Genomic DNA, 57671 nt, shown 5'->3' on the forward strand with positions numbered 1-57671 from the left:
AATGAGTGCTGTTGGCATGGGGGGCCTGGTAGCTATCCTGGTAATGTGGGGAGTTTTTGCGGCTATTTTCTTTTTGCTGGCCCGTCTGGCTGTGGACAAATCCAATATGCGTACCGAGCTGCGGCATTTGCGCCGGGAGGTTCGAGAGCTGAAATCCTTGGTTCAGAACCAGCAGAACGATTCTATCAACCATGTTGAGAATTTCACCTATAACCATCCCGAAGATGATTAAGTTATTGAAATATTAAAATCTTCCGGGTCACCAAAAATAAAATAGCCTTTAAAAAAGGATGCCAGCTACAACCGGCATCCTTTTTATTTTATTCAAACCAACGTTTCTCCGCTCGGCCTGCCCGCATTCTGCAGCAGCCACTCGTCCATCTGTTCGATATTCATCGGTTTGCCGTAAAAATATCCCTGCATCACGTTGCATCCGGATGCGCGGAGAAAATCGATCTGCTCCCTCGTTTCCACACCCTCAGCCACCAGCTCCAGATGAAGCTTGAGCGCCATATCGATGATGGCGCCCACGATCGCCCGTTTGGAGGGTGAATCACTTTCCCGGACAAACAGCTGATCGATCTTGATCGTGTCGATCGGAATTTGATCCAGGGATCCGAGCGAGGAATACCCCGATCCGAAATCGTCCATCGATATCCGCACCCCGATCTCGCGCAGCTCATTCAGCTGCCGGATCATATCGGGCACATCGTACAGCATCGTCGATTCGGTGATCTCCAGCTCCAGGTACCGGGCCGGAAGACCGGTCGTCCGAAGCGCATGTTCTACCATGTACAGAAGATGCTGGCTTTCAAACAAACGTACAGACACATTGACCGACACGATCATCGAAGGCATGCCCTTGTCGAGCCACACCTTGTTTTGGCGGCAGGCCTCTTCCAGGATCCACCGGGTCATCGGGATGATCAGTCCGGTTTCTTCGGCGATCGGGATGAATTCATCTGGTGAGACGACGCCGAATTTGGGGTGCGGCCAGCGCATCAGCGCCTCGAGTCCGACGGGAGTATCCGTCTGGGCATCCCACTTCGGCTGATACACGACATAGAATTCCCGGCGTTCCGACGCTCCGCGCATATCCTTTTCCAGCTCCAGCCGGCGCAGCAGCCTTTTATCCATGTCGTCATCAAATACGCAGTACCGGTTCTTGCCGGCATTCTTGGCATTGTACATGGCTGTATCTGATGTTTTCAACAGCGACGCCCGGTCCGTTCCATGCTTGGGCGCCAGACTAATGCCAATGCTGGCCGTAATGTACAGCTCATTGCCTTGCAGGACAAACGGTCGGGTGACGACCTCCAAAATGCCGGACGCAAGCTCCTCTGCCAAGGCCTGGCCGCAGTTTTCCGCAACCACGAGAAATTCATCACCGCCTAGGCGAAACACCTTCTGGCCATCCTGCAGATACCCGCTTAGACGTCTTCCCACCTCTTGAACCAGCATGTCGCCGATGTCATGGCCCAGCGTATCGTTGATCGTTTTAAAGCGATCCAGGTCGATAAACAAAACGGCGGTTTCCTTCGAGGTATCAACTCCCTCGCCAAGCAGCCGGTTCAGGTCATGCCGGTTAGGCAGCCCGGTTAACGGGTCGCTGTAGGCCATTTTCTCCAACACGTGACGGTCGAAAAACATCGCTCCCCACGAAACCATCAGGATAAAAAACGTCGTGATCGTCACACCAGCCAGCAGCAAAAGGTTCATTTCCCCGGCATCGGTAGAAACAATCGCATTCGGGTTCCCGCACCAAAAATCGGCCGCCTTCATGCCGGTAAAATGCATGCCGCAAATGGCCAGCCCCATGACCAGAGCCGAAGCCCACTTCCACCAGCTGACCTCGGTATGATCGCGAAAGCGGAGGAACAGCAGCAGCGCAACGTAAGAAGCCGCCAGTGCAATGGCTGCCGAGAGCAGCCAATAAGACCGGTCATAGGTAATCTCGGCCGGAAGACGCATCGCGGCCATCCCGGTGTAGTGCATCGCCACGATACCGCTGCCCATGCAGAACCCGCTCAAGGCAAACTTGCCCCAGTTCACGCCTTTGGACAGCAGCATTTGGAATGCAATAAATGATGCCACAATGCTGCACAGCATCGATAGCAGCGTAATCGGAATATCGTAATTCACAGGCACGTTCAAATGAAAGGCAAGCATGCCGACGAAATGCATGGACCATACCCCGCTGCCCATGACGCAAGAGCCGGCTACCATCCACCATTTCTGCGTCCTGCCTCGCGACCTCGATATTTTGGCCGCTAAGTTGAGAGCCGAATAGGACGCAAATACGGCGATGATGAACGAGAGCATAACGATCCATAAATTATATGATTCATGTAGCAGGACGATGGGGGCTCACTCCTTGTTGTCGGCACAGTAAAGCTCATACAGCAAGTATAAAGGACCGTCCTTCCCAAACGAAAGAAATATTTTAGCAACTTTCGCCAATTTTCATCAGTTTTTGCACGTGTCTACAGCCTATCGACATGTTTCCATGACCACGGCGGCCTGCTGTCACTCCCCAGCCGGATAGGTTTCTTGCAAATGCTTTACCGACTGCCGGATCAGAGCCTTCAGCACGTCTGCATCGATATCCGCAACCTTGTTGATATAGACGCAGCCTTTGCCGGAGGTATGCTTGCCCAAATCCTTCAGGAGAGCTTCGCGCTGTTCTTCACCAGGGGCGAAGTAGAGGCTGATCTTGGCTTTGCGGGGTGAAAAGCCGACGAGCGGCGCATCCCCTTCGTGACCTGACGCATACTTGTAATGGTACGAACCGAAGCCGATGATGCTCGCCCCCCACATTTTCGCAGGATACCCCGTCGTCTCTGTAAAAATGTCCAGCAGCCAATACGCATCCTGCTTCTTGCCGGGATGCTCCACCTGTTCGATGAAGTCGAGCACACTGTCATCGGTTTCTTTCGTTTTCAGCTCATACATGGTCACCGCTCCTTTTTGCAGGAAAATAAAATGGCCTGCCCGTTTACCCGGGCAGACCAACGGAATCGGTTTATTTTACCGAATAAACCCCTTCCTTGTAGGTCAAGGTGTACACCAAACCTTCATCCGTAAGCTTTGCCGTTTGAATCCGGTCGGAGACCAGGCGGGTATTCCCCTTCGCATCAATCTTGTATATACCTGGATCATAGCCATTCGCCAGGTAATAAATGGCGTCTTTTCCGATGTAGTACGAGCTCAACGGCTTGTCGCTGCGCTTGGTTTCCTTGCCGGTCGCAAAGTTATATTGGTACAGCACGCCCGGATCGGAAAAACTGCCTGTCATGTTCGAGGTATAGTACAAACTGCCGTTCAAAAGCTGGGCACTCATGACTTTTCTGGACACCACAGTTTTCGGCTGCGCCCCGTTCACATCGGTCTTGGCCAAGTATCCGGTCGCGCCGTCCACGTAATAAATCTGGTCATCTACCATCCAGAACGGCCCGGCGGCAGAAGTCAGCTTTACCTGGGTCTGGTCTGCCGGATTGATCTTATACACCGATCCCTCGTCCTTCGTATCGCTGTCTTTGTACCCGAGTACGAACAGATTACCGCCCTTGACGTACATGGAGTTATTGACACCAAAGCTGATGCCTCCCTGGGCTTCCTGCTTCCGGGTTATGCCATAGGCAAAATCGGCCTGGCCGATCGCCTTCCGTTCTCCGGTCTTGAGGTTTACCCGGCTCAGATTATTGACCGCGCTGCCCATGACGCTGAAATCGGCATGATACAGGAAGTCGCCCGACTTGACAGGACCGATGATGCTATGGGCATTCGTAACCTTTTTCAGAACGCCCTTATCGACCCGATACAAGGTCTCCGATCCAATCGTGAGATCGCCGCTATGAAGGTTCAAATACAGCTCATTGTCCATCATCGAAATACTCTCAAGCCATCCGTCGGCAGGCTTCCAAGAAGAGAGCGAGCTCACCTTCCGAACTTTATTGTTGGTAAGGTCCAATGCATACAGAACCCCTTGCTTGCTCACCGTCGATACGAAATACAGATCGTGCCCGATGACCTTAGCACTGCCCAACACCGGTTCTCCAGGAATGTCAATGAGGATTTCTTTTTTGCCATCAGTCTTACGGTATAGACGCTCCAATATGCCGCTGCTTTGATAGATCGGTTTCGTGTAGTAGATCGTGTCTCCAAATTTGGTGATCGGCGTCAGCCTTTTCTCGTCCACTACCGGCTTCCGGGTATCCTTCAGCTGGGTCAGGATACGGTTTTTAACAGCCAGCGTTTCGGCACTCTTCTCATCAACGACTTCGTCTCCCATCACGATCAGACCGTCCAGCCACTGGATATTTTTGCCTAGCGCCTCCGCTGCGCTTCTTAGGGGCAGAACGACCCGGCCACCGATTTTCTGCGGAGCCACGTCCATCTTTTTGGACTCGTTATTCACCAGCATCGTCGTGCTGTTCACTTTGAACTTGATCGTTTTCTTCAGCCCATAGTTCACAAAAGTAACGTCATCCGGATTTTTCGCTTCCCAAATCGTTTGCCACTCCCCCTGAGAACGGAACTGCGAAGCCAGCGTTCCCATCAGGCGGATCGGCACCAGGACCCTTCCGCTGCGCTGGACGATGTCATAATCACCGTAAAGGTCGGTCTTCTCCCCGTTAATAAAAGCTTTTCCGTGATAATCATAAGGAATCATGACCATCTGGTCGAAGGTCTGGCTCAAAGGCTTGGGAGCCGCCTTCTCCGCGGCAAAAGCCGGTACCGCCCCGCATACCAAAGCCGCAGACAGCAGCAAACTCGTTAACTTGAATTTTGTCGACATCGAAACTTCTCCTTACCCTCAGAAATTTTATCTCATCTCAGACGAACCTAGCTCAATCGATCTGCCAGGGACCGCCTAGATTATAGACGTCCGGAGAAAGGAATATGTTTCTAGTTCTGTGCTAAACTCCAAAATTATGCGCCTTCGATGACCTGCTTCACCAACCGTTTGGGCGCCGCCAGCAGATACGCCTCCTTGATCAGCACGGCCAGCTCGTCCCAGTTCGGAACGGATGATTTATCCACGGAAACCCAGCCGTGGTGTCCGATATAAGGCGTTTTAACGTAGCCTTCCTGCTGCAGCAGCAGGAACTGCTCTTCCTTGGTCGATTTGAACGAAAGGCTCGGAACGCCCTCGTTCTCCCCCATCATGACAAACGTTTTGCCTCTGACTTTCATGACGTTGTGGCCAAAGCCGTCAACAATCTCCTCCACCTCCGGCAGCGGACGGCAGATGCCCCTCACCCGCTCCAGCATGTCCAAGCCCTGCTTCGACTTCATCCCAAGCCGCCTCCCTATCTTCTCCGATACAAGTCCATCGTTTTATAGCCCGCCGCCAGAGCCGTTTTCATATCCTCGCGCCGCTTCTCCCGGGTCTCCTCTTGTACCGCGCTGTAAATATACCGGGCCCAATCCCGGCGGTATCCCGGTGTGAGGGACTGGTAGAAGGCAAGCACCTCCGGGGCATCCTGCAGATCCTTCTCCACCTCCGGAATCAAGGCTTCATAATCGCCAACGGATTGGCTCGGTTTGGAGGACGGCTGCTTTTTGCTTGGCTTCTCCGCTTTGAGGCCGACGACCGTAAACACGTCGTTCAATCCGACCATACGAGCAAATTTGATGCTGCTTGTCCCAATAAATCCATTCTCATCCGCGCCTAACCCTTCCAGAAGCTCGTCCCTGTGAATATAGGTGGAGTACACCTTGTTTCCCTTTTTCGGATACGCTGCGTACAAATATCCCCCTTCGTTCAGATGATTGCCGTCAATCACCTTCCGCACAAGCCCTTGCAGAGACTCCATATCGAGCACAAAGGCGAAAATCAGATCGTAACCGCCGTCCTTCAACTCGGTATCGTACGACTCCAGACCGGCCAGCAGATCCTCCCCTTCCGGTTGATGCAATACTGCCGTCTTATTATATTTTTGCAGGTTCAACTTCTCCACGATCGTTTTCGCCATTCCCAAGGACCTCCGTAAATCAATCTATTATATATAATATTCTGTACTTTTTTCGTATATAGTAAAGCGAACATTCGGGGAAAAAGCAACCTCCCTTCGGCAACGCCCAGCCACACTACGGCAAAAAGACCCCCATTAAAAATGGGGGCTCTTCGTTACCCGTGCATATCACCGCATATTCTCGTTACTTCGTGCCGGTCATTAGATCGAGGATGTGCCTGTGTCAGCATTATCCGAGCCGCCGGAGCCCGACGTTCCGGACTGTCCGGTACTGCTTGTTCCGCTGCCGGACGTGCTGCCGCTGGAGTTACCGGATGTGCTGCCGCTGGTACCAGAGGCGCCGCTTTGACCGCTCGCGCCCGATCCGCTACCGTCCGCTCCTCCTCTGCCCCCCGGACCCCGGCCTCCGCCGAAGCCGCCGCCAAATCCACCGCCGCCAGTGGTTACGCCGGACTCGTTCACATACGTGACCGTGTCACCGAGCTTGAAGCTGACGACCTTCGTGCCGCCGGTCAGCTTGCCGCCCGTGTACAAGCCGTCCTTCAGCGTGCCTGTCGAGGTGCCGCCCGTGTAGAAGGCGTAGGTCTCTCCGGACTTCAGATCCGGCGTGGAAATGACGATGGTCTGGATGTCTTTAGCCGGAGCGAAGCTCAGGACCGGTGTGCCTGCGCTGTCGGCCAGCGTCACCAGCGTGCCCGCCTTCACCGTGCTCGGAAACGTCATGAGCACCGACTGCTGCGACGACGATTCGGATGGCGCTTGGGCCATGCCGGCGCTGCCCGCGGCAACCAGCAGACCGCCAGACTGCTCGAACGTACCGTCATAGTCAAGGGCGCCGTTGCCGCCAGATGTCGGACCGTTCACGATCGCGGTGCCTCCGGTCATCGTGATGGAGCCGTTGGCATCCAGGCCGTCGCCTTGCGCGTTCACCGTCAGGTAACCGCCGCTGATCGTGAGCTGTGCGGTGCCGGCGCTTCCACCAGGGCCGCCAGGCATCCCTTGGCCATCCGGACGCTGCTGGGCGCCGTTTTGGTCAGCCGATCCGCTTTGCGCCGCCTGGCTGCCCGCATTCGCCTGTGCATCGGACTGCGCCGAGCCCGTACCGGACGACGAGCTGCTGCCCGTTTGCGCAGACGTTCCGGACTGCGCCTGATCGCCCGTCTGTCCTTGGCCATCGGCCGCTTGATCCGGCGCCTGTCCCGGCATGCCTGCCGGCGGTTGTCCGCCGAACATGCCGCCCGGCCCTTCCGAGCTGCCGCTGCCGTCGGAAGCATTCACGCCATCATCGCTCGCGACGACGTTCACTTCGCCGCCGACGATGCTGATATCCGCGGCCTCAATGCCTTCGTAGCTGTTCTTGATGTTCACTTTACCGCCGGAAATGACGATCGATACGTCGCCGTGAATGCCGTCATCGCCGGTCGCGAGATCCAGCTGACCGCCGGAAACGAGGATGCTGCCATTGCTGTGCACCGTATCGTCCGCCGAGTCGATCGTGAACGTGCCGCCCGAAACGGCGATGCCTGCCTCTGCTTTGAGTCCTTTCGAACTCGTGGACTCGTTTTCCTCATCCTCCGTCTGCGCCGCATCCGCGTCTGTTCCACTGCTGCTGTTCGAACTCGCAGTGGTGTCATCTTTCACCTGGGATGCGGAATCCTTAGCCGATCCCGAAGCCGATCCCGAAGCCGATGCCGCGTCGCCGCTGGTCGAATCCGCAGCCGCGCCGCTGTCCGATCCTTGAGCATTCGTCTCGCCTCCCTGTGCGTCTGTTCCCGGCTGTCCACCAAAACCAGGGCGCTGCATCGGCATTTCTTCCTGATGCGGCTCGGCGTTCGCGCTGCCGCCGCCGGTTACCACATCATAAGTACCGCCGGCGATCAGCAGAGAAGCCGCCGCCTGAAAGCCGTCGCTGCCGGATTCAACATGGAACGTGCCGTCCTCGATAAGCAGATACCCTTTATCGGTCTTGTCCCCGTCATAAGTCGTCTTGAAGCCGTCCCCGCCGGCGTTGACGTTGATCGTGCCCGCTTTGACGGCGGCCAGATCGCGGCCGATGATGCCGTCGTCCGCTGCGTTGACGCTCAGCGTACCGCTGACGATTTTCAGATCGTCCTTGCTGGTGATGCCGTCCTTGTAATTCCCCTGCACGGTCAGCTGGCCGGTGCCGTTAATCGTCAGATCGTCCTGGCTGAACAGGGCAGCCGTCGGCGCCTCATCGGACGTATCCGCGTACTTCGTGCCGTCCGACAGTGTGTTCTGCGTCCCTTTCGGCAGTGTCAGCACCGTTTTGCCGGCTTGCTTAACCTGGATCGCCGGGCCGTCCGAGCTCGCGATTTGCGCTCCGTTCAGCACCAAACGCACGATGTCGTCTTTACCAGCATCGACCACAATACTGCCACCTTGCAGCTTGCCGCTGATCACATACGTTCCGGCCGAGGATATTGTTACATTGCCTCCGCTGGACTTTGCGCCTGCGCCCGTCACGGTCGCGTCCGTCCCGTTCAGCTTGATGACCGTGGAGTCGCCGGCTGACCAGTCGACCATGGTATCGTCGGCGTCATACTCCACCAGATCCTTGATTTTCAGGCTGGCCAGCTTCGCGTTCGCTTCGCTCGCATTCACCGCCGTCGTTTCCGTCGCCTCGGTCGCCGTGCCGTCCGCCGCTGTCGTCGTATTGCTCGCTGCATTAGTCGTGCACCCGGAGGCCAGCATGGCCGACAGGATCAGAATCGCGGCAAATTTCGTTCTATAGGAATGTTTCATCGGATCAACCTCTTTTCGTTTAATATTCCTGCACCGCAGGAATCATCGTCAGCGTAATGTCCAGATTGCCGTTGCGGGTCCGGATCGCGTCCAAAAATTCCTTCTGGTTCGTCTGCGGCCCCATTTTCACCGAGTAGACCACCTCATAGAGGCTGCCGAGCTCGGTGGTCTTGACCTTTTTCAGTTCATACTCAACGTTGTGCTTGCGGAAAATCTCCTCAAATGCCTCTTCGTAACCGAGATTTTCCGGGATGGTCACCTTGAGCGTCTTGATCGCGTCTTTGCGGGTGCCGAATTTGATCAGCTTCAATACGTACATCAGCGCGCAGAGGATCACTGTAAACAGCACAGCATACCCAAAGGCGCCAACCCCGGCGGATAACCCTGCCGCCATAGAGAACAGAACATAGGAGATGTCCTTCGAATCTCCCGGCGCACTCCGGAACCGGATGATCGAGAAGGCGCCGGCCAGGCTGAACGCCCGGGCGATGTTGCTGCCGATCAGCATAATAATGATGGCCACGATTGCCGGCAGCACCATCATCGTTAAGGTGAAGCTCGGCGAATAGGCAGGCTGTGTTTTCATGTAAGTGAAGCTGATAATGGCACCCAGTACGATGGCGATGGCCAGCGTCAGAAGCGCATGAGATAACGATAATGCCGTGTCCGCAGCGGACGAATTCAAAATAGAATCGATCATAAAACAATTCTCTCCCTTTCCACAACTGGTGCATTCGCATGGCGTATCGATTTCTTATACTCGTTCCCGTATTTGGAGAAGCTTGTACGGTACATCTGATGCTCGGAGAGCATTTTGGACAGCCAGACCGGAACGGTCTTCTCGGCCTTGACCTCCATCAGCCACTGTCCCCGCTCCATCAGCTGATCCCCGTAATCCCCGGCCTCTAGCGCAAGATCGTACCGCCGCGAGCGGATGTTGGTGTCGAAGGTAATCCGCAGATCCCGGTTCCCCTTGCAGAACAAGGCGATGCGGTCGTATGCCAGATACACCATCGGTTTCAGCTCGTACCGGCTCAGAAAATACTCGATCTCGCTGACCACCTGGCGGTTCATGCCCTTTCGGAACTCCGGCGGCACCCCTGTACGGACGAATTCGTATGCCTCATGAAGCTTGAGCGAGGTTCTTCTTTTGTTCACCAGGCCGAACACCTTCTTCTTCAGCTCCAGATATACCTTGGCATCGCTCTCCGGGACGCCATACGACCGGATCCGCAGCTTTTCCCGGTATTTGGGCTTGGCCAAACTCGTTCGGATGAGCGTATGATGCTCCGTATCGTAGTACAAGTTGCTGATGGTGTAGAACTTGTTGTCCTTGTTGTTTTCATCCGGTTCCATATATGCCATCAGGTCGTTGTAAATGTTGTAAAAAGCCTTGGTGTCCATCAGATACTTGTTCTCATACCGGTTAAACACTTCAATAGCCATCGTCATTTCGCTCCTTTCGTTTATGCAGATTCACCCGGGCTCATCGCCCTTCATGTTTGTAGCTTAATGGCTTAACCTTTAACGAATCTTAAACATTGCGATAACATCCCGTTTACATGCCGATTACAAAACAAGTGCACCATTGTACAATAAGGGACAAGCGAAGGAGCTGAGGTTCAGGTCCGCCCGGCCGCAGCCCGAAAGGCTGCCGTTCAAGGCGTTAAAGGTTGATTAAAGGTTCGCTTCTTATAATTAAGGGACAATAACGCTGCACTAGAGGTATGAAGGAGATTCGATCATGCGGATATTAATTGTGGAAGACGAGGTTAACCTGGCCGAGGCACTGACCCAGATTTTGAAGAAAAACCATTACTCCGTCGATGCCGTCCACGACGGCCAGACGGGACTGGATAACGCCCTCAGCGGGATTTATGATCTGCTGCTGCTCGACATTATGCTGCCGGGGATGGACGGAATTACACTGCTGAAGACGATCCGGGCCGAAGGCATCGCAACACCGGTCATCATGCTCACTGCCAAGGGCGAAATTACGGACACGATTACGGGGCTGGACTGCGGGGCCGACGATTATGTCGCCAAACCGTTCTCGACGGGCGAGCTGCTTGCCCGGATCCGGGCGGCGCTGCGCCGCAAAGGCGAGGTTGTCCCCGAGGACGGCCTGAAATTCGGCGATATCGAGCTGAACACGTCCACGCTCAAGCTGAGCTGCAACGGGAAGGAATTGAAGCTGATTTTGAAAGAGTGCGAGCTGCTCGAACTGCTGATGCTGCGAAAGTCGGCGGTGACGTCCAAGGAGCAGATGATCGAGAAACTGTGGGGTTTTGACTCCGATGCGGAGCACAATAACGTGGAAGTGTATATTTCGTTTCTGCGGAAAAAGCTGGCGTTCCTGAACGCCTCGGTGCGGATCAGTACGATCCGGGGCGTCGGCTATGTATTGGAGGCGACTTCTTAATGTTCAAGAAGCTGCGCAACCGGTTCCTGCTGATGAACATGGTCATCATCACCATCATCATGCTGGTCGCCTTTGCCACGATTTACGTCATTACTTATCAAAACGTGCGCCGCGATATCGGCATGGAACTGGAGCGTGTCTCGGAGTTTTACCACAAGGATGGCGGGCCCGGAAAGCAAAGCCCGGGGAAAGGCTCCGGGCAGGGCGGGGCTTCGCTGGCGCAGACCGGAAGCGGCGGTAAAACGGGCAGCCTGTCCGGCACGGGCGGCAGCGCCCCACAGATCCAGGGTTCCGGAGGCATCAGCGGAGAGCTGCCTGCCACGGGAGATACCGATCTACGCCGCCCCCGGGAAGGGCAGATCCCCCCGCCGGAGCTGTCGGTATCCTTCGAGCTGAAGACCGACCGGGATTGGAATCTCCTGTCCAAGAACACGAGGTTTGATATGGAGGATACGTTCTATGAGACGGCCAAGGAAGAGGCGGCTTCCAAGCCCGTCCGCAACGCCCAGTTTACGCTGGAGGGAACGCGCTGGGCTTACAGCGTGCAGCAGACTCCCAGCGGCTATTCCATCGTATTCCTGGACGTGACGGCACAGCTGAAAATCATCACCAACCTGATCTACACCTTTTCCATCGTGGCGCTGGTCATGCTGGCGGTCATCTATCTGACGAGCCGATATTTCGCCAACCGGTCCATCGAGCCGGTCCGCGAAGCCTTCGACAAGCAGAAGCAGTTTATCGCGGACGCCTCGCATGAGCTGAAGACGCCGCTTGCGGTCATCAACACGAACGCTGATGTGCTGCTGGCCAACAGCGAGGAGACGATTCGGTCGCAGTCGAAATGGCTTCAGCATATTAAATCAGAGACCGAGCGCATGAAGACCCTAACCAACGACCTCCTGTACCTGACGCAGATGGACGATGCGCGGGGCCTTATGATCTTTGTGCCATTTGATCTCAGCGAGGCCGTCGAAAGCGTCATTCTTACGATGGAAGCGTTCATTTTCGAAAAGGAGCTGTCTTTCACTTACGATATCGAGCCGCGTCTGACCTTGACCGGCAGCAGTGAGCAGATCAAGCAGGTCGTCATGATCCTGCTTGACAACGCCGTCAAGTATACCAATCCGCGGGGCTCGATCCATCTGAGCCTGAAGAAGCAGCATAACCATCTGCTGCTGCGGGTAACGAATACGGGCGAGGGCATCGCCCCAGAGCATTTAGACAACATCTTCGACCGGTTCTACCGCGTCGACGCCTCACGCTCCCGCAAGCACGGCGGATATGGCCTTGGCCTGGCGATCGCAAAATCGATCGTCGAGCAACATAAAGGGAAAATGTCCGTGAAGAGCGTGCCGAACGAGAAAACGACGTTTGATGTGCAGCTGGGGTGAGCAGTACAGCCATTGAACAAGGGACCGGTAAGCGACCGACTGTAACGATAGCGAGATAGAATAAATAAAGGCACCCGTTGGGGTGCCTTTTTTACATATAAAAAAGTATAAGCTTCGGAGACTCCAGCGCAATCCTTGCTCTCTAAGAGAAGCCGCCATGTCACAGCCTAATGCCGCTACTTCTGCCCGTCCTTCTCCGCCAGCTGCTGCTGGGCCAGCCGGATCATCTCGCGGACCATCGAGCCGCCGATTTTGCCTCCGACATGGCCGACCGATTCCGTCGTGAGCTCGCCGTTGCCGTCCGGACTGAGCGGCACGCCGAGGTCTTTGGCCACTTCGTACTTTACGTCATCCGGCCGGTTCGGGTCCACGTCATACCCTTCGCGCCGCATGACTTCTGCTTTAAACGTCTGCATGTCCCTGGCAACCCCTGGCACCGCGTATTTTCGGTTTCTTCTGGACATCCTAGCTTCATCTCCCCACTTGTTTTCCCTTAACATGCCCGGAGACAGCCAGGTCCATCCTCCCTAAGCGCTGCCTGTTCCTGCCTTCCTGTATGAAGGCTTTAGTATGGGATCAATCCAGAAGGTATCTTTAACGCTTAAACATTTGCATAGCCTGCCAAGTTAAACCGCTGTCCTGCCCTTTGTACACATGCGGCGAAAGCAAGGAACGCTTGGCTTTGGAACTGCTCCTTCCGGGACACCAATCGCGTGGTCACAAATTGGTATTGTTCGGGAACCGGATACATGCGAACACCATCTTCATCCGCAGTCGCAGTAACCGCCATCCGGGTCAGAAACGCACTGCCGATTCCCGCACGAACGCAATTTAGCATGGTCTCCAAAGTGCTGACCTCGATCATATTCATACATTGTTCCTCTTTGCTATGGAGCCAATCTTCGTTCGCAGCACGCAGTGGGCAGCCCTTCGGAAACACGACCCATGCAGGATTCCCCGTCTTAGCAAATGCTTCTGTTCCTTGACCTGCAGGCGTTAGGAGCACCACTTCTTCCTGTATTTCAAAGGCGATCTGCAGTGAGGACAGTTCAAACTCCCCGGTCAAGAAGGCGCCGTCCAAGCGCCGATCCAGAACTTTCTCGTAATTTTCCTTCGAAGTTGCAGTTACCAAAGACAAGCTCACCTCAGGGTATTGGGTCTGAAATTCGGACAGCGCCTGAATAAATGGGGCCGTTGAAGCTATCGTCTCCACCACGCCGATCGACAGTGGACCGCAAGGATAGTCGGGCTCCTTGACAGCCTTGGCTGCCTCCTCGGCCAGCATGAGAATGTCCGAGGCATATTGATACAAAACAAGTCCTTTCTCGGCGAGGACTACCCCCTTCGGTGTCCTAAGAAACAGCTGCGCCCCCAACTCCGATTCCAGCTTTCGCACCCTTGTAGTGAGGTTGGACTGTACATAGCCCAGCTTCTCAGCTGCGCGGGTAATGCTGCCTTCCTTCACAATAGCCATAAACACTTTCAAGTCGGTTAGCTCCATCTCCCAAAACCTCCGGTTCAATCCCATCAATTTTTTTAATGAGCTCATCTATAGCAATCATTTTACGGTATTGAACAGGCAGGATACAATCATCTCAGGTCAACAACCTGGTGTAAACGAAAGTCCGCTATCAAAAAAATAAAGGGAGGTTTTTAAATATGAAGCAATATCCGAAGCTTTTTAACGGTTATATGCTAGGTACCCTACCGCTTCCGAATCGGGCGGTTCTGGCGCCGATGACACGCACCAGTGCGGAGCCGAACGGAGTGGCTAACGATCGTATGGCACGTTATTATTCCCGTTTTGCAAAAGGGGGATTCGGCTTGATCATCACGGAGGGCTTGTACCCGGATGAGGAATTCAGCCGGAGTTATCATCATCAGCCCGGTATCGCCAGCATAGCACAAGCTGATTCATGGATACCGATCATTGAGGCCGTGCACCGGGAAGGTGGGAAAATCATTGCCCAGTTGATGCATGCAGGCGCGTTAGTCCAGCATCATGCTTTCACTCCGGTCGCACCGTCTGCGGTGCAGCCTGTTGGAACGATGCTGGAGGATCACGGGGGCAGCGGCGAGTTCGCTGTTCCAAAAGCTATGACGCTGGCAGAGATTCGAAGAACGATCGAAGGCTTCAAGCAGGCCGCTCTCCGCGCTAAGTACGCCGGATTTGACGGTGTGGAGATTCATGCCGCCAACGGCTATCTGCTCGATCAGTTTATTACGGATTATACAAACCGGCGCACGGACGATTATGGCGGCGTGACAAGCCGGCGCATCCGCTTCGCAGTAGAAGTCCTTAGAGCCATCCGCTCCGCCGTTGGCCCGGATTATTTGGTCGGCGTTCGCATTTCGCAAGGGAAGGTGAACGATTTTGACCACAAATGGGCTCATGGGGAAGAAGATGCAAAAATCATCTTCGGGGAGTTGGCCGCAGCTTCCGCCAGTTACCTTCATACGACCGAGTATAAGGCATGGATGCCCGCCTTCTCGGATGGGGGGCCGACCCTTGCGGAGCTCGCCAAACGATACAGCGGCCTTCCCGTGATCGCCAATGGAAAATTGGGTGATCCTGAAAGGGCCGAACAAATGCTTATTGCAGGAGCAGCCGATCTGATCGCCGTCGGAACCAGCGCACTGGCCAATCCGGATTGGGTGAACAAGATACGGGAGGGGGGCACGCTGCGAGCTTTTGATCACCGTTTTCTCCAGCCGATGGCCACATTAAAGGAAGAGGAAGTATTAGGCTAAGAAGTGTTCCTACAAAAAAAGGGCCAGCTCCGCTGGTCCTTTCTCATGATCTTGTATCAGGTTCCGCAATAGGTCCGATACCCGTACGTCGTCTCCGGTACGATGGCATACTCGGCCTGTTCCGGCGTATGCGCGTAAGGATCTGCCAGAACCTGCAGCAGCTGGTGCATCACTTCGTAATCGCCGTCCTGCTCCGCCGCCTCCAGCGCTTCCTCCACCCGGTGGTTCCGCGGAATCACCGCCGGATTGCTGTCCCGCATCAATTGATGCGCAGCCTCTTTGGTTTCGGGCTGCCGGTCAAGCCTTGCCTGCCAGCGCGTATGCCAGGCATCGAACTCTTCGATGCCATGCAGCGGAGTTCCCTCAAACCGGTCAAACGTTAAGGCAAGAAACGTATTGGTGTAGTCGGCGCGATGCGTCTTCATGAGCCCCAAGAGTTCTTCGATGAGAGCCTCGTCCTCCGGTTCTTCATGGAAGATCCCAAGCTTCGCCCGCATCCCTGCAAGCCAGTATTCATTAAACAGACCAGCAAAAGTCTCGACCGCATTCTCCGCCAGTTTAACGGCCTGCTCCTCGTCCTCATGCAGCAGCGGCAGCAAGGCTTCCGCCAATCGGGCGAGATTCCAGGAGCCGATGTACGGCTGGTTGCCGTAGGCATACCGGCCTTGTGAGTCGATGGAGCTGAACACGGTGGCCGGATCGTAGGTATCCATAAAGGCGCACGGACCGTAGTCGATCGTTTCCCCGCTGAGGGTCATGTTGTCCGTATTCATGACGCCGTGGATGAATCCGACCAGCTGCCACTTCGCGATCAGAGCGGCCTGGCGCTTGATCACTTCCTGCAGCAATATAAGGTAGCGATTTTCACCGGAGGCAAGGTCTGCATCTGGATAATGCCTCTGAAGGGTGTAATCGGCCAAAGCCCGCAGGTCATCCGTCGTGCCTGCTCCCCGCGCGAACTGAAACGTGCCGACGCGGATATGGCTCGCCGCCACGCGGGTCAAAATCGCGCCCGGCAGCTCTTCCTCGCGGGTAATGGACTGACCTGTGGCCGTCACGGCCAAGCTGCGGGTCGTCGGAATGCCAAGGCCATGCATGGCCTCGCTGATGATGTATTCACGCAGCATCGGCCCCAAGGCCGCTCGTCCGTCGCCACCACGGGAGTATGGCGTTCGGCCCGCTCCTTTGAGCTGAATATCCACTCGCTTGCCCTCCGGCGTGACCTGCTCGCCCAGCAGGACCGCCCGCCCGTCGCCCAGCATCGAAAGATGGCCGAATTGATGCCCTGCGTATGCCTGAGCGAGTGGCTGCGCCCCTTCCGGAATGCGGTTTCCCGCCAGTTCCGCAGCTCCTTCATCGCTCATGAGCGCCTGAGCGTTTAATCCGAGCGACGCCGCCAGCGGCTCATTGAATGCCACGATCCGCGGCGTACGCACCAGCACCGGATCCTGCCGGGTATAAAACAGATCCGGCAGCCCGGCGTAGCTGTTGTCTAAATGCCATCCCGCCTCCAGTTTTCCTTGTGTATCCGTCATAAAGGTCTCCTTTTTCAATCCTAGTCAAATCATTCTTCGCATGATGACAGCCTGATTGTCTTATGGCCAAGGCCGGTTCCACTGCTTCATATCCTGTGCCGTATCAAATTTATTATGCGGCCCAGAACTGCAGCAGCCAAACTATGCCTGGTTCTTCCATTATAAAAGAACACAGCGGTGGAAACCATGATGCGCTTCGGCCGGTTCAACGCAAACAGCCCTGCCATTCGTGTTGAATGACGGGGCTGGCTACACAGGGTGGCCGTTGATCGGCGGATACGTTGGTCCTACCCTTTATCCTTTGATTTTAATGATACCGGACTCTCGCTCACGCTCTTTGTCTTCTTCTTTATCCTCACCGACAAGGTCCCTGGCGGACGACTTGAATTCGGAGAGCGTGCGGCCAACCGCACGGCCCAGCTCCGGCAGCTTGGAGGGCCCGAACAAAATCAGCACGACGACCAGAATCATCATCAACCCGGCAAATCCTACGTTTTGAAACATAGCCAATCAGCTCCTTCTCATTTGTCATGGAGAACATTCCGCCTTAGCGAAATCCGTGCTCCTGCCTCACTTCTTCTTCGAATCCGGCTTCACGGCCACCGCTTCGATCTCGATCAGCCAATCGGAATTCACCAGGCTCGCCACACCTACCGTTGAGCGGGCCGGCTTTACCGGATTGGCTTCAGTATTAAAGAACTGAGCATAGGCATCGAACCAACCCGTATAGTCAAACGTGCCGCCCTTCTGGGCGTCAGGAGCGATGTATACCCGCAGGTAAACGACATCTTTCAGGCCAAGGCCCTGCTCCTTCAGCTGCTTTTCGATTTCCTTCAAAATGCCGATGCCCTGCGTTTTCGTATCCCCGTAGCGTTCATAGACCGTCTTGCCGTCCTTGTTCAGCACCGGCGGGACGGTGCCGCTCGTGAACAAGTATGATGCGCCTTCGGGAACGATCACGCCGCTGGATATGGACGACGACGGGCTTCCGTAAAATGCCGGCGCTGGCGCCGTCTTGATCGGCTTGGCCGGTTTCGCCGGGGTATGGGCGGCGCTGTCGGCATATGCCGTGACGCTGACGGTGCCAAGCAGAACCGTCATCAGCAGCGCCGTTTTCATTTTTTTCATCATAAAAGACCAGCCCCTTCTAGATATGAATCTATGATTTCATGACACGCTGATGGATATCGGTGACCACCTCGCGGGCAGACTCGATCGCTCCGGCCTGCCAAGCGGTAATGTAGCTGATATGCTCACCGGCCAGGTAAATCCGGTTGTCAGGCTTGCACAGTGTCGGATAATACGTTTTGCGGTCGTTTGCTGAGTATGAAACCCAGCCGCCCTCTTGATACTTGATCGTTTTCCAGTTGATCGAATAGGAGGATTCGAACTCTTTTGGATACTGCGGATGGATCTTGGCCCCCTGTGCCAGCGCCAGCTTCTCACGCTCCGCGTACGACATGGCTCCGAGCTTATCGGCAACCCCGCCGTAGGCATAGTAGCCGAGGAGGACTCCCTTTTTCCCGAAATAATCGGTCGGCGGGTAATAAATCTGCGTAATGTCCATATTCGTCAAGCTGCTGCCCCCGTACAGGTGCTCATCCTCTTCCCAGAAGCGCCGCTTGAACTGCAGCCCGATCTTTCCGGCTGAGGCGTAGTTGATGCTCTGAATCGCCTTGGACATTTCGGGGGAAAAATCAGCGGGGATCTTCTTCAGCACGGATAACGGAATGGTGCAGATGCAGTAATCCCCTTTGACCTCCTGCTCCCGGCCGGATGCCATGTCGGTGTACACGATTCTCACGCCCGACGAGGATTGGCGGATCTCCTTGACCTCGGCCCGGAATTTGATCCGATTGCCAACCCGCTTCTCGAACGCCTTCGCAATAGCGTCCATCCCGCCGATCGGGTGGAACATCATCATCTGCTGGTCGTATTCGTACTCATTGCTGAAATACTTGCCGAAGCCGGAGTTGATGATCGACTTTAGATCGAACGGATCGCGGAGAACCCCGGCATCAAGCCGGCTCCCCGGCTCATCCTTGTATCCGCCGCGCTGCGAGCCTTTGTAGAACAAATCGGGGTTCAGGTCCCCCTCCACCTTTAAGTAATCGACGAGCTTCATCTTCTCTTCCGCCGTGAGCGGAAGATCGAGCGCGTTCTGGTCAACCGCCTTGGCGAGCATTTCCGCGACGTAGCCGCGTACGTCCGCTTTGGCAGCCCGTTTCGGCACCTTTTGACCGGATAAAGCGCCGACGTTTTCGTTGTAGTAATAGCCGCTTTCGTTCACGTTGTTGAACGGTTCGATCGCAACGCCGAATTTCCGGCAGTACTCCAGGGTGACATGGAACTGCGGAATGCGCATTGGGCCGGCATTGAAATACAAGCTCTTATCGAAGCGGGACGTTTGGGTACCCGAACCGATTTCTGCCTCTGACGTGCCACCGCGTATGGTCCAGCATCGGCCGCCAGCCCGGCTTTTTGCCTCGAGAATCGTGCAGTCGTACCCGGCCAATCCCAGTTCGTACGCTGCCGTCATGCCGGCGATCCCGGCGCCGAGAATGATGATTTTTTTACCGCCCCGTCCGCTTAAGTGCAGATCATTCGGGCCCGGCGGCTCATATTCGGCGGCCTTCATCGTCTCCGGCGACAGCAGTCCCATCGTTCCCATCAGGCTGAAGACGGCAACGGATCCCCCTACTTTGCCGACGGTCGACAGAAATTGTCTGCGGGTCATCTCTTTCGGTTGCTCCTTGATTGTCACCTCGATCACTCCTTCGCTAGTGGAATGGAACCTCTTGAGGCGATCTTAGCAAAGAAATTTAGTTTTCGGTGAATTTGTGTAAGGATTTCTTACAAGAATTTTTTATTTTTAAAAACCGATTGCATTTTTATTGGGTTTTCCTTAAAATCATGTCATAATTTCTTCCACAAACATCTGTTGGTGTGTCTCTTCTCTTTGTTTTATCTTCTTCTAGGTTTCAATCCTGGCTGTTTCTGCAATGGTCCGGGGTTAACTATACTTGCACAGGAGGTAAAAAGCATGGAGAGCAAGGTGATGAGCATTGGGGTCGTCTGCGAGCTGACCGGCTTGTCGGAACGCCAAATCCGGTATTACGAGGAACGGAAACTGATCTTCCCGGAACGGACGAAAGGAGGTAACCGCCGATATTCTTTTGAAGACGTAAGGGCCATTCAGGACATCTATCAAAAAATGCAGGAGGGATTTAATACGCTGGAGCTGAAGGAAATGAAAAAATCGAAAACGCCGCGCTGCACGCCGGCCTTCCGGTAACGGACATGACTTGGGAGGAGTGATCTTCGCCTATGGTAGCGAAAAATACGATGACCCTGCTTGGGCATATCGCCGAGCTTAGAAAACGGATCCTTTGGATCGCCGCCGTATTCATCGTCAGTATGGCAGCCGGCCTGTTTGCAGCCCCTCATATCCTGACGCTGCTGCGGACGCATTCCCCACTCCACGTCGCATGGAACGTCTTCTCGCCATGGGACGGACTGCGGATTTATATGAGCATTGCCGTGGTACTGTCGCTGCTGCCGACCATACCCTTTGGCATGTACCAGATTTGGCGGTTTGTCAGCCAGGGACTCAAGCCTGGCGAGCAAAAGGCGGCGGTCCGCTACATTCCGTTCTCTGCATCATGCTTTCTGGTGGGCGTGGCCTTTGCGTATTTCGTCGTCTTTCCGATGAGCCTGCGCTTTACAGCCGGCATCAACCGTCAGATCGGCCTTGTGGAGACCTATGGGGTATCCCAGTACTTCGGGTTTATGTTCAATATCATGATCCCGCTCGCCATTGCCTTCGAACTGCCCGTGATCGTTATGTTTCTGGCCCGGATCGGGATCTTAAACCCGTCGATTCTAAAAGGAATGAGGCGTTACGCGTACGTCGTTCTGGTTGCCGTGGCTGCACTCATCTCGCCGCCTGACCTCGTCTCCCATCTCATGGTGGCTGTTCCGCTCATCGCCTTGTACGAAATCAGCGCTTGGCTGACCGGTTGGGTGCATCGCAAGAAGCAACGTGCGAAAGAAGCATTGGAGCATGCCGTCACGGATGGCTCCTATTCGGCAACCTAAAAGTACGGAAATGGGACTGCCCCCTATGACATAAAAAAGGAAGCTGGCTCCCTGCGAGGGAACAGCTTCCTCTTGATTTTTTGGCGCGATATTGCTGGGATTCCATCCCCGCTCACGCGTTCATGGCGAATTTGTTGTCACGGGCCCTAGGCGTTAACTAGTCCGCGGACAAAGGTTTCAAAATCGGGCGCGAGCCGGGTGATCTTACGCCCGTTTGCCTGTTCTACATGCACAACCTCAGGCTCTCCATCGTTGCCGGAGCCGCGGTAATCCAGCATGACCACGCCGGACTCCTGCGGGCAGTCGCAAATGACGACGCCGAACTCCGGATAACCACCGTTCTCGATGATAGACCGGCTGCCGGAGGCCCCGCAGAGCGACTTGGCTTTGTCCCGGCCGATGCCGAACATGCCGTTAATCCGGACCCCGCTTGGCGCCCCATCTGCGGCTTCACCCAGCGGGAAGTACCTGCTGCGGGGAATGCCCCCGTTATGTATTCTCATCATCTGCACATAAAACGCCGGCAGCTTGAACACCAGTTCCTCCTGCACGGAATCGATCAGATCATCCGTCGGCGGAGCCGAAACATACGATTCTGCATCGGGATCAGCGTCGTTCCAGAAGTTGTTGATATCGAAACCCTCATTTGGCGAGCCATACTGCACATCTAAATTGGCTTCGTCCGATGGGATGGCATTCACCGAAGCCACGGCCGCCACGGCACCGTCCGTTTCATCGGTTTCCCCGGCTTCATCCGAGCCGCTGTTGTCTTCCGCCGAATCGTCTGAATCCAAATGATCATCCGTCTCTTCCTCGAATTCCCCGGCCTTCTTGGCACGGATCCATTCCAGAAACTCCAGGGTATCCTCATCCCCCGGCTCCAGCTCATCGGCACGGGTAAACTCCCGCTCGGCGTCATCGTACTGCTCCAGGTAATAATAGGCCAGTCCAATCCGGTAATGCCAGAGCGGATCTTCCGCCCCTTCCTCGGCAACAGTCAAAAACTGCTGCACCGCCTCCTCGTAGCGCTCCAGATTGTTCAGTGCCCGGCCTAAATGGCCGACCAGCTCATAATTCCGCTCCTCCGCAGGAATTTCCGTTACGGCCTCTACGATGCGTTCGTATTCATCCTCTTCATGCCATGTCTCCAGCTGTTCCAACAGATCCTCGCTCATCCTCATTCCCCCTGCGATATACTCTTGCTGTGATTATAGCATTTTCCGAAGGCGGTTCTCCAGGCCGCGGCAGCATCAAGGAGTTGCATAGCATTTATGAAAAAAGCGTCTATGATGTTAGACGCTCGTTTCGGCCAGGTTTTGCTGCTAAGGACTCTCATCCCATACAAAAAACCTACCGAAGATATGTTGGATTTCACTCTACATACCTACCGTAGGTCCGTCAATACAATTTAATCATTCATAAGGGTAAAATGGCGCCCAATGATTTTACAGCGGCGGCTGCTGTACCCCCAGCTTCACCCATCCTTCCTTCGATGGCCCGTAGACGGCCGGTATGCCCAGTCCCGCTTGACGCATAAGAACCGTCGCTTGACCCCGATGATGCGCAATATGCTTGATCAGCCCCATCAGGATGGAGGCATTGGATTCCATTCGCCCAAAAGCATTCTGTTCCTTGCTAAGAGATTCATCGGTCCACTGCTCTTCCAGTGCCTTGGCGGCTGCCGAGCTGACCGTGCGGAAGGTATCCGCAATCTCTTTAGCGGAAGGGACTTCATCCGGATTTGCGACCTTATCCATCTTGATGCCGAATTCATTCAAATAGTCAGGGATATTCGAGACAAAATGCCAGGCGATCCTGCCCAAAGTCCGTCCTTCCGGATAGACCTGCTGCCCCAGCGATTCATCCGTCAGCGCATCCAGAACCCCCTGCGTCAATTCGGCTTCCTTGTTCCATTCCTTAATAAAATCCTGTACCGTCACATACATCACATCTTCCTCCTTTTGATGGTTAAAGTTTCTTACGACCAGCCTCTGCTTCCTTTCGGCCTTTCATACGTCCATCTTAGCCCATATTGGTGACAGGGTTTGTCATAGTTGCGAATTTTATTAAAAAAATCAGGAACGCAAAGAACCGACGCATGATCGCCATGAGTCGGTTATCGGTTAATCTCTTTACGTTTTTCGGTATATCCGAATCTACAACATATATTCCGCCATAATTTCCTCGATATCATAAGGAGTTACCCCTTGCTCCACTGAGAACACCGCATCGGCCTCCCCCGGAGTTTCGGTCAGCTCCCCGCGGGCCTTGGCATGGAGCGTGAACAGATCATATAGGTCCGGTTTCCGCAAAGTCGTCATCGCTTTGCCCATCAGGACCATCCCTTTTTGGTTCCCCTCGACGTTGTTGTAGTAGTACGGATGCCGGGTCAAAGACAGGTCCGTCCAGATCACCGTGCGTTCCACCAGATCCAAGATTACGGGGATAGCAATCTGCGTATCGGCGGTGACATCGATTTTGTTCGCAACCGTACCAGGCTCAAAAATTTCGCCGGACCCGGGCTTCTTCCGCATCATCCAGCCCGTAAAGCACTCCGGCAAATCGCAATACGGCTGGCTTGTGAACGAATGCAGCGTCGCCACAATATACCGTCCGCCATAATCGACAATGGAAGGAATGTGCAGATCGATAAACTCGCACGCGCCTTGAGGGGCCGTAACGATATCTCCGCTGTGCACAGCCCGGTACTTGGATGACCGCAAATTCGTATACGAAATATGCTCCACATACTGCCAGTCGCGGTCGTACATTACGGCGGACAGGTCGATGTCCACGCGCCCCGTCGGCTTGCCATCCACCAGGCCCTCTTTCCACCAGCTGAAGAACCGGATCGTATCTCCTTCCGCCATCGGCACCCGGCTGCCGCGCACGATCGTATGCAGCGCTTTGCTGGCAGAGCGCCCGGAGAACGGCACGAGGTAGCTTTGGAGCCGCTTGTCGACATACACCTTCCCGAGCGGCGGCAGGGCAGAGAAGCGCCCGATTAGCGCCTGCTCGCATAGTTGCACGATGTCCCGGCATGCCTCCTCGTCAATCTCGGAAAGGTTGTTCCGAAGGGCAAACGCTTTGGCAACATTCCCTTTTGGAAAAAAGACGCGCAATTGCTGCCGTTCACGGCGGCGGGCAAAATGGTTCTTCACCTGCAGCAGCACCGGCGTCGATACTTCCTTAACCACCTCGCCAAAAGCCAGCACGACATACTCCGTATGCTCGGTGGACCGGAGCAGATGATCGAGCCTTCTCGCCATTTCGCCCGGACGCTGCATTAAGAGATCGATCAGCGTCCAGACGTTCCGGAACTGGAAGGCCAGCTCCACGCTTCCGTTAAAGGACGTGAACGGCTTGTCGTTGCGCACGACGTCAAAGGCTTCCTCGCACCGCCGAAAGCGATGCTTATATTCGGAAGGATGCAGAATTTCGCCCAGCCGAACCCAGCGCTCCTTGTACCGCAGCATATCTTCCGTGATGGATTGGCACTTCTCGAGCAGTCCCAGCAGCAGCCGTCGCTCGCGCCGTTTGAATTTGCGGAAGCGCGTCGCCTCGGCCAGACTGACGTCGCCGTCCGACCATGCGGCTGCCAGCCGAAGGACATCGGTCGCTGTCCGAAAGTACCGTCCGATCTGCTCCAGATTGGCTTTGTCATGCTTCATTAAGGACGCAGCAATGAATGCCGCATTTTCCTTGAACGGGATGTCGTCCGGAAGAAGCACTTCCAAATCATCCGCGCCGGCAAACGCAATGACCTCATCAATATCCTGCTTGTCACTATCGGAGATGGAGCCTTTGGCTTGAATCAACCGGGAGATCAGGCTCATGAATTCCGCACGGCTCCCCAAACCAATCACTTTCAGGTTACCTTCATCCTCCAAGGGCAGCCGGTCCGCATGCCCATACGCCGGTACATTCAACGTCAGGTAATGATAAATCGCATTCAGATACAGCTCGGCATCGCTATGCTCCATGACCTGCATCGGAAAATCCGGGTACATCGGTTTAAACTTCACATGAGCCCCGACCATAACCTGTAAATCCGCAACCAGTTGTTGGTATAATGCTTCAAACTGCACTTTAGATAAGTCCTTTACCGCGTGCAGCAGCGCATGCGAAAACGTATATCCCAGCGCTTCGATATTTTTCAGGGCGGATGCCAAATAGGCCTTCGGGAGCGGCTCGCCCCCCTGCCCTTGTTCCACGATCAGATGATTGGCTCTTCGTAAGTAGATGGTATTGATATTCATATTAAAGAGTCCAGGAAACCCATGCCCCTAATTTTTAATAAGGGTTATAGAAGGAAGGAGCATGATAGCCTGGACGCCTCCTCTCTGAATCAAAATCCTTCAGGGAAGCGGCGGCCCTATGTTCGCCAAATGAAGTTAGAAGGAAGGACCGCCATAGCCTGAAGGTCAAGGGCTTCGGGTTTTGCTGAACCCGAGCCTTTGATGTCCCCATCTTCCCATACTCCGCAGCGCGCCAACAGGGCGAAAGTATTACGATGTATGAAAAATCATCCAGATTCGTCCGGATCATCCTCAGGCACCATTCCGGTTTCTACAGCTCTCCCTCCAGAAAACGAACCAGATACGTACCAGGCTGCTCGAGGAACTCTCCCAAACGGCACAGGTCCGAATAGTTGTCATGCTCGACGTCATAGCAGCCGATCCATCCTTTTTTCTTCGGATTCCACATGAGCTGAAGATCCGAGTAGTTGTCTATGTCTGCCGATAGGCGCAGCAGCTTCTGCCGCCCGATCTTGATCGGGATCGTGTCGGTCAAGGTGAAGAAATCGATATGCCGGATATCGTACTCATTGGGGGCTAACTCAAGGCGCAGACGGTCACCGGTTAACAGATCGACCAGCTCCTCCGGTAATTTATACGCTCTCAGCTCATGCTTCTTATTCGCCACGTCATGAAATTCCGGCGGTTCCAGCGATTTCAGGTAATCCGCCAGGACTGCGTTCTTTTGGCTGACCGCGATCGTATACGGCCGTTCGCCGTCCTTTTCCGCTAAGGTCACATCGGCACCCCGCTCGACCAAATACTTGACCATATCTAAATTTCCCATGCGCGCGGCCACAGTTAACGGCGTTGCTTCGTAAGGATAGACTTGATCCGGCTGGTTGTAGTTAATGTCCACTCCCTGATCGAGCAAATAATTGAGGGTCTTATAGTCATGATCGGACACCGCCTGGCGAAGTACAGCCCCGCCGTGCAGCTTAATATCGAGGCCCAGCTCCTGAATGAGCGGGATGTTGCTTTTGTTGCCATAGTAGGCCTGCGAATACGCGCCAGAGCCCACTCGATTAAGCATGTCCATTCTGGCACCCTGCGCGGCGATGTAGCGTACCATCCCCTCTTTTCCGTAACGGACAGCCCGCAAAAAAGCCGGACTCTGTGCGTCATTGAGATTGACGCCGTGATCTACCAGCAGCTTAACTACATCCAGCCGTTCCGCGATTACGGCAAGTTCAAGCGGACTTAACGCAGTATACCGACTAAGTACGATCCCCTCCTCCATATCCCAACCCTCCGCGATAGCATTCCGCAAAGCCGGAATATTCCCTTGATAGATATGCATTGCGATTTCTGGAAGCTCCTCGAATTTCCCGATATCTTTTAACTGAATCATGATTTCCTCTCCCCTGCCCGAATGATCAAACATGATTTATTTGTAAATTCGTAGACGGATCCTCTTGGCTGCATTAAGCTTAATATAATATACTTGGGTCCATTTACCTGAATTATATTAAAAATGGAAGCGAGGTGCATGCCATTGACGACGATTGTTATGATCATCATTATCTTTTCGTTACTTACCGCCTCCCTGACGATTACATTTGCCATCAGAACGGTAACCCGTCAACGTAAAGGGCTATCGCAGCGCAAAACCATCCTAACAAACGGCACATCCGCGCAAGCCGTCATCCATTCCATTCAGCAGACGAATGCGCAGCTCGATAATCAACCGGAGGTCCTGCTTGATTTAACCGTCACCATGCCGGATGGCGAATCTCATCACACCATCGTAAAAACGTTTATCCCGATCGTGAATATTCCCTCCTTTCAGAAAGGCTGCGTCGTTGAAGTAAAGTATATGACGATCGCTGGCGAGCCAAAGTTTGAAGTCGTCGGTGCTTACGTTCCTTGACCGGTGTCCTCTGCAAATGCAAAACGGCCCTCATCCCTTGAAGCTCAGGGTGAAGGCCGTTTTATTTAAGATTATAGAATTTATAAATTTCAGCGAAGCTGAACCATTCTATAATCGCAAGAAAAACTTCAATTAAACGCGGTCTGTCTTCTTTGAAGGTACGTCGATAGACGTTTTTCTTATCATATATCGCTATATTTACATCACGTTGGCCGAATGCAATCCACGGTTGAGACCGAGCGTGCGTGCCGTCGACGTATGAATTTCGCGGATCAGCCCCGGATTTTTCATCAAAGGCGCGCCATAAGACGGAATCATTTCCCGAATCTTCGGCTCCCACGCCTTCGCATGCTGAGGGAAGCATTTTTCGATGACCTCGAGCATGACGGAAACGGCGGTGGAGGCCCCCGGAGAAGCCCCCAGTAAGGCAGCAATGGATCCGTCCGAGGCGGTCACGACTTCCGTACCGAACTGGAGCGTGCCTTTGCCGCCAGCTTCCGTATCTTTGATGACCTGCACGCGCTGGCCGGCCACCAGCATATCCCAATCCTCGCTCTTGGCGTTCGGGATGAACTCACGCAGCTCTTCCATACGTTTTTCCTTTGACAGCATCACCTGCTGGATCAGGTACTTGGTCAGCGACAGGTTTTTGGCGCCTGCAGCCAGCATCGTGAGCACATTGTTCGGCTTGACCGAACCCAGCAAATCGAACATGGAACCGGTCTTCAGAAACTTTGGCGAAAAGCCCGCAAACGGCCCAAAGAGCAGCGACTTCTGATTGTCGATAAAGCGGGTGTCCAAATGCGGAACCGACATCGGCGGCGCACCTACTTTGGCCTTGCCGTACACCTTGGCATGGTGCTGCGCTACCACTTCCGGATTGTTGCACACCATAAAGAGTCCGCTGATCGGGAATCCGCCGATATGCTTCCCTTCCGGAATGCCGGATTTCTGAAGGAGCGGAAGACTTCCGCCGCCACCGCCGACAAAGACAAACTTCGCCGTATGGCGTTCGACGCTGCCGCTGCTCAAATTGCGTATTTTCAATTCCCACGCGCCATCGCTGGTGCGTTTGATATCGTCCACACTGTGCTTGTAATGAATACCAACGTTTTTGCTCTTCAAGTGCTCAAACAGCATACGCGTTAAAGCGCCAAAGTTGACGTCCGTTCCCGAGTCCATTTTGGTGGCCGCGATCGGTTCATCCGAGGTCCGGTCCTTCATAATGAGCGGAATCCATTCCATCAGTTTCTTCGGATCGTCGGAGAATTCCATCCCTTGAAACAGCGGGTTTTTGGACATCGTCTCAAAACGTCTCTTCAAAAATGCCACGTCTTCTTTCCCCTGAACCATACTCATATGGGGGAGCGGCATAATAAAGTCCTGCGGATTGCGAATCAAATTACTCTTGACCAGATAAGACCAGAACTGCATGGAAACCTGAAATTGCTCGTTGACGCTAATCGCTTTGCTGATATCTATGGAACCATCCGGTTTCTCGGATGTGTAGTTCAGCTCGCACAAGGCGGCATGCCCCGTTCCTGCGTTATTCCATTCGTTCGAGCTTTCCTCACCCGGGCTTGCCAGCTTCTCAAACACTGTAATTTTCCAGTTCGGTACTAATTCTTTCAACAGTGTCCCCAAAGTCGCACTCATGATACCGGCACCAATTAAGATAACGTCTGTTTCGGTTTGTCTGTTGCTCATAATTACCGTCCTTACACGCTAGTATTTGAAGAAAAGATGTAGGCGCTCTCAAGAGGCAAGCCAGAGTGCGACCCGGTTATCCACCTTTTCTGATGAATGATTACCTAATTCATAGTATAGCACTATTCTGTGGACTGTTAAATGATTGTCGTGCGTATAACTCGGAAATAGACAAAAAACCAAAGGCCATCGCCCGGCAGCATACCGGAATCGCGGCTTTGGTCAAGGGATAGTCTCCTAATCTAATGAATTTGCCCACTCCTCTGCGGTAAGCCGCCCGGCCTGCTTCGGAAAAACCTTCTCGGTCAAGACGCGATGAACCTCGGGGTATAAGTATAGGCCTGCTCATAAAGGGATTCAAATCAGGAGTGGAATCAGCCCAATTCTCTTGGTTTGGCAGAGTATAAATAAGTGTAATACTAATAAAAACACACACTAGGAAAAGGTGAACAAAATGACAAATCCAACTCCGGATAACCAAGAAGCGATCGAGAAAGTACGCGATTTGATTAAGGGCATCGACACGGCCATGCTGACGACCGTCTCGGAAGAAGGGCTGGTTTCACGTCCCATGAAGACCCAGGACATCGAATTTGACGGCGACCTGTGGTTCCTGACCAAGAAAGACACAGAGAAGTTCCATGAACTGCTGCAAAACCGGCAGGTCAACGTGGCCTATGCCGGTAAGTCCTTCGTCTCCATCCGCGGTGAAGCCGAGCTGGTCAACAGCACCGAAAAGCTGAAGGAATTGTGGAACCCCGTTTACGAGCAGCTGCTGGAAACGAACTATGACGATCCGAACCTTGTGCTCATCAAGGTACAGGCCGAAGCGGCCGAGTACTGGGATGCCGGCAACAAGTTCAAAATGGCCAGGTTCCTGTTCCGCAGACTGATGGGTAAAAGCAACGAAGGCACCAATATGAATCGAACTGTGGAATTGGATTAGGATAAAAAAACGGACGCCGGTTCTTAACCCGCGTCCGTTTTTATTTTCATATCACCGTGGACTTACATCGACATGACTCGACTCAGCTTGGCGGATCAGCAGCCGCCTCCTGTTTTTGCTGTGAAATATAGTGCTCTCCCACTTTCATGATCTGCTCCAAAATGGGCTCCAAACGCTGGCCAAACTCCGTCAGCGAATATTCAACTTTTGGCGGCACGGTCAAAAATGCATTTCGCTGTACGATGCCGCCTTCTTCCAACTCCCGCAGCTGTGTCGTCAGCACATGCCTGGAAACGCCGGGAACTCGCCGATGAAGCTCGCCGAAACGGCATTTTTGCTGAAGCAGCTCGTAGATAATCTTCGGTTTCCATTTCCCGTTGATCAGCTGCAGTCCCACATCTACCGGACAACCAAATGTTCCATCCTGATAAGGCATCTTTTCCTCCTGCTGGTCAGGTTTTTATGACTAAGTCATCTATTTCTGCGTACTTCAATACCGGTGAAGGTTCGTATAAGCTACCTGTATATTTCCATTATACGAAAAGAGGCGAGCTTATGAAGCTACCATTGAACTTCAATCCGGTCATGCGGCCGGAGGACATGAATGCTGCTTTTGCCGAGGCCTTCAACTCCGGCGATATCAACGCACTGCTAACGCTATACGAACCAAATAGCATTTTGATGAACCCGGCCGGCGGGCTTGACCAAGGAATCGAAACAATCCGTGGAACGCTCGAGGATCTGCTGCAGCTGCAGGGTCGCATGACGTCCAGGAACATTTACTGCATCCCATTCGAAAATATCGCTTTGCTGCGTGCCCATTTCATCCTTCATACACGGGATGGGAACGGCAACCCGGCTCAGGTGGAGGGACATACGTCCGAAGTGATTAGACGCCAAACTGACGGAAGCTGGCGGTACATCGTAGACCACCCTTCGGGCTCTGAAACTTTGGAACGAATACGTTCAGGCTGAGGATTTTCGCAGAAGGTTATGCCCGCTTCACGTCGAACCTCTAAAGCAGCGTGTTAGCGGCCAGCAAGCAAATGCAAGCAGAATGATTAAGGAACCGAGGAACAGACAAATGACACTTCAATCGCTATATAACGAATATTTGAACATCAAATTCAATAGAGGATTCGAGCTTGAGCAAACGGAGGGCTTTGAATACGGCCTTTTCGAGGATGGCAGCGCCGAATTATTTTTTGCCGGTCCTGATGACAAAACGTTTGTGGAATGGGCAGACGCATTACAGCCGAAAGATCCCCGGTACACGGCCAACCCCGACTGGAAGCCGCTGCTCTCGGGTTACTTTCCGAACCTCGATGTGTACGACGAGCAGATCCTTTATTTTCTCCTGTATACGATCAATTCGACGACGTCCGTTGCCAGTCCCCATCCTTACCGTGCAATGAATGACTTTATGAAACATTACTGTTTTTTTCAATTGGGACAGTTGACGGATGCGGTCCGGTTAAACGATGTGCAGAAAGAGCAGCTGAGGGACTTTTTCTTCTTTTTCTACCTTTATGCCCACCCGGTTAACGAGGAAACCCTGTACGGCTTTTCTTTCCGCGGCCGGGATTTGGTTCATACGAAAACGGGTATCCGCGTAGAGCGCTATTTTTCCTTATACCACGATTACTACTGCGACAAGCACGATGAGTATAAGGATCGATTGCTAATCACTCCTCACGAAATTCAGGACGGTAAACATCTCACGCTCGAGCTGCTAAGATCGATTGAGGGTAAATCATCCAAGCTGCTTATGCCTTCAGAAGAAGGGTTTGAGACCGTACTCCGGCTGATCCATGATGTGGATGAGCTGCTCCGGATTCACTCGGAACATCAAACCAGATTTTTCGATTTGCTAAGAGACGCTCTCTTGGATGCCGGAACCAACCCGTATCGAGAGTACGGCTTCCGCATGCTGCTTCAGAATTATGTCTGTTATATCCTTTATTTTCAGTTTGATGACATTCATGATTTGGTCGATCATCTCAAGGACACCCCGTTAGTATGCGAAAAAATCGTCAACATGCTCTTTGCGGACGCCATTTTTATTCAGAAAATCATGCGGCAGCACCGGATCGATATCGCTGAGTATCAGGACGTAACCGGATTTTTCGGTAAAGAAGCCCGGGAGATGTATTTGTAGGGTGAGGACAAACCATAAAAGAAGATAAATGATCCCCTAAGTAAAGCACAAAAAACGAGAGTAGCCTAGTCAGCAATTCTCGTTTTTCTGAATTCCAAGCAGGGAGATTAGACAAGAATAATAAGATCTGTGTCAATGAGGTACTAACAAATCTACATTGTCTTACCCTAATCCCAAATCATTCCATAAAGCGCGATGCACTGTCATTTTCTCTTCAAGTAACAAGTCGGTATCTCCTCTATATGCCCATCTTTGTTTACCATTCGGCAAAACATTACCAATAATTCCTATTTTAAATAAGTGAGACAATATACGGTTCAAACGTAACTTGTCAATAGTTTCTTGGACATCATCATAAAGCACATTTAGTTTTCGAACCCTATCCTTTACCTCCCCAAAGGTAAAATATGGTTTGAATCCATATAATAGCCTTCTAATTACTTCTATTTCTTCTTGTCGATATGTTGCCCGTAATTCTTCTGTCATTTCAACCCAACTCTCGATTGAATATTGACGTCTTATCGCATCAAATGTTTGATGGTCGAAGCTTTCTTTACGAGGGTATTCTTTTTGAGCTAGATTTAATAGTCTTACAATATCTCGAGGTCTATACCAAGTATGATGCAATAAGTATTTTGGTGTATCAGTCTCTTGAACTTGTTCTGGAAACCAGCTTTTCCACACTTCTTCTGGATTATCTCTGTATATTCCATGATGTTGTTCAGAGGTAATTAATCTTTTTACAATCATTTTTAAAATTGGATGCTGTGTTATATCTCCTCCAGATTGATTCCACATTATATTTATGCCAAAGTCACCTAATGGTTTGTTGATCTCCTTACCAACGGTAGAAATAGAAGAAATGACCTCGGATCTAACACCACAGATTATTTTAATATTTGCTCTTTGTTGTTTAAATAATAGGTTCATCGACTCAACTGCAAGAATTAGGTCTCGCACCATCCTTGCATCTCGATCAAACGATTTTTGAGTCATAAATGAAATCTCTAACTCATCAACGAAAATATTTAAATGAGTGTCACTAGGGATAAGTTTTTCAAACAAAGCCTCTGCCTGTCTAACTATTGGATTAAATTTCACCCTTTTCTGTTCTCTATCCTCAAAGTCAAGCTCCAATCCAAGTTTACCTTGAATTGCGTGAAATTCTGCTGACACCTCAACTGTACCTTTTTTTACTTTAGGGAAGAATCTCCTAATACCAGAGACCTCATCCCCCATATTGGGAGCTGTGACACATGCAACATATTTATCCCAATCTCGATTTCTCTCAAATACATTCAACTCATTCTTTTCAATCTGTAAAACAATATGCCTATGTAAAAACCACCGCCAAATTGCTTCAAAGTCCTGTTCATCGGGAATTTCTTCTTGCTCGACAATTGTTGTTCTGGCTGCACGTGCTAAATCCTTCTTATCGTCCTCATTGAATTGTGTTTTAAATAAAACAAATGAGTTAACAGCCCCAATACTCTTCTCAGCATAAATTCCAATATACCTCATTAATGCTGTTTTACCCGTTCCTTTGAGACCGGTTATATAGAAAAGACGACCAGCCAAGAAATTATCTATGTTTACATTCTCAGGAACAAGGAAAGATGTCTCGAATCTAAATCTCTCCTCCTCCGTATTTCCAAGCAACTCATGCTTGGCATCAAGATTACCTAAATATAGATCACTTAATTCCAATACCTTTTTCATAATATTCACCCCAAAATGACAATTTAGTAATATTGTACCATAGCATTATAGTAATTTTATACCACTTATATCATCTTACCCCCGCTTAATTCAGCTAAATTAAAAAGGAGCTGCCACGACATGCTCCTTTTTTCATATATGCCCTATCGATTCTCCTCATTCCGAACAGGAACATCTCCAATCACGCAGATTCATATACTTCTCGCCCCACTCATCCAATTGATCCAATATCAATTTCAGCGACTTTCCCAGCTCGCTCAGTTCGTAGACTACTTTCGGCGGAACCTGATTGTAAGACGTTCTCGTTACGATACCGTCTTCCTCCAGTTCCTTGAGCTGCTGGATCAGCATTTTTTGCGTAATCTCGGGAATTGCCTTTTTTAATTCGCTCGTTCTTTGCGGTCCGTCCCCACAGTTCAAATGGCATAAAATCAACAGCTTCCATTTTCCCCCGATCACCTGAAGCGTCGCCTCTGCGGGGATGTTAAACGTCCGTGTGGTCTGCATTTCCATGGGATTACCACCCTCCTGTCGATTCCGATGAACGATTACTTTCCGGTGAGTATATCACTTTAAAGTGTCTATATCACAAAAAAGTAAGTACTTCCCATTTATCACAGCATACCTGATAATTTTACCGTACTCTTATGAAATTTGAGAGAGGGAAGGTGACATCGATGAAAATTTTGACGGTTGTATCGCATCCGCGGGCGAACTCCTTAACCTTTTCCGTGACAGAGAGATTTATCCAGGGACTTGCCGACGCCGGGCACGAAACCGAGGTGCTGGATCTGCATCGCAGCGGCTTTAATCCCGTGTTGTGGGAAGCCGACGAGCCGGATTGGTCTTCGGATCACAAAGTCTATTCGCCTGAGGTGGAAGCGGAGATCGCACGCATGAAACGGCATGACGCGCTCGCCTTTATTTTCCCGATATGGTGGTACGGCCTGCCGGCCATGCTGAAAGGATATATCGACCGGGTATGGAACAACGGGTATGCTTACGGCGCAAGTCACCTGCATCATCAACAAGTGCTGTGGCTTGGTCTGGCGGGAGCTCCGAAAGAGCACTTCGAGAAGAGGCAATACGATACATTGCTCTCCCAGCTTCTAAACGTCGGCATAGCCGATTACTGCGGAATCTCGAACAGCCGGGTTGAGATCCTATACGATACGCTCGATTCCAGGCCGGAAGTTTTCGATAACCTCCTGACGCGAGCTTATCATTTGGGACGGCATTACGACAACGTTTCAGAGGCTGTGAATTAATCGGGGAGCGCTGCGGAAATCCGGGTCCGGCTCGAAATAAAAATGAACTGCCTTTGCCCCATGGTGGTATGGCCTGCAGTGCCGTGTCCAAGCTCATCCTCTATGAATATGTTGTAGGAATTTCGTTAGAGAGGTGAGAGCATGATTCAACTTAGCGGGATTGTAGGCGGAAAAACGCCGGTCAAAGTAGGGCCGCGGAAAACGCTGCTGCTCCAGCAAATCGTCATCCGGGTGAAAAAGGGAAGAAAATTGGCGTTAAACAACCTCAATTTTTTGTTCAATAATGAAGCCTTTGCGATTAAAATCGAGGCCCAGCCGTCTCCGGGAAAGTTTGTTGCCCGAGGCGGTGCCGGGGATTTAACGCCAAACAAGGTGTTATTTAACAACAACACCGGCGAAGATCAAACCATTTTCCTCTTGGTCAGCGCCGTGAATACCTCGAGAACCTCCACAGAGCTCAGCCGCTCGGACAGCTGGCGTATGACCCTCAAGCGGTGACTTTTCAGGTTGCGGTGGAGAATCGAAGTACCGTATCAAAAGACAGAATTTAGCATTTTTCGGCAATTAGCCGGAAGGGGCTTTTACTTGTTTCAAGAGGTTCCCCTCTTAGATACGCGTTTCAAGTTATTTTAACTTTAATTAAGTAAGCTGATCCATAATAGATGACTATATCCAAGTGAGTTGACTTCTTACATTCGGTAAGTGACCTTGATACAATATCGTTGAGGCATCAATGGAAATCCAGGGGTGTTCTAATTAGACGATATTCGGAGGGACGGAGATGATCACAAGCATTTTGCGGTTTCAATTCAAGGATGGCGTCAATGAAGTGGAAATACAGAGGGTCCTTTCGATTATCGAGCGTACAGCCAAGGCGGAATCCGTCGCGTTTTATTCCCTTGGGCGCTATTTCGGTGATCCTCAGGAGGGGTTCACGCATGCATATTGTGTCAGCATCCCTGACTTGGCGTCTCTCGACCGGTATTTTCGTGAGCCTGCCCATCGCGAAGGGGATTTTCAGTTCATCCCGTTATTGTCCAAACTGTCCCAAATGACGGTGTTGAATGATCCGGACCCAGATATTTTGGCAAAAATCGCTGCTTGCCGGAACGCTGCGGTTGACCCGGAATGGATGGCGTTGTTTGACCGGATCGGCCTAACATGACCATTCCTTACAGCCTCCCGGCTTTCTTTAGTATCAGTTCTATACACGCACTCAAGGCAACCCTTCGTGAAGTACTTAGAGAGCATCCTTAGCCGTACGGATCATCATCCATACGGCTATATTGGTGCTTATTCTATTCCTATATATGAGTTACTTCCAGATCTCTTCCGCGATTTCTTTAATAAAAGCAAGCTTGCGCCATTGCTGCTCCTCGGTCAGGTGGTTGCCTTCTTCCGTGGAGGCGAAGCCGCATTGCGGACTCAGGCAAATCCGGTTCAGGTCGACGTACTGTGTCGCTTCCTCGATCCGTTTCAAGATGTCCTCTTTATTTTCCAGCTCACCGAATTTAGAAGAGAACAGGCCCAGCACGACCTGCTGATTGTCCTTCAGGAAGCGAAGCGGCTTGAAATCGCCTGCCCGCTCGGTATCGAACTCCAGATAGTAGCCGGAGTAGTTATCGATACCCAGGAGCGTTTGCGCGATCGGCTCGTAGCCTCCTCCAACTCCGGCGTAAGTCGATACATAATTACCTCGGCATACGTGCGTCGTGACGACGAGATCTTCCGGCAGACCGGATACCACTTCCTCATTTAATCTCGCAAATTCATTCGCATACTCCGCCACGTCGACGCCGGCCTGTTTCATAAACGCTATAAACTGCTCGTCGCAAAGCGCTCCCCATGTGCAATCGTCAATTTGGAGGCTGCGGCAGCCGGCTTCATAGAGTGCGAGGATGGCTGCTTTATACGCCTTGGCAATGTCTGCAATGAGCTCTTCCCGATTCGGATAGATGGCTTGCGTGCTCTCCTGATTTTCTGCCCGGTCCAGCTCGAACAGAAACTGCGCGGCCGCAGGGATGGATTGACGCGCAACGACGTCTTCGCCTGCAACCTCTTTTAAAAACGCATAATGCGATACAAACGGATGGCTGCTGTAACCCACTTTACCGGTCAGGCGGGCGGTTTCAGGTCTGGACTGTGCACCGTTAAATTGGTAGCCTTGATCAACAATGGTCCGCTCTACGCCATCCAAGCCCCAGAAGAAGTCCAGATGCCACCAGGAACGGCGGAATTCGCCGTCGGTGACCGCTTGAAGCCCTACTTCTTTTTGCTTCTGTACGAGCTTGATGATCTCGGCGCTCTCTACTTCTCTCAGCTGCTCAGCGGTGATTTCACCGTTCTGGAATTGGGCTCTGGCTTCTTTCAACGCTTGGGGGCGCAAAAAGCTGCCGACGATATCATATCGAAACGGAGTAACGGTTCGCTTTGTAGGTTTGGTTTGTGTGCTCATCGGCTAATCTCCTCGGAAAATAATATTAAAGTCACTATAGCATATCCCCTTGGATATAACGTTCTACTAAAAGGTTATAGCCTGTTATAGCTATTAACTATAGCTAATTTTCTTTTTCCAGGAGGCTTCTGTGCTTGCCCTATCAGGTGTCTTTCCTTCATTGTAAAAAACTTCAAGTTCCCGTATCCTTAATCTTGTTACAAGCTTTTTGCATCATGCACGTAGGAATGGAGACTATGACCGCCATGAAATCATCCTTCTTAACCCGGCCTTTCTATTTCCTGTGGACCACCCAGACGGCGGCAAATGCCGCGGATGTGCTCTACATTATGGCGCTTACGGTGCTGGTGTTAAACCAGACCGAATCACTCATATCGGCGGCGTTTATGCCGTTGATGCGCAGCGGCGCCCAAATGCTGAGCGGCCTGATCGCGCCGCTGCTGCTGAACCGCTTCAAACTGCCTACCCTGCTGCTGTTCTCGCAGACAGGCCAGTTTCTGCTGTTCATAGGCTTGGCCGTTTACCTGCAGCTTACCGGAAAGGACGCTGTGTTTGTTCTGGTGCTTGCGCTGGTCTTCGCGATGTCCTTTCTGGACGGGTGGACGGTTCCCGCCCGCAACGCGCTTGTTCCGCGGCTCGTCGCACATGAGCAGGGCCTGCTCAAGGCCAACAGCTTGATCAGCGTCAGCGATCAGGTGGTACAGTTTGCCGGCTGGGGGCTGAGCGGCGTTATTGTCGCCTTGCTCGGACCCAGCCCAACACTGCTGGTGACGGCCGTCGTCTACGGGCTGGCAGCGGCTTTTACACTGGGCGTCAAGGAGCCGGCGGAAGCCCATCTTGAACAGCAGCCGACCGACGCAGCGCCTGACGACAGCATAGCAGCGGCTCCAGCTTCCAGATGGCACACCTTGACCGAGGGCTGGAAAATCATCTGGCAAATGCCGCGCCTGCGGCTGCTGACTTTCATGGACATCATCGACATGCTGGGCGGTTCGGTATGGGTCGGTGCTTTTACGCTGGCCTTCGTTCAGACTGCGCTTGGCCAAGGCGAAGAGTGGTGGGGCTTCATTAATGCGGCATATTTTGCGGGGACGGTTGGCGGCGGACTGCTGGTTCTGGCCATTTCACGCGCCATCGGCAGCAGCCTTCTGGCCGCCATGCTGATCGGCATGGCGGGGTATGGCATCCTCACCGCCATATACGCCCTCAACACCCAGCCCTTTATCGCGCTCATTCTCGTGCTGCTGATGGGACCATTCGCCGAGCTCTCGGTGATCAACCGCCGCACTTTGATTCAGCGCAGCGTTGACAAAGGGGTGCTGCCGAAAGTGCTGTCCGCCCAAGCCTCCTTGCTGAATCTGGTGTTCTGTATTTCGCTGCTCGTTATGGCCGCCCTTGCCGAATGGCTCGGCATTGTAAACCTATACTTGTTAGCAGCTGTCCTAACCTTGCTGGCGCTGGGAGTCGGCCTGATCGGCCGCCAGGCTTTCCGTAACGAATCTGCTCCCGGCGCATGAATGTAAATTCCGCTAAAAAACCACTCCATTATCCGGAGTGGTTTCTGTCTTTAATATGCTGATGGAACGGTGTCGTCCAATCCGCTGATATACAGTTCATATCCTCGGGTGCTTTTTAACGCTTGAAAGATGATATTATGCCTTAGGCATTTCGTTGTAGAAAGCAACATCCTCAATCGGTAATCTTAGCGTAGGGTGTCCAGGCTTTGCCGCTTTGCCGATGGCGATAAGCATAATAGGAGCGTATCTCTCCGGAATATCGAATGCTTCTACAAATTTAGCCTGATCAAAGCCGCCCATCGGAACCGTATCATATCCTTTGGCACGGGCGACAAGCATAAGCTGCATGGATACCAATCCACTGTCAATAGATATTTTCTGGAGAACAGTCTCCGGAGGCATGCTTGCGAACAACCCTTGATAGCGTTCCACGAACGATTTAGCCGTCTCTGCTGGCATGTACCCCGCATCAACCGCCATTCCGTAAATCTTCTCGGCCAATTTATAGCCTTCCAAATCTCCGAGTACCGCAATGACAGCGGAAGCCTCAATCACCTGCTGCTGATCGAAGGCGATCGGAAACAGTTTTTGCTTCAGCTCCTGCGAGTCGATGACGAGAAACCGCCACGGCTGCAGATTAGCGCCTGAAGGAGCCAGCGCAGCTTGCTGCAGGATTTCATTCATTTCTTCCCGCGAAATTTTTACATCGGGATCATAGCTGCGGACGGACCGCCGTTCCTGAATAACGTTGAAAAATGGCTGCTGCTCCACCGTTTGGGACAATTGTGAAACGGACATGCTTCTCTCCTCCTCGTAATTACTGTGCTCAGTACAGGCACAGTATATCTTAAAATAAAATGCAGTCGGGCCACCAACTGCAACTTACATGAACACAGTATATAACGTTTCGGCTCACATTGCAATCCAGTATTTATTCTTGCATCAAATCGGCTAACGTATGCTGTTTGAGCAATTCAACCGTCTGATTCTGCACTTCTCCCATAATTGCTTCAAGCTTTTGTCGGCCCGAAGTGCAGTCCTCTTTAACCTCTGGTTCGCAGCAATCCGATTTTACAGCCAAATATATATCCGCCAGCGTAATTTCATCCGGACGGCGCTTCAGATAGTAACCCCCATTTCGTCCCTCTCTCGCTTCAACCATTCCGTTATGCGTGAGCTGCGCCAATACTCTGCGGAGGAATGTGGCATGTGTTTGGACATCGCAGGCAATGGCCGCACTGTTAAGCGTTCCTTCGCATTTGGCAAGCAAGATCAGGGCGTGTACGGCAGTGGCGAAACGCGGCGGACCAATCTGGGCGCTCCGGTTAGATATCATTTAAATCCCTCCTGTTTACAGTGTATCGCAATCTCACAACCTATGTCTGCATCAGCAATACTTTCTTTTATCTTATCAGTTCTTTCCTCAAACATAAAACCCGCGATTAACGGAGTGGATGTTTGCGGGATTAGGCATGCGTCATGTTGATGTGTTTTGGTATCCCACCGAAAATAACGCCATTTTGCACGAATCCGGCAGATTCCCGGATCTTGTCCCTACTTCGTACGATGACCGGACATTGTCGGTGCTCCCCCAAACTTTTCGCTTGTGGCAAGCTTCACCAACCCCGCCTATAACGGCAAGTTTAAAGGCCATCCTTTTTAGGGATGGCCTTTGTGATATCGCTTGTTTAACTTGCCTAGGCACCTACACCCAAATGGATGCTCGCGGCCAGGTGGACCGGGCTTCATATGACTGTCAGGCTGGCAAGCCCATCAGGCCCTTACTTCGACTCGATACGGCCCAGCGGGTTGGCGCCCTCTTCCAGAACCGCGCGGGCAGCCGCCCAGCTGGAATGATCGAGGCCGAGCGCGCTGCGAAGGTAAGCCCACGTGATCCGCTGGAGCAGGGCGACTCGTTCGGGGCTTTCGTCCGTCGTTTCCGTGGCGTTGTATCCAGTGATTCCACCGAGCGAGTGTTGTCCCCCAAAAAGGGTGAGCAGACTCTTGCTACCCGGGCTCAGGAAGTACGGGTCGGTGAACCAGTCCGGCCCCCGGGAGGACAGCATGGACTGGTCCTCGTCCCCGGCTACCACGAGGGCCGGCGTGTTCATGTCCGCGAAGCTCGGATTCATGAAAGGGAAGTGCTCGGCCGCAAACGGACTCAAGTCAGCTCCGCCCTTGCCCGTCGTGGCAAGCAGCAGTCCTGCCTTGATCCGCGAGTCGGACATGTCTTCTCCCGGCTGGCCGTTGGCATCGAGGACCCGCGCGCCGAGCAGCATGCTCGCTGTCTGGCCTCCCCAGGAGTGTCCGGCTACAGCAATGCGGCTGCGATCGAGGCGCCCGCTGAGGCCGGGTACGGAAGCTTCAATGAGATCAAGCTGGTCGAGGACGCGCTTCAGATCATCGACCCGAACGCGCCATATCAGCGGTGTACGTGGATCCTCAGGAGGAAGATTCAGCGTTTTCGAGTCGAGGTGGGTAGGTTGAATGACCGCGAAGCCGTGAGCGGCCCAGAAGTCGACCAACGGGGTGTAGCCGTCCATCGACGAGCTATAACCGTGCGAGAAAACAATAATAGGCAGGTCGTGTCCCGTTGCTGGCGCAGACACCCGCACTTGCAGATCGTCACCCCGGTCCGGGGCTGATAGCACTACCGGTTTTACCGAGATGACTGGAGTAGGGGCATTAACGTTGATATCCATAGTTAAAGTTCCTTTCGTAGAGCGAGATTGGGTTTGGATCAATCATCAGAAGCTGCATTACCATGGGAGCGGGCCGTCCTCGTTCGAAAACGTGCCTGTCGGACCGTTGTCATCGAGGAGCGCCAGGCGCACGGGTTCGCGTGCCCCCTGTTCGACGGTGCGCGTTCCAGCGAAGTTGTTGAGGTCCGTCCCTGTAAAGCCCGGGCATGCTGCGTTGACCTTGATGCCCGTCGACTCGAGTTCAATGGCGAAGGCAAGCGTCACGGCGTTGAGGGCGGTCTTCGACGGGCTGTACACGGCACCGAACATCGGGCGATGCGGATTGGCCGGATCTGCGTTGAGCGTCAACGACCCCGCTTCGCTGGACACGTTGACGATGCGTGCCGCCGGCGCCTTACGCAGAAGCGGCAGCATTGCTTGGGTGACAGCGATGACGCCAAACACGTTCGTCTCGAACACCGCGCGCACCTCGTCAAGAGAAGCGACGCTGGGCCGGCACGATTCCGCGATCTCCTCAAGCGGCCGGCCCGGATTGCCCGCATGCGAGATGCCGGCATTGTTCACGAGCACGTCAAGTCGGCCGAGCTCTCGGCGGATACGCTCTGCCGCGGCGTCGACGGAGGCCTGATTCGTGACGTCGAGCTGGAGGGCGCGTGCGTCCGGTCCTACACTTTTTGCTGCCTCTTCCCCATTCTTAAGGCTGCGCGACCCGACGAGTACGGTGAAGCCGTGTGCCGCGAGATCTTTGGCAATTTGAAGGCCGATTCCTTTGTTGGCCCCGGTAACCAGGGCGACGGGTTTATCCTGCATCTAAAAAAATCTCCTTTCGTGCATTGAAGTGTGGTATTTGTAAATGATCCAGGCTGATGCGCCAACTGCGTATCCAAGAATGGACCCACAGGTTGATACGTCAACCTAATGGGTAAAAAAACTTGGTTGCTCCTCAACCCATCATGTGTGATCCCATGCGGTTGATACGTCAACCTAGTATCTACTGTAACATGTTGTGGTTGATGCGTCAACCATGATATGATGTTTCTATGGATAAGAACGAGCTGAATGAAGAAGAAATGCGAATATGGCATATGTGGAAAGGCTCCTTCCAGACCATCTTCGGCCGCGTCGTCAAAGAAATGTCCGAGCACACGGGACTATCCGAAGGGGATTACGGTGTATTGGATAGGTTAGACCTATTAGGAGACGGCAGCCTTCGCCAACAGGATTTAGCCGACTCGATGGACTGGGATAAGAGCCGATTGTCGCATCATTTAACGCGAATGGAGAATCGCGGACTCGTGAAGAGGAAACCGCTGGACACGGATCGCGGCGTTCAAGTCATCATCACTCCCGCTGGACAATCAGCGTTGAAAGATGCCCGTCCCATCGTCTCCATGACAATACGCAAGCATTTTCTTGACCAATTAACCGATCAAGACAAGGAGTCGATTACTAGGCTGTCGGAAAAAATAAAGTCTTCGTCTTGTAAAGCCCCGCCGCCTTGACCGCGTTTGGTGATGCTATTCGTGAAACAGATGAGTACATCGATCAGTAAAGAACAGGCCCATCACCCAAACGGTGAAGTGGCCTTCTACTTTCTGTAAGCCCTACCCCCTCTCTAAGGTGTCTATGGGCGAATAAACAGAAAAGGAGCTGCCCGCGGCAGCTCCTTTTTTTATGTGTGAGAGTACTCTCATCCTCTTTAGGTGTATACGAAATGACCGAATTTCGTTCTTAGCCGGAACCGATCAGTTTTTCGCATTGCGGCTAAACTGATTCACAGCACTAAAGAGCGCTTTTACCGACGAAGTCATAATATCAACGTCAATGCCGCATCCCCAATATACACTGCCGTTGGAAGCCGTGATTCCGATATAGGACACCGCTTGGGATTTCGAGCCTATTTCCAGAGCATGCTCCGTATAGATCAAATCGGAATAATCCAGCCCAAGCTCGGTTTGGAGGGCATTGCTGATCGCATCGAGTCTACCGATTCCGTTGCCGGCGATTTCCTTGACTTCGTTGCCGATACGAATCGTGACGATCGTTTGGAAATCTTCGTTGTCCGTCATGCGGTATTTCACAAACTCGACAGGCGTTTGGATATTCACGTATTCCTTCAAAAAAATGGCGTAGATCTCCTCAGGCATCAGTTCCTTCTGCTGCTGATCCGATACGTTTTTAACGAAGTATCCGAAGTTTTCGCGCATCTTCGCCGGGAGATCAAGTCCGTACTTCAGCTGCAGCACGTATCCGATTCCGCCTTTGCCGGACTGGCTGTTAATGCGGATAATGTCGCCTTCATATTCCCTGCCGATGTCCATCGGATCAATCAGCAGATAAGGGACCGACCAATGCTGCGGATCCTTTTCCTCGCGCCATTTCATACCTTTGGCAATGGCATCCTGATGCGAACCGGAGAACGCGGTGAATACCAGCTCGCCTCCGTAAGGATGTCTTTCGCTCACTCTCATTTTGGTCAGCCGTTCGTACACGGAGGCAATCGCCGGAATGTTCTCAAAATTCAGCTTCGGATCGACCCCGTGGGAGTACATGTTGAGCGCCAGCGTCACAATGTCCACGTTCCCCGTACGTTCCCCGTTTCCGAACAATGTGCCTTCGACGCGCTGAGCTCCGGCCAGCATGCCGAGCTCGGCGTCCGCCACGCCCGTGCCTCTGTCATTATGCGGATGAACCGACAGAATGACATGCTCCCTGAAGTTCAGATGCTCGCTCATATACTCGATCTGGCTGGCGTAGACGTGAGGCATCGACATGGATACCGTTGCCGGAAGATTGATGATGACCGGATTCTCCGCCTTCGGCTGCCATACGTCAAGCACGCTGTTGCAGATGTCCAGCGCAAACTCGATCTCCGTGCCGGTGAAACTCTCCGGCGAATATTGGAACTGGAAGTTCCCTTCCGTCTCCTGCGCGCATTCCTTCAGCAGCTTGGCGCCGCTCACAGCGATATCGATAATCTCTTCCTTGGATTTGCGGAATACCTGCTCCCGCTGCGCCACGGAGGTGGAGTTGTACAGATGAACGACGGCTTTTTTCGCGCCCTTCAGCGATTCGAACGTTTTGCGGATGATGTGCTCTCTCGATTGGGTCAGCACCTGGATCGTCACGTCGTCAGGGATCAAATCCTGCTCGATCAATGCGCGCAAAAAGGCAAATTCCGTCTCCGAAGCTGCAGGAAATCCGACCTCGATCTCCTTAAATCCGATATCCACAAGCAGCTTGAAGTATTCCAGCTTCTCCTCCAGATTCATCGGAACGATCAACGCCTGATTGCCGTCACGAAGGTCAACGCTGCACCAAATCGGCGCCTCCGTAATATATTCCTTCCGGGTCCAGTTCAGGCTGGTCTCCGGCGGCATAAAATATCCTCTGTCGTATTTGTTTACATTTTTCATGGATACCCTTCCTTTCGTCGATTCCTATGCTAATCTGCCAAAGATCGGAGGCGCAAAAAAAGCCTTTCATCTCCACTAACAGAGACGAAAGACTTTAACATCTTACGCGGTACCACTCCGAATTCATGCCAACGCCGGCATGCACTCTACGGATACGGTTTGCATAAACAGACAAACCTGGATCCTCCTGATGATAACGGTCAGGCTCCGGCTCCACCTACTTTACTGTTTCAGCGAGCAACTCCAAGGTGAGTTCCAATTTTCTCCACGGCTGTTTCACACCGGCCAACAGCTCTCTGTTCGCTTAGAAAACCGTACTATTCCTTTTCAACGTAGTTTAATTATTAGGATTAATGCTATATCACCGACACGATGGTGTCAAGTGCAATCTACAACGTATTGTTCTCCCGTGAGGGCTTTTTTATTTGGCTGAATGCTGCGAGGGTCACTTTTCCGGAAATAAGCGCAGCACAAAAAGACACCGCCGCAATGATCCGGCGATGCCTTTCTATTAACCCCCTCAAGCCTTAAAACCGGCTGTTCGAATTTTTCCGCTTTTCTGCCGGCAGGATGGCCTCGACTACGTCCCAATGCTCGGCGATATTTCCGTTCTCCACGCGGAACAAATCGTAAAAAGCCGTAGGCTGACCGTCAAATATACCTTCACTTACCGTAAGCACAAAATCGCCTTGTCCGATGACCTGGTGGAGGTGGGTATATTGAAACTCAATATTTCTCTCCGATAGCGCCAAGAGTGCCGCATGAAGTCCTGAAAGGCCATCCCCAATATGCGGACTATGCTGAATGTAGAGATCCCCGTCAAAATATGAATTCAGCAGCTCCGGATTTTTCCCAAACAAAATGTTCTCAACATAGCTTTGGACAAGTCCTTTGTTCGCATCCGTCTTGTCGATATCGTGAACCGTGACCGGTCCGTCAATCATCGTATGGCCGCTTGGCGTCTTCTCCACCATCTCCTGCAAATTGTCCCAATGCTCGACGATGAGCCCATTTTCAAAACGGAAAATATCAATCCCGATCTTAGGGCCGAAGAATTCATATACGGAATGGAGGACCACAAAATCCCCTTCGACCAAAGCACGTTTAATGCTGACCTTCGTACCGTTTTCCTTTAAATGGGCTAGAGCACCTAGCATGGCATCACGGCCATCAGGCAAGGCTTGGTTGTGCTGTATATATTTATCCGGATGAACGTAAGCCGTAATCGCTTCGGGGCTGCCGCTCTCCAGGCTTTCCAGCACAGCGGTTGCCTTAAGAACAAGCTCATTATGATCGTTGAATGTCATCGAAATATCCTCCCTTTGATATCGAAAGTTAAAATTAACGTTTGCGCTTGATGGACCGGTCCTGATCTCGCAACATGTATCGCCATCAGATAAATAATGAACACGATGTTGTTTATTTATCTTGTGCTCATTATAATAAGGAACCATAGCACCCTCAATATTCAATATTTTGAGTTTTGCAGGATAAGAGGCATTTCGCACGGATTTGTCGCTTAACGCCTTAAATTTCTTGTAGGAGAGCGAAATCCATATGAACAAAAAGAAGACCGATCTAAGAATTGTGCGCACCAAACAATCGATCCGAAAGGCATTTTATGAGCTGATTCAGGAAAAAGGATACGAAGCGATCACGATCCAGGATATTGCCGACCGGGCGATGATCAATCGAAACACATTTTATCTTCACTACCAGAACAAGCCCGATTTATTAGATACATGTATGGACGAGCTGTTGAGCGAATTGCAGCAGACCGTCGTGCTTTGCCCATTCCATATGAACCCTTTCCGTCTGTCCAGACTGGAGACCGTCATGCAAGCCGTTCTGGAACACATTTCGGGGAGTATTACTTTGTACTATGCCATGTTGGTGGAGGAGAGCAGAATCTATCCGTTTCGAGCAAAAATGGAGGCGATCATAAAAGGCAAACTGGATGAGGGGTGGAATCCTGCGCAGGGAGATTCGCCGTCAGCGGTATCTAAAGAATTGCTGCTTGAATACCTCGTATCGGCTTTCATGGGGATCGTGATTTGGTGGATCAAAAACGACCGGCCCCTGTCCGCGGCTGAGGTATCTTCCCAATTCAGTAACATCGTGACCTATGGCCATTTGAAAGCTGCCGGCATTGCCGTCGAAGAGTAGGATCGCGTTCTTAAAAAATCAAAGGACAGGAGAGCATGGTCTGCGCCGCCTGTCCCGTTTATGTTTTCATTTGATTGCTTCGCGTCCTATGCCTTGCTTAATATTCCCCTTTAATGACAAAAAACGAGCCCCGAATCGTTCCAGCCAGCTTGGACTTCTGCCTCGCAAACTTAAACTTCCCTTCCAGCTCTTGCGGTACCTCCATCCCTTCCGAAAGCTTGAAACCGACAGCCCGTTTCTTCGGGTCATCCACGGTATACATGACATTGAGGGCGAGACCATCCTCATAAAAAACGTAGGCAATTTGGATATTTTCCACTTGAAAACGCGATGTTTCCAAAGGTTTGGCCGCAAACTCAATATCCCGTTCTTCCTTCAAAATCCGGTTCACATAATCCAGGGTCTCTTGGCTTTCGCTGGCAGGCACAACCGTAAATTCATGCTTGTACTTATTCATAAAGTAACGGGCTTCATTCGCGCGCAAACCAGCAAGCGCTTCGGCGACAGGTGAAGATTCCAAACCCACCGTAGATACATTTTGAAAATCAACGATATACGACATTTCCATCCCTCGTTTTCTCTTCATTTCCAGAAATCTATATTTCACAAGGTGACTGACGATTTTGTTAGTCTTCTAAATATTGTTTACATAGACTGGTAGAAACAAACATCCCGTTTAAATATTCAGCACTTTGCGTCAAAATCCTTCAGATATCTTCATAAAATCTATATATTCTAGGAGAATCACTCCTAGGATAATCCGCTCTCTCGTTAATCACCACGGCCTAATATATACTGATTCCGTCATCATTTACATTACAAGATTAGCGGAGGATTTCCTATGAATCAACTTCATGACAATCATACGCATAGCGGGCAAAGAGAACCGTTCATCGATTGGAACAGAACAGCTCTGGTCGTCATCGATCTCCAAAAATGGATAGGTCCGCAGTATGCCCCCTATTCCGCCGAAATGGTCATTGCCAATGCAGCCAAGCTGACCCGGCTTTTCCGTAGCCATGGGGCTTTTGTGGCACTTGTGCATGTGTCCAGTAAGGACTTCAAAGATATGCTCAGCCCTAAGCTGGATGCCGCACCTCCCCAACTAAATCTGGCCGAGGGCTGGGACGAATTTGTTCCCGAGCTCGGCGTAACTGAAACGGATCATATCATCTCTAAAAAGCAATGGGGGGCCTTCCATGGAACAGACCTTGATCTCCAACTGCGCCGCCGAAACATTGATACGATCGTCATCTGCGGCATAGCCTCAGGGATCGGTGTGGATACAACCGCCAGAGAGGCTTTTCAGCACGGATATGATATCATTTTCGCGATTGACGCCATGACCGGGTTCACGAAGGCTGAGCATGAGCATGTACGGGATGTCATTTTTCCGAGGATGGGGCGGATTCGCAAAACGGAAGAGATTTTAAAAGAGGTTATCTATCAGTGAGTACTCCATTAGCGGTCATTTTCGCCGTACTTAGGGTACGGATCACCGGGCTGTTTGTAACCGCAAGCTTAAAGGCCATCCTGTAAAGGATGGCCCTTCCTATACCTATAGCTCACTCGATTCAACTTTGGTGCCCAAAACTGCTTCTAGAATCAGCTTTTAATGTCCCGCTTGTAACTCATCTCGGTCTATAGCTTCTGGAGGTTGCTCCAGCCAGCCATGGTCAATCATAATATTGGCACCATCTTCTACATATAACGATACTTCCAACTGACATTTTGCAAATAAGGCGGCTACATCTTTTCTTGCACTAAGTGATGCACCATTGGCGTATTCCCTGATCTTCATGGCAAACATATCAATTTTATGATAAACCATCAGTTTGTCTGAGAAAGGGGACTCTGTTGATGGTCTGACCAAATGATCAATGAGCGAAGGAGATGGCAAACCGTCTTTGGACAATTTATTCGACATCAGATCAATATGTTTTTGGTTAAGATTCTTTCCGCGTTCTAAATATTGTCTGACTTTTTCACTTTTTGCCACCTGGACAAAGCCAGTAATAATGGCTTTACTTGTGATGTCGTTGTTCATGTTACCGTATAAATGGGCAATTTCCAAGCCTTGCAGCGGTCTCCCGTTTCCAAAAAATACATTTAAAAAACTCTGTTTGGTAATAAAATCAACTCCTTCGGGAGGAGGAATGACAGGTGGATTTATTGATGCATTTTTGGAAAGCAAAACATCATTGACCCGAACCATTAATTGGCTCGTATCATGAAGGGTCTTGACAAAAAAATCCCGGATATCTTTCCTCGTTACTAAGGGTATAGCCACGCTATAAATACTCATCCCGGCTTTGCCCAGATACTGTAAGTAATGAAGATAAAAGTCATCTTCATACAGCCGGGGTGCTTCCAGATTTACGTCGTCCTTCGTAAACCCGACCGGTATGGGAAAGGCCGCTTGTTTAAAAATGGCTTCGATATCCTGTATATAATCTTCACATAACCCCTGGGCAAATTGTAAAATCCCTTTAATTTCTTTATCGTTCACATGCTGGAGATAATAACTAAGCACGCATTTTCCCATCGTATTTCCAACATACGTTGCCCAAAGTTTTCCCATCTCCGCTGCCGTTAATTGTGATTGATCTGTTTTCACAAAACTCATTCCTTTTATGGTCTATTGGGAACCCATGCCTAGGATATCCAGCGACCAGCTTCGAAATACACTAAAAGTGCACCTTAAATTAAGCATGGTTCCCTAATTCAAGTCCTTCCACTGATACGGAAGAGGGACAAGTTGTCCAAAGGGAAACAAATTCCATGTAAATCAAGAATTCTATAAAACATTTACCGTTACTTATGGTACGGGTTCAGCTTAACGGGCCTATTGGCGGAAAATTGAGAAAGGGGCTGGCACGCCAGCCCCTTTCTTCCTCGGGTAGTTTATTTTATTCCGGTATGTGCTTTATATCTCAGCATCTTGGCGATTTAGAAATTGCCGAATCGATATATCTGTGCTTAGCCCAATGGCACGGCTATAAGCCAAGTGGGCATCTTCCTTCCGCTGCATCTGTTTGTATAAATGGCCGGCAAGTGCCCAATAGGGCTGATAGCTTACCACTTCTGCAGATGGAATGGCTTCTAGAAGCGCAATGCCGCGTTCCGATCCATAAGCCTCCGCCACTGCAGCGGCTCGGCCGACTAATGCGCCCAGTGTGGGAGATATACGAGTGAGGCCCTCGTATAATTGAGCAATCGCATCCCACTCTGTTTGCCCAGTCCATAAACGCTGTGCATGCACGGATTGGATCGCGGCCATGAGTTGAAAGCGTCCGATTTCACCGGCTTGCGAGGCGATATGCAGATAACGCTCCGCCTCCAAGATCATGCCTTTCTCCCATCGAGCACAGTCCTGCTGCGAGAGGGGAATATAGTTCCCCTCTTCATCATGCCGAGCCCCAACTCGCGCTTCACAGTGCAGCATAAGCGCCAACAGGCCATTAACCTCCGGTTCGCGGGGGTTGAACTGGAGAAGCAGCCTTCCCAGATAGATCGATTCCTCTGCCAATCTCCTGTGAGGCGAATCGGCACTGGCTGCTTCGTCCCACCCGCTCCCGTGAGCAGCGTAAATAGCCTCCAGAACGGAGTCGAGACGATTCGGGATTTCTTCAGCATCGGGCAATTCAAATGTGATGCGTTCGGTACGCATTTTGGCCTTTACCCGCGTCAGACGCTGGCTCATGGTGGATGGTTTGACGATAAATGCAGATGCAATTCGGGCTGCATCGATTCCAAGCACCGTCTGCAGCATAAGCGGTGTACGCATCGCAGGGTCAATGGCCGGATGAGTACAAAGAAACATCATCCGCAGTCGTTCGTCCGGAAAACCAGTGTTTGACGATGCGAGCCGTTGTGTATCCTCTGACATGGCAATGAGTGTCGGCAGCGCACTTTCGGAAACGCGGGTACGGCGTGCACGGTCGATAAGCCGCCTACGGGCGGCGGTAACCAGCCATGCCTCAGGCTTATCCGGAATGCCGATCTTCGGCCAAGTTTCTAACGCAGCGACAAAAGCGTCTTCGATCGCATCCTCAACCGCCTGCAGGTCCCGCCAATTTACAGCTAAATAGGAGAGTAATCGGCCGTAAGCGTTACGAGCTGTTTGTTCAATAACTTGATGAGCTTCCATAGAGATGATTACTTCAGCGCGGGAAGGTTTTGTCTGACCTCCACCGTATCGACAGGACCTCGAGCAGCCCACTCTAATGCAGTGTCCAGATCCGGAACATCAATCACGAATATTCCGCCGAGCTGCTCTTTCGTCTCGGGAAACGGTCCGTCCTGAACCGCCATTTCACCGCCGCGCCGTTTCATCGTTGCAGCTGTCTCAGGAGCATGAAGCCCCGAACCAAACACCACGATTCCAGACTGTCGTAAAGCATTCACGTAATGCGTCCAGCCTGCCAGATACTCTTGTTGCCGGGCTGGATCCATTCTTGCCGCAAAATCTTCCTGACTCTCGTAAAACATTAGGGTGTAACTCATACAAAAATTCCTCCCTGTAAAACCGTATTGGAATTGGGTTGCACTATAATGTCGTGTGGGCTGCTCCGATTTCTACATTACAAGAAAAATGTTTATATAAAAAGCTGGAGTCATTTGTGATGCACTCCTGGGAAACCGAACGAAACCCCAAGCCACACAAAAAGTGCGCAGTGAATACAAAAGCCCGTAAATGTAAGCCATATGCCCTGGCCAATTTTGACATATCAAGTGAGCGAATGTTAGATTCTAAATAGATTGAAATAAAGTCTGCGCTGAACCTCCTGTTATAACGGCCCAATACGGCCTATTTCATTCATTTCTATAATTCATTCTATATTTTTCACGAATTCTTTAATTTAGGTGGGCTTATGAGAAAAAACTACAAATTTACATATCGTCTACTTACTATGATCTGATTGAGGAAAGACATACCGCTGTGGAAGCCATACTTCAAGCCGGCCATATCCCTGCTGGAATCGAGCAATTTTTCAAGGAAAGCCAATGAACATTAGGAAGAGATGGATCGATGAGTCCGATGTATATATCCTGATTCTCGGAGGATTCTATGGTTTGACGCTTCCTGATGAATCCAAAAGCTATACGCATTGGGAGTATGAGTATGCCGGAGAAGCGGGCAAACCCAGATTTGCTTTTGTTGTTACAGATGAAGCATTAAGACAACAGCCATACGACTTTACAGCGATTGAATACTATCAGGAGTTTCAAGAGTTTAAGCAAACGGTCATGGAACAAGTCCCGATCTATTATGTTGAGGATGTACGGCACATTAAAATGGTACTTCGTGATCAATTGCCGGGGTATGCAGCAAGAGACGATTTGCATGGTTGGGTTTCCGGTAAGGATATCCCGGACGTTCAAAAGCTTTTGGAAGAGAATGCAAGATTAAAGGCGGAGTTGGAGAAAAAGAAATGAAAGAGGGGCTGGAACATCCAGCCCCGAATGCTAAAAAATCACGTCCTCCAAAGGGAGAACGCGATATCAAGCAGCTTGACTCCGTATTTCTACATCGTCATTCAATCTTTCGGGCGACCACCGCTAGTCGGCCGTTTTCGGTTGAGTATTCGCAAGTGGACAGTACAACAAGCTTGTCGCCATACCGGGCAGTTACGCCCGTATCATAAAGAGCGAGTTTCATGATGTTCTGTACATACGAATCGAACTCGGCGGGGGTACTTACATTTTCAATCTGGTAGTATTTAAAAACGTCGTCCGATTTGCGATAAACTTGCGACAGAATGACGGCTACAATTTCGTACTTTTCCTTTTCATAAAGCGTGCTGAACTGGAAAATAGCGTGCTCTTTATAAAAGTTTTCGTTCTTGTACTTCATTAAATCTTTAAACATCCAGCCGCTTTTCATGTGATGTCCATGAATCAGCAAAATACCCGAACCATTGGCCCGGCTATGCGCATCCAAAAAGGGGAGGCCGCCTTTGTTTTCCTTCTTATCGAAATCATGATTGAGATAGTACTCCGCATCCTGTGGATTCTGCATGACCGGGTACTCAATTCGGGTGCTGTCAATCTTCAGCCAGCCGACGATATCCGGATTCCTCTCGTAAAGCTCTCGAAATTCGGGAAGCATGACCGGCTTGTCCGCCTTATTGGACAAAAGGGAGGGGATTGCATCCCCTCCGCCTTTGCCAGACCCATCCTCCCTAACTTTTGTCAGCTCTTTGATTTTCTGCTGTTCAGCGTAATCTCGAAGGAGAGTCTTCGCAATACTGAAGAGAGAAAATACTAACACAAGGAGGGAAACGGCGATAAGAATCTTTTTAGTTTTGCTCATTTTCTTACCGCCTTTCCGGTCACTGAATGTGCTTTTTCTTCTTGTTACCGATTAGGCAGAACCCGATCGTCATCAAGGACATCAGCGCTAAAGCCATATAAAGGATAGGCGATACGCTGTTGTCTCCGGTTTTCGGAGCATCGTCCAGTTCGTTGCCGACGTTGCCGGTTTCGTTGTTTCCATTGTCGGTTCCACTGTTACCGTTATCAGTTCCATTGTTACCGTTGTTGGTTCCGCCGTTTTCGTTATCGGTTCCGCTGTTGCCGTTACCTGTTCCGTTGTTGCCGTTGTCGGTTCCACTGTTGCCGTTACCGGTTCCGTTGTTACCGTTATCGGCTCCGCCGTTGCCGTTACCAGTTCCGCTGTTGTCGTTATCGGTTCCGCTGTTGCCGTTATCGGCTCCGCCGTTGCCGTTACCGGTTCCGTTGTTGCCGTTACCGGTTCCGTTGTTACCGTTGTTGGTTCCGCCGTTGCCGTTATCGGTTCCGCCATTGCCGTTACCGGTTCCGTTGTTGCCGTTGTCGCCCCCACTGTTACCGTTGTCGGAGCCGCCACCGGAACGGATCGGCTTCATTGGCACATCGTATTTGATAATGTCATAATCGACAGAAATCGTATCACTCCGATGCGTCTCATATCCGTCCTTCGTTACGATCAGATAGTAATCCGCGTCAGGAAACACCATGTATGCATAGAAGCCATTTGCGTCGCTATCTTGCTCGGGGCTCTTGTTGTTGTGCGGCGGGAAATTTGGAACCGGTGGAAGCGTTACTTTCGTATCCGGAGTGTGCCCGTTATCTCTATTCCGCTGCGTATCCGCATAATACAGTGTAACTTTGGCTCCATCAATTTTCTTGCCGTTGATAGCGTCTCCTGTCGTTTCATCATAAACCGTACCGTAAGGATCGACCAATTCCTCGGAAATATTCAGCTCTCCGTTTGCTTTCACGTCCAGCTGCGTCACCTTGAAGAGCAATTCCTGACCGTCCTCAGCTTCATAGCGAACTTCCATGGTGTACTTCTGCTCGGTTAGCCCTTCCACGGAGAAAGTGCCGTTTGAAGCCATCGGAAACGCCTTGGGACGACCGTTCTCTTGAATATAATTGCCGTCCTTGTCCTTCAAATAGATATACATCTGGCTGGTAAAAGAATCGTTGAATAGCTCTTTTGTTCCATCCAGCTGCTTGAACAGCACGATCCCTACCGCCGTAATGTCGGCCGGAACGGTCTCGTCTCTCACACTGCCGTCCACGTTTGCTTTTTGCGTGAACTCGACAGAGACATCTTTTCCGCCTACATGATACAGCTTCGTATAAGTGATCGTATAGTCCGTATCCGCTGCGGCCGGAATCGAATATTCACCCTTCTCATTCGTCCGAATCTTTTGCTGTTCATCGGTCTTCTTGTTCGTCACGATGATTTCCGCGTTCGGAATGACTTCGCCTGTATTGTTGTCGCGCAGCACGCCTTCCAGATATGGGCGGGTATTGACGAAGCGTGCTTCGGCCGCTTTCTTCTCCGGAATGGTGCCTGTACGAATGAAACTTTCAGGATCCGTCACATAGCCGTCTTCCGAATAATCATTCTGGATCACCTTATACTCGAGGCCCGTCGGAAGTTCATGCACAACGAGCGTCTGACCATCCGTAAGCTCGAAGGTGTCTCCACTCTTAATCATGACCTTGGTGCCATCCGGCTTCTCATAGGCGTAGGATTCGTCCGATCCCGCTCCTGTGAAGGTGATCGTGTACTTGAACAATTTTTTCTTGTCGTCGTCTTTGCCTTTAACCGTGTTGCTGATGAGCAGGTCGCCCTTTATGACTCGCACGTTTGTGAACGGGGCCTCTTTATCAGTACCTTGCATGACTCCAGTATAGTTTCGTTCCTCAGGAGTAGTCACGTAATCATTGGTTGTATAGTCCTTCTGAGTAACTGTGTATTTTAGATCTTTAGGCAGACCCACCATTTCCAGCGTCTCTCCATCCTTGAGTGTGAAGGATTCGCCGGACGTGATCGTACCTGTGCCACCATCCGACTTCTTGTAAGAGTAGCTTCCGTCCTTGCCTGCACCCTCAAAGCTAACGGTGTACTCGAACGCCTTCGTCTTGTCGCCGCCGTTGCCCATGACCGTATTGCTCACGGTCAGCTTGTTGACGGTTCGCTCATTGATGAAGTCCGCCTTGTGGTCGCCTTTATCCGCAATTTTGCCGGACAATTCTCTCTCCGGCTTAGTCGTGTAACCGTCAACGGTCGTATAATCCCCCTCGATAACGGTATAAACCAGACCTGCAGGCAATGCCGGCAGCGTCATAGTTTGCCCGTGCTTAAGGGTAATCTTGTCACCGCTTTTGATCGTGCCAGTCGTATTATCTGACTTTTTATAGGAGTACTCTCCGCCCTTACCCTCGCCTTCGAAGATTACGGTATACTCGAACTCTTTATTCGGATCGCTTCCGTTGCCTTCCACCTTATTGGTGATGGTTAGCTTGCCTTGGGCTGGCGTAGGTACGACCAGCGGATTATCCGAGGTTACTTTCACCCCGTCTACCCAGATGGGCTTCCCGGGCGTATTCCCTACGTACACCTGATACACATGGGTGATCGGCAGCCAGGTATTCAGATCAATATAGGTTTCCTTCAGCTCGTAATAACCTGGATCCGGGAACAGTAGATTGAGTTTTCCTCCGCTATCTGTTGTTCCCTTAGCGATTTGAGTTCCGCCGTCTTTCTTATAGAGCGTAAACTCTACGCCTTTTAGCGGATTGTTGTTAGGATCCACCTTTTTCAGGGGCAGAAGGGCATTGGAGCTTGAACTGCCCGCTACGTCCGAACTGTCCAGCGTGCTTTCACTTTTGGCACTAACAGATTTCAGCTTGTCATCGCCCATCAGCTTTACCTCATTGCCCATTTTGTCGCCAGCTTTCGCTTTAGAAGGGTCAACCTCGGTTTGGTACACAAACTGGTAAAGCTTATTAGGGTTGTTCATTTTGAATATGAGAACCGTGGTGCCTCCCTCGCCTGGTGCAGCTTCTACCTGAACTTCACAGTTCGGGTCGCTGAGGTCCAGTGCTGCGCCCTCTCTTTCCAGAGCACCGCTGGCAGTCAATTTAGCAGGATAAACTGCCATACTGGGCGCTGTAAGCACAAGCTTTCCGTTTTCTTCATAGCGCAGATTCATACCTGCACCTAGGGTATCCTGCAAATAAACACCCTGCTCCATGTTGAATGGCGGGGTATAGTTCACCGTCCATTCCAGCACACCTGGAACGGGCTTAGTTACCGTCTTGCCCAGGGTCTGAATAGGTACAATAACTTTGCGCTGTTCGGTGAGGACCTTCTCCACCCCGCCCCATGTCATATGAAGGTCGGCTTTGTTATAAAGCACCTGCTTGTTTGTGCCGTTGGTGGTGTATTCCTCCAAATATTTCTCTAGAGCTGCATTGGAAGGTCTTGCCTTTACTAAAATGACATAAGGACTTTCCAATTTAGAAAAGGTGAACGTTCCCTCGTTTTCATTATGAGAAAAACTTACTACATGAGCACTAGTGCCTGGTTCAATAAGTGCTTTGGCATCATTTTTAACACCATATTCTGTACCCGAACCATTGTCCGAATATCCTTTCCAAAGCTCAAAATCCTTACCTTCAGAAAACGGCACGAATTCCCAGCCTTCAGGCAGTGTGTCCACTAGCTTGATTTTGCTAATTACTCGATTACCGCCGTCCTTAGCCATCTCTTCTGTATTGTAACCCGGCATATTGACACCTAGACGGAAAGTGACCGTCTTGGTTGTGCGGTCATAGGCCGAAATGGTCCATGCTTCATTGCTATCGTTTCTAATATAGCTGCTAACATTATTTGGATTAACATTTTCAGGTGTACCATCTGCCTTTAATGGCTTCGACGCAAAGAGCATATCCTTGTTCAACATGCGCAGATGAAGATTAACAGAGTTTTGCGCTATTTTTACGGTTTCTCCATCAAACAGTAAGGACCGGTTCCATATTGTTTTTCCGGTCTCAATATTCTGCCTGAAGAGGACGTCTGGGTTAGTCTCAAGTGCACGGAAGCTGAAGGATGCAGCTCTATCGGTGTATCCGGTCACCTTGATCAAATCCGCCACCACATTACCGTTCACCTTTAAAGGAATAGCCTTCAAGGTTAAGCCGATTGCGCTCTTGAGAGTACCTTCGTC

The 57671-nt window shown here is 51.5% G+C and carries 52 protein-coding genes, 1 pseudogene and 1 other annotated feature (1 of these 54 only partly in view); of the genes and pseudogenes, 18 read left to right on the forward strand and 35 right to left on the reverse strand.

Going from position 1 to position 57671, the window contains the following annotated elements; genetic code table 11:
- The first annotated feature begins 1 nt into the window (after window position 1).
- Window positions 2–232, forward strand: coding sequence for a hypothetical protein (locus IAE55_RS23675; RefSeq protein WP_200634048.1), 231 nt, complete (start codon window positions 2–4; stop codon window positions 230–232).
- A gap of 92 nt (window positions 233–324) precedes the next feature.
- Here the strand turns inward: IAE55_RS23675 and IAE55_RS23680 are convergent, their stop codons facing one another.
- The 8 genes from IAE55_RS23680 to IAE55_RS23715 form a co-directional block, all read right to left on the reverse strand.
- Window positions 325–2361 carry a bifunctional diguanylate cyclase/phosphodiesterase gene (locus IAE55_RS23680; RefSeq protein WP_442793346.1) on the reverse strand — a complete coding sequence of 679 codons (2037 nt, stop codon included), beginning with the start codon at window positions 2359–2361 and terminating at the stop codon, window positions 325–327.
- A gap of 165 nt (window positions 2362–2526) precedes the next feature.
- Entirely contained in the window at window positions 2527–2952 is a 426-nt protein-coding gene (locus IAE55_RS23685) for a DUF1801 domain-containing protein (protein WP_200634050.1), read from the reverse strand.
- Window positions 2953–3022: 70 nt separating this feature from the next.
- Window positions 3023–4798 (reverse strand): DUF5050 domain-containing protein, encoded by a 1776-nt coding sequence (locus IAE55_RS23690; protein WP_200634051.1) that lies wholly within the window; start codon window positions 4796–4798, stop codon window positions 3023–3025.
- Between the two features lie 134 nt (window positions 4799–4932).
- Complete coding sequence (locus IAE55_RS23695; protein WP_200634052.1) at window positions 4933–5298, reverse strand: MmcQ/YjbR family DNA-binding protein; 366 nt, start codon at window positions 5296–5298, stop codon at window positions 4933–4935.
- Between the two features lie 14 nt (window positions 5299–5312).
- The gene (locus IAE55_RS23700) at window positions 5313–5978 is read right to left on the reverse strand and encodes a YdeI/OmpD-associated family protein (protein WP_200634053.1); all 666 of its coding nucleotides are present in this window, start codon (window positions 5976–5978) and stop codon (window positions 5313–5315) included.
- Window positions 5979–6179: 201 nt separating this feature from the next.
- Window positions 6180–8741 carry a carbohydrate-binding domain-containing protein gene (locus tag IAE55_RS23705; protein WP_200634054.1) on the reverse strand — a complete coding sequence of 854 codons (2562 nt, stop codon included), beginning with the start codon at window positions 8739–8741 and terminating at the stop codon, window positions 6180–6182.
- Between the two features lie 19 nt (window positions 8742–8760).
- Window positions 8761–9441 (reverse strand): DUF4956 domain-containing protein, encoded by a 681-nt coding sequence (locus IAE55_RS23710; RefSeq protein WP_200634055.1) that lies wholly within the window; start codon window positions 9439–9441, stop codon window positions 8761–8763.
- The gene (locus tag IAE55_RS23715; RefSeq protein WP_200634056.1) at window positions 9438–10187 is read right to left on the reverse strand and encodes a polyphosphate polymerase domain-containing protein; all 750 of its coding nucleotides are present in this window, start codon (window positions 10185–10187) and stop codon (window positions 9438–9440) included. The genes IAE55_RS23710 and IAE55_RS23715 overlap by 4 nt, the downstream gene beginning before the upstream one ends.
- A 298-nt stretch (window positions 10188–10485) precedes the next feature.
- Here IAE55_RS23715 and IAE55_RS23720 point away from each other — a divergent pair, with 298 nt between their 5' ends.
- Together IAE55_RS23720 and IAE55_RS23725 are read left to right on the forward strand one after the other, a co-directional pair.
- Complete coding sequence (locus tag IAE55_RS23720) at window positions 10486–11163, forward strand: response regulator transcription factor (protein WP_105445420.1); 678 nt, start codon at window positions 10486–10488, stop codon at window positions 11161–11163.
- Window positions 11163–12554 (forward strand): sensor histidine kinase, encoded by a 1392-nt coding sequence (locus IAE55_RS23725; RefSeq protein ID WP_200634057.1) that lies wholly within the window; start codon window positions 11163–11165, stop codon window positions 12552–12554. Before IAE55_RS23720 ends, IAE55_RS23725 begins: the two co-directional genes overlap by 1 nt.
- Window positions 12555–12730: 176 nt before the next feature.
- Here the strand turns inward: IAE55_RS23725 and IAE55_RS23730 are convergent, their stop codons facing one another.
- Both IAE55_RS23730 and IAE55_RS23735 read right to left on the reverse strand, forming a co-directional pair.
- Window positions 12731–13018 carry an alpha/beta-type small acid-soluble spore protein gene (locus IAE55_RS23730; protein ID WP_076172276.1) on the reverse strand — a complete coding sequence of 96 codons (288 nt, stop codon included), beginning with the start codon at window positions 13016–13018 and terminating at the stop codon, window positions 12731–12733.
- 137 nt (window positions 13019–13155) lie between these two features.
- Entirely contained in the window at window positions 13156–14055 is a 900-nt protein-coding gene (locus tag IAE55_RS23735; RefSeq protein ID WP_200634058.1) for a LysR family transcriptional regulator, read from the reverse strand.
- Between the two features lie 158 nt (window positions 14056–14213).
- Here IAE55_RS23735 and IAE55_RS23740 point away from each other — a divergent pair, with 158 nt between their 5' ends.
- The gene (locus IAE55_RS23740) at window positions 14214–15305 is read left to right on the forward strand and encodes an oxidoreductase (RefSeq protein WP_200634059.1); all 1092 of its coding nucleotides are present in this window, start codon (window positions 14214–14216) and stop codon (window positions 15303–15305) included.
- A 56-nt stretch (window positions 15306–15361) separates the two neighbouring features.
- Here the strand turns inward: IAE55_RS23740 and IAE55_RS23745 are convergent, their stop codons facing one another.
- The 4 genes from IAE55_RS23745 to IAE55_RS23760 form a co-directional block, all read right to left on the reverse strand.
- Entirely contained in the window at window positions 15362–16840 is a 1479-nt protein-coding gene (locus tag IAE55_RS23745; protein WP_200634060.1) for a protein adenylyltransferase SelO, read from the reverse strand.
- 294 nt (window positions 16841–17134) lie between these two features.
- Complete coding sequence (locus IAE55_RS23750) at window positions 17135–17344, reverse strand: twin-arginine translocase TatA/TatE family subunit (protein ID WP_076172284.1); 210 nt, start codon at window positions 17342–17344, stop codon at window positions 17135–17137.
- A gap of 66 nt (window positions 17345–17410) precedes the next feature.
- Entirely contained in the window at window positions 17411–17971 is a 561-nt protein-coding gene (locus IAE55_RS23755) for a RidA family protein (protein WP_200634061.1), read from the reverse strand.
- 28 nt (window positions 17972–17999) lie between these two features.
- Window positions 18000–19604, reverse strand: coding sequence for a flavin monoamine oxidase family protein (locus tag IAE55_RS23760; RefSeq protein ID WP_200634062.1), 1605 nt, complete (start codon window positions 19602–19604; stop codon window positions 18000–18002).
- Between the two features lie 279 nt (window positions 19605–19883).
- On the opposite strand from IAE55_RS23760, the gene IAE55_RS23765 reads away from it, so the two are divergent.
- Complete coding sequence (locus IAE55_RS23765; RefSeq protein WP_200634063.1) at window positions 19884–20135, forward strand: MerR family transcriptional regulator; 252 nt, start codon at window positions 19884–19886, stop codon at window positions 20133–20135.
- Between the two features lie 32 nt (window positions 20136–20167).
- A complete protein-coding gene (gene tatC, locus IAE55_RS23770) occupies window positions 20168–20938 on the forward strand; it encodes a twin-arginine translocase subunit TatC (RefSeq protein WP_200634064.1) in 771 nt (256 codons plus the stop codon).
- Between the two features lie 146 nt (window positions 20939–21084).
- Here tatC and IAE55_RS23775 read toward each other — a convergent pair whose 3' ends face one another.
- The 4 genes from IAE55_RS23775 to IAE55_RS23790 all read right to left on the reverse strand — a co-directional run bounded on the left by IAE55_RS23775 (window position 21085) and on the right by IAE55_RS23790 (window position 26587).
- Window positions 21085–22113 (reverse strand): SMI1/KNR4 family protein, encoded by a 1029-nt coding sequence (locus tag IAE55_RS23775; RefSeq protein ID WP_200634065.1) that lies wholly within the window; start codon window positions 22111–22113, stop codon window positions 21085–21087.
- A 270-nt stretch (window positions 22114–22383) separates the two neighbouring features.
- Window positions 22384–22884, reverse strand: coding sequence for a DinB family protein (locus IAE55_RS23780; RefSeq protein ID WP_200634066.1), 501 nt, complete (start codon window positions 22882–22884; stop codon window positions 22384–22386).
- A gap of 210 nt (window positions 22885–23094) precedes the next feature.
- Window positions 23095–25197 (reverse strand): TerD family protein, encoded by a 2103-nt coding sequence (locus tag IAE55_RS23785; RefSeq protein ID WP_200634067.1) that lies wholly within the window; start codon window positions 25195–25197, stop codon window positions 23095–23097.
- Window positions 25198–25507: 310 nt separating this feature from the next.
- Entirely contained in the window at window positions 25508–26587 is a 1080-nt protein-coding gene (locus IAE55_RS23790; protein ID WP_200634068.1) for an ankyrin repeat domain-containing protein, read from the reverse strand.
- Between the two features lie 138 nt (window positions 26588–26725).
- Between IAE55_RS23790 and IAE55_RS23795 the strand changes: the two genes are divergently transcribed.
- Window positions 26726–27106 carry a hypothetical protein gene (locus IAE55_RS23795; RefSeq protein ID WP_234489815.1) on the forward strand — a complete coding sequence of 127 codons (381 nt, stop codon included), beginning with the start codon at window positions 26726–26728 and terminating at the stop codon, window positions 27104–27106.
- Between the two features lie 198 nt (window positions 27107–27304).
- Here the strand turns inward: IAE55_RS23795 and IAE55_RS23800 are convergent, their stop codons facing one another.
- Window positions 27305–28813, reverse strand: a complete 1509-nt coding sequence (locus IAE55_RS23800) for a malate:quinone oxidoreductase (protein WP_200634069.1) — start codon at window positions 28811–28813, stop codon at window positions 27305–27307.
- Between the two features lie 454 nt (window positions 28814–29267).
- Between IAE55_RS23800 and IAE55_RS23805 the strand changes: the two genes are divergently transcribed.
- The gene (locus IAE55_RS23805; protein ID WP_089549529.1) at window positions 29268–29759 is read left to right on the forward strand and encodes a pyridoxamine 5'-phosphate oxidase family protein; all 492 of its coding nucleotides are present in this window, start codon (window positions 29268–29270) and stop codon (window positions 29757–29759) included.
- Between the two features lie 82 nt (window positions 29760–29841).
- Here IAE55_RS23805 and IAE55_RS23810 read toward each other — a convergent pair whose 3' ends face one another.
- A complete protein-coding gene (locus tag IAE55_RS23810) occupies window positions 29842–30195 on the reverse strand; it encodes a winged helix-turn-helix transcriptional regulator (RefSeq protein ID WP_200634070.1) in 354 nt (117 codons plus the stop codon).
- 119 nt (window positions 30196–30314) lie between these two features.
- Here IAE55_RS23810 and IAE55_RS23815 point away from each other — a divergent pair, with 119 nt between their 5' ends.
- Window positions 30315–30734, forward strand: a complete 420-nt coding sequence (locus tag IAE55_RS23815) for a YybH family protein (protein ID WP_200634071.1) — start codon at window positions 30315–30317, stop codon at window positions 30732–30734.
- A 109-nt stretch (window positions 30735–30843) separates the two neighbouring features.
- Window positions 30844–31917 carry a hypothetical protein gene (locus IAE55_RS23820; protein ID WP_200634072.1) on the forward strand — a complete coding sequence of 358 codons (1074 nt, stop codon included), beginning with the start codon at window positions 30844–30846 and terminating at the stop codon, window positions 31915–31917.
- A 162-nt stretch (window positions 31918–32079) separates the two neighbouring features.
- On the opposite strand, the gene IAE55_RS23825 is transcribed toward IAE55_RS23820, so the two are convergent.
- Window positions 32080–33636, reverse strand: a complete 1557-nt coding sequence (locus IAE55_RS23825) for a P-loop ATPase, Sll1717 family (RefSeq protein WP_200634073.1) — start codon at window positions 33634–33636, stop codon at window positions 32080–32082.
- A 156-nt stretch (window positions 33637–33792) separates the two neighbouring features.
- Entirely contained in the window at window positions 33793–34149 is a 357-nt protein-coding gene (locus IAE55_RS23830) for a winged helix-turn-helix transcriptional regulator (RefSeq protein WP_144025448.1), read from the reverse strand.
- Between the two features lie 164 nt (window positions 34150–34313).
- On the opposite strand from IAE55_RS23830, the gene IAE55_RS23835 reads away from it, so the two are divergent.
- The 3 genes from IAE55_RS23835 to IAE55_RS23845 all read left to right on the forward strand — a co-directional run bounded on the left by IAE55_RS23835 (window position 34314) and on the right by IAE55_RS23845 (window position 36069).
- On the forward strand, window positions 34314–34904 hold the full coding sequence (locus IAE55_RS23835) for an NAD(P)H oxidoreductase (RefSeq protein ID WP_200634074.1): 591 nt from the start codon (window positions 34314–34316) through the stop codon (window positions 34902–34904).
- A gap of 141 nt (window positions 34905–35045) precedes the next feature.
- On the forward strand, window positions 35046–35402 hold the full coding sequence (locus tag IAE55_RS23840) for a hypothetical protein (RefSeq protein ID WP_200634075.1): 357 nt from the start codon (window positions 35046–35048) through the stop codon (window positions 35400–35402).
- A 283-nt stretch (window positions 35403–35685) separates the two neighbouring features.
- Window positions 35686–36069 (forward strand): Dabb family protein, encoded by a 384-nt coding sequence (locus IAE55_RS23845; protein WP_200634076.1) that lies wholly within the window; start codon window positions 35686–35688, stop codon window positions 36067–36069.
- Window positions 36070–36219: 150 nt separating this feature from the next.
- Here the strand turns inward: IAE55_RS23845 and IAE55_RS23850 are convergent, their stop codons facing one another.
- Window positions 36220–37359 (reverse strand): 5-methyltetrahydropteroyltriglutamate--homocysteine S-methyltransferase, encoded by a 1140-nt coding sequence (locus IAE55_RS23850; protein WP_200634077.1) that lies wholly within the window; start codon window positions 37357–37359, stop codon window positions 36220–36222.
- Window positions 37360–37604: 245 nt separating this feature from the next.
- Between IAE55_RS23850 and IAE55_RS23855 the strand changes: the two genes are divergently transcribed.
- Window positions 37605–38876 (forward strand): MFS transporter, encoded by a 1272-nt coding sequence (locus tag IAE55_RS23855; RefSeq protein ID WP_200634078.1) that lies wholly within the window; start codon window positions 37605–37607, stop codon window positions 38874–38876.
- 135 nt (window positions 38877–39011) lie between these two features.
- On the opposite strand, the gene IAE55_RS23860 is transcribed toward IAE55_RS23855, so the two are convergent.
- From IAE55_RS23860 to IAE55_RS23875, 4 genes are all read right to left on the reverse strand, one after another.
- Window positions 39012–39674 carry a nitroreductase family protein gene (locus tag IAE55_RS23860; protein WP_200634079.1) on the reverse strand — a complete coding sequence of 221 codons (663 nt, stop codon included), beginning with the start codon at window positions 39672–39674 and terminating at the stop codon, window positions 39012–39014.
- Window positions 39675–39807: 133 nt separating this feature from the next.
- The gene (locus IAE55_RS23865; protein WP_145162361.1) at window positions 39808–40212 is read right to left on the reverse strand and encodes an RrF2 family transcriptional regulator; all 405 of its coding nucleotides are present in this window, start codon (window positions 40210–40212) and stop codon (window positions 39808–39810) included.
- Window positions 40213–40657: 445 nt separating this feature from the next.
- The gene (locus IAE55_RS23870) at window positions 40658–41578 is read right to left on the reverse strand and encodes an alpha/beta hydrolase family protein (RefSeq protein WP_200634080.1); all 921 of its coding nucleotides are present in this window, start codon (window positions 41576–41578) and stop codon (window positions 40658–40660) included.
- Window positions 41579–41635: 57 nt separating this feature from the next.
- A complete protein-coding gene (locus IAE55_RS23875; RefSeq protein ID WP_200634081.1) occupies window positions 41636–42388 on the reverse strand; it encodes an SDR family oxidoreductase in 753 nt (250 codons plus the stop codon).
- 230 nt (window positions 42389–42618) lie between these two features.
- On the opposite strand from IAE55_RS23875, the gene IAE55_RS23880 reads away from it, so the two are divergent.
- Complete coding sequence (locus IAE55_RS23880) at window positions 42619–43080, forward strand: MarR family winged helix-turn-helix transcriptional regulator (RefSeq protein ID WP_200634082.1); 462 nt, start codon at window positions 42619–42621, stop codon at window positions 43078–43080.
- Window positions 43081–43323: 243 nt separating this feature from the next.
- Here IAE55_RS23880 and leuA read toward each other — a convergent pair whose 3' ends face one another.
- Window positions 43324–44994 (reverse strand): 2-isopropylmalate synthase, encoded by a 1671-nt coding sequence (gene leuA, locus IAE55_RS23885; protein WP_200634083.1) that lies wholly within the window; start codon window positions 44992–44994, stop codon window positions 43324–43326.
- Between the two features lie 77 nt (window positions 44995–45071).
- Window positions 45072–45334, reverse strand: a binding site (T-box leader).
- A 187-nt stretch (window positions 45335–45521) separates the two neighbouring features.
- Window positions 45522–46301 carry a nuclear transport factor 2 family protein gene (locus tag IAE55_RS23890; protein ID WP_200634084.1) on the reverse strand — a complete coding sequence of 260 codons (780 nt, stop codon included), beginning with the start codon at window positions 46299–46301 and terminating at the stop codon, window positions 45522–45524.
- A gap of 250 nt (window positions 46302–46551) precedes the next feature.
- On the opposite strand from IAE55_RS23890, the gene IAE55_RS23895 reads away from it, so the two are divergent.
- A complete protein-coding gene (locus tag IAE55_RS23895; RefSeq protein ID WP_145027596.1) occupies window positions 46552–47160 on the forward strand; it encodes a TetR/AcrR family transcriptional regulator in 609 nt (202 codons plus the stop codon).
- Window positions 47161–47257: 97 nt separating this feature from the next.
- On the opposite strand, the gene IAE55_RS23900 is transcribed toward IAE55_RS23895, so the two are convergent.
- A complete protein-coding gene (locus IAE55_RS23900) occupies window positions 47258–47722 on the reverse strand; it encodes a phage tail protein (protein ID WP_105445572.1) in 465 nt (154 codons plus the stop codon).
- Window positions 47723–48001: 279 nt separating this feature from the next.
- On the opposite strand from IAE55_RS23900, the gene IAE55_RS23905 reads away from it, so the two are divergent.
- Window positions 48002–48613: an isochorismatase family protein gene (locus tag IAE55_RS23905; RefSeq protein ID WP_200634085.1), complete on the forward strand. Its 612-nt coding sequence runs from the start codon at window positions 48002–48004 to the stop codon at window positions 48611–48613.
- A 159-nt stretch (window positions 48614–48772) separates the two neighbouring features.
- Here IAE55_RS23905 and IAE55_RS23910 read toward each other — a convergent pair whose 3' ends face one another.
- From IAE55_RS23910 to IAE55_RS23920, 3 genes are all read right to left on the reverse strand, one after another.
- Window positions 48773–49786 (reverse strand): DUF3231 family protein, encoded by a 1014-nt coding sequence (locus IAE55_RS23910; protein ID WP_200634086.1) that lies wholly within the window; start codon window positions 49784–49786, stop codon window positions 48773–48775.
- Between the two features lie 300 nt (window positions 49787–50086).
- A complete protein-coding gene (locus IAE55_RS23915; RefSeq protein ID WP_200634087.1) occupies window positions 50087–51310 on the reverse strand; it encodes an RNA polymerase sigma factor in 1224 nt (407 codons plus the stop codon).
- Between the two features lie 8 nt (window positions 51311–51318).
- A complete protein-coding gene (locus tag IAE55_RS23920; RefSeq protein ID WP_200634088.1) occupies window positions 51319–51666 on the reverse strand; it encodes a YciI family protein in 348 nt (115 codons plus the stop codon).
- 385 nt (window positions 51667–52051) lie between these two features.
- Here IAE55_RS23920 and IAE55_RS23925 point away from each other — a divergent pair.
- Window positions 52052–52599, forward strand: a pseudogene (locus IAE55_RS23925) (DUF4062 domain-containing protein).
- 97 nt (window positions 52600–52696) lie between these two features.
- On the opposite strand, the gene IAE55_RS23930 reads toward IAE55_RS23925, so the two are convergent.
- On the reverse strand, window positions 52697–53476 hold the full coding sequence (locus IAE55_RS23930; protein WP_200634089.1) for a class B sortase: 780 nt from the start codon (window positions 53474–53476) through the stop codon (window positions 52697–52699).
- Between the two features lie 19 nt (window positions 53477–53495).
- Window positions 53496–57671 carry the 3' portion of a DUF7601 domain-containing protein gene (locus tag IAE55_RS23935; protein ID WP_234489816.1) on the reverse strand. 2043 nt of this gene lie beyond the right edge of the window, so 4176 of the gene's 6219 nt are visible here — the last part of the coding sequence; its start codon lies off the right edge, out of view; the stop codon is at window positions 53496–53498.

Origin of the sequence: Paenibacillus sp. S28 (assembly GCF_016624415.1) — a bacterium.
GTDB lineage: Bacteria > Bacillota > Bacilli > Paenibacillales > Paenibacillaceae > Paenibacillus_AQ > Paenibacillus_AQ favisporus.

Coding starts and splice junctions, on each gene's coding strand:
- IAE55_RS23805 (WP_089549529.1), top strand. CDS start 29,268: ATGACAAATCCAACTCCGGATAACCAAGAAGCGATCGAGAAAGTACGC.
- IAE55_RS23705 (WP_200634054.1), bottom strand. CDS start 8,741: ATGAAACATTCCTATAGAACGAAATTTGCCGCGATTCTGATCCTGTCG.
- IAE55_RS23725 (WP_200634057.1), top strand. CDS start 11,163: ATGTTCAAGAAGCTGCGCAACCGGTTCCTGCTGATGAACATGGTCATC.
- IAE55_RS23720 (WP_105445420.1), top strand. CDS start 10,486: ATGCGGATATTAATTGTGGAAGACGAGGTTAACCTGGCCGAGGCACTG.
- IAE55_RS23755 (WP_200634061.1), bottom strand. CDS start 17,971: ATGATGAAAAAAATGAAAACGGCGCTGCTGATGACGGTTCTGCTTGGC.
- IAE55_RS23715 (WP_200634056.1), bottom strand. CDS start 10,187: ATGGCTATTGAAGTGTTTAACCGGTATGAGAACAAGTATCTGATGGAC.
- IAE55_RS23920 (WP_200634088.1), bottom strand. CDS start 51,666: ATGAGTTACACCCTAATGTTTTACGAGAGTCAGGAAGATTTTGCGGCA.
- IAE55_RS23775 (WP_200634065.1), bottom strand. CDS start 22,113: ATGAGCGAGGATCTGTTGGAACAGCTGGAGACATGGCATGAAGAGGAT.
- IAE55_RS23900 (WP_105445572.1), bottom strand. CDS start 47,722: ATGTCGTATATCGTTGATTTTCAAAATGTATCTACGGTGGGTTTGGAA.
- IAE55_RS23835 (WP_200634074.1), top strand. CDS start 34,314: ATGAAAATTTTGACGGTTGTATCGCATCCGCGGGCGAACTCCTTAACC.
- IAE55_RS23840 (WP_200634075.1), top strand. CDS start 35,046: ATGATTCAACTTAGCGGGATTGTAGGCGGAAAAACGCCGGTCAAAGTA.
- IAE55_RS23780 (WP_200634066.1), bottom strand. CDS start 22,884: ATGTATGTGACGGTACAGGATTTTATTAAGGAATGGAACAAGGAAGCC.
- IAE55_RS23740 (WP_200634059.1), top strand. CDS start 14,214: ATGAAGCAATATCCGAAGCTTTTTAACGGTTATATGCTAGGTACCCTA.
- leuA (WP_200634083.1), bottom strand. CDS start 44,994: ATGAAAAATGTAAACAAATACGACAGAGGATATTTTATGCCGCCGGAG.
- IAE55_RS23765 (WP_200634063.1), top strand. CDS start 19,884: ATGGAGAGCAAGGTGATGAGCATTGGGGTCGTCTGCGAGCTGACCGGC.
- IAE55_RS23895 (WP_145027596.1), top strand. CDS start 46,552: ATGAACAAAAAGAAGACCGATCTAAGAATTGTGCGCACCAAACAATCG.
- IAE55_RS23685 (WP_200634050.1), bottom strand. CDS start 2,952: ATGTATGAGCTGAAAACGAAAGAAACCGATGACAGTGTGCTCGACTTC.
- IAE55_RS23815 (WP_200634071.1), top strand. CDS start 30,315: ATGAAGCTACCATTGAACTTCAATCCGGTCATGCGGCCGGAGGACATG.
- IAE55_RS23930 (WP_200634089.1), bottom strand. CDS start 53,476: ATGAGCAAAACTAAAAAGATTCTTATCGCCGTTTCCCTCCTTGTGTTA.
- IAE55_RS23860 (WP_200634079.1), bottom strand. CDS start 39,674: ATGTCCGTTTCACAATTGTCCCAAACGGTGGAGCAGCAGCCATTTTTC.
- IAE55_RS23865 (WP_145162361.1), bottom strand. CDS start 40,212: ATGATATCTAACCGGAGCGCCCAGATTGGTCCGCCGCGTTTCGCCACT.
- tatC (WP_200634064.1), top strand. CDS start 20,168: ATGGTAGCGAAAAATACGATGACCCTGCTTGGGCATATCGCCGAGCTT.
- IAE55_RS23890 (WP_200634084.1), bottom strand. CDS start 46,301: ATGACATTCAACGATCATAATGAGCTTGTTCTTAAGGCAACCGCTGTG.
- IAE55_RS23855 (WP_200634078.1), top strand. CDS start 37,605: ATGAAATCATCCTTCTTAACCCGGCCTTTCTATTTCCTGTGGACCACC.
- IAE55_RS23745 (WP_200634060.1), bottom strand. CDS start 16,840: ATGACGGATACACAAGGAAAACTGGAGGCGGGATGGCATTTAGACAAC.
- IAE55_RS23790 (WP_200634068.1), bottom strand. CDS start 26,587: ATGATTCAGTTAAAAGATATCGGGAAATTCGAGGAGCTTCCAGAAATC.
- IAE55_RS23850 (WP_200634077.1), bottom strand. CDS start 37,359: ATGAGCACACAAACCAAACCTACAAAGCGAACCGTTACTCCGTTTCGA.
- IAE55_RS23845 (WP_200634076.1), top strand. CDS start 35,686: ATGATCACAAGCATTTTGCGGTTTCAATTCAAGGATGGCGTCAATGAA.
- IAE55_RS23915 (WP_200634087.1), bottom strand. CDS start 51,310: ATGGAAGCTCATCAAGTTATTGAACAAACAGCTCGTAACGCTTACGGC.
- IAE55_RS23880 (WP_200634082.1), top strand. CDS start 42,619: ATGGATAAGAACGAGCTGAATGAAGAAGAAATGCGAATATGGCATATG.
- IAE55_RS23870 (WP_200634080.1), bottom strand. CDS start 41,578: ATGGATATCAACGTTAATGCCCCTACTCCAGTCATCTCGGTAAAACCG.
- IAE55_RS23690 (WP_200634051.1), bottom strand. CDS start 4,798: ATGTCGACAAAATTCAAGTTAACGAGTTTGCTGCTGTCTGCGGCTTTG.
- IAE55_RS23830 (WP_144025448.1), bottom strand. CDS start 34,149: ATGGAAATGCAGACCACACGGACGTTTAACATCCCCGCAGAGGCGACG.
- IAE55_RS23730 (WP_076172276.1), bottom strand. CDS start 13,018: ATGTCCAGAAGAAACCGAAAATACGCGGTGCCAGGGGTTGCCAGGGAC.
- IAE55_RS23675 (WP_200634048.1), top strand. CDS start 2: ATGAGTGCTGTTGGCATGGGGGGCCTGGTAGCTATCCTGGTAATGTGG.
- IAE55_RS23800 (WP_200634069.1), bottom strand. CDS start 28,813: ATGAGCAACAGACAAACCGAAACAGACGTTATCTTAATTGGTGCCGGT.
- IAE55_RS23710 (WP_200634055.1), bottom strand. CDS start 9,441: ATGATCGATTCTATTTTGAATTCGTCCGCTGCGGACACGGCATTATCG.
- IAE55_RS23785 (WP_200634067.1), bottom strand. CDS start 25,197: ATGAATATCAATACCATCTACTTACGAAGAGCCAATCATCTGATCGTG.
- IAE55_RS23825 (WP_200634073.1), bottom strand. CDS start 33,636: ATGAAAAAGGTATTGGAATTAAGTGATCTATATTTAGGTAATCTTGAT.
- IAE55_RS23820 (WP_200634072.1), top strand. CDS start 30,844: ATGACACTTCAATCGCTATATAACGAATATTTGAACATCAAATTCAAT.
- IAE55_RS23875 (WP_200634081.1), bottom strand. CDS start 42,388: ATGCAGGATAAACCCGTCGCCCTGGTTACCGGGGCCAACAAAGGAATC.
- IAE55_RS23700 (WP_200634053.1), bottom strand. CDS start 5,978: ATGGCGAAAACGATCGTGGAGAAGTTGAACCTGCAAAAATATAATAAG.
- IAE55_RS23910 (WP_200634086.1), bottom strand. CDS start 49,786: ATGAGTTTTGTGAAAACAGATCAATCACAATTAACGGCAGCGGAGATG.
- IAE55_RS23905 (WP_200634085.1), top strand. CDS start 48,002: ATGAATCAACTTCATGACAATCATACGCATAGCGGGCAAAGAGAACCG.
- IAE55_RS23695 (WP_200634052.1), bottom strand. CDS start 5,298: ATGAAGTCGAAGCAGGGCTTGGACATGCTGGAGCGGGTGAGGGGCATC.
- IAE55_RS23795 (WP_234489815.1), top strand. CDS start 26,726: ATGCCATTGACGACGATTGTTATGATCATCATTATCTTTTCGTTACTT.
- IAE55_RS23750 (WP_076172284.1), bottom strand. CDS start 17,344: ATGTTTCAAAACGTAGGATTTGCCGGGTTGATGATGATTCTGGTCGTC.
- IAE55_RS23735 (WP_200634058.1), bottom strand. CDS start 14,055: ATGGAGCTAACCGACTTGAAAGTGTTTATGGCTATTGTGAAGGAAGGC.
- IAE55_RS23810 (WP_200634070.1), bottom strand. CDS start 30,195: ATGCCTTATCAGGATGGAACATTTGGTTGTCCGGTAGATGTGGGACTG.